This is a genomic window from Halalkalibacter kiskunsagensis (genome assembly GCF_037027555.1).
Taxonomy (GTDB): Bacteria; Bacillota; Bacilli; order Bacillales; family Bacillaceae_D; genus Halalkalibacter; species Halalkalibacter kiskunsagensis.
On record NZ_JAXBLX010000007.1, the window covers coordinates 1 to 56,431 of the forward strand.

The 56,431-nt window shown below is 37.7% G+C and carries 61 protein-coding genes, 2 pseudogenes, 1 riboswitch and 1 other annotated feature (1 of these 65 cut by a window edge); of the genes and pseudogenes, 38 read left to right on the forward strand and 25 right to left on the reverse strand.

What is annotated here, in order from left to right; translation table 11 throughout:
- Window positions 1-269: pseudogene (locus tag SLH51_RS05405) on the reverse strand (IS4 family transposase); the annotation flags it as partial.
- Window positions 270-527: 258 nt separating this feature from the next.
- Here SLH51_RS05405 and SLH51_RS05410 point away from each other — a divergent pair.
- From SLH51_RS05410 to SLH51_RS05445, 8 genes are all read left to right on the forward strand, one after another.
- Window positions 528-1,298, forward strand: a complete 771-nt coding sequence (locus SLH51_RS05410; RefSeq protein ID WP_335959721.1) for a DUF4097 family beta strand repeat-containing protein — start codon at window positions 528-530, stop codon at window positions 1,296-1,298.
- 227 nt (window positions 1,299-1,525) lie between these two features.
- Window positions 1,526-1,669, forward strand: a complete 144-nt coding sequence (locus tag SLH51_RS05415) for a YezD family protein (protein WP_335959722.1) — start codon at window positions 1,526-1,528, stop codon at window positions 1,667-1,669.
- Between the two features lie 92 nt (window positions 1,670-1,761).
- On the forward strand, window positions 1,762-2,490 hold the full coding sequence (locus SLH51_RS05420) for a phosphoadenylyl-sulfate reductase (RefSeq protein ID WP_335959724.1): 729 nt from the start codon (window positions 1,762-1,764) through the stop codon (window positions 2,488-2,490).
- A gap of 49 nt (window positions 2,491-2,539) precedes the next feature.
- Window positions 2,540-3,676 (forward strand): sulfate adenylyltransferase, encoded by a 1,137-nt coding sequence (gene sat, locus SLH51_RS05425; protein ID WP_390184052.1) that lies wholly within the window; start codon window positions 2,540-2,542, stop codon window positions 3,674-3,676.
- Window positions 3,677-3,694: 18 nt separating this feature from the next.
- Window positions 3,695-4,771: an inorganic phosphate transporter gene (locus tag SLH51_RS05430; RefSeq protein ID WP_335959726.1), complete on the forward strand. Its 1,077-nt coding sequence runs from the start codon at window positions 3,695-3,697 to the stop codon at window positions 4,769-4,771.
- Between the two features lie 83 nt (window positions 4,772-4,854).
- Window positions 4,855-5,451, forward strand: coding sequence for an adenylyl-sulfate kinase (gene cysC, locus SLH51_RS05435; protein WP_335959728.1), 597 nt, complete (start codon window positions 4,855-4,857; stop codon window positions 5,449-5,451).
- A gap of 33 nt (window positions 5,452-5,484) precedes the next feature.
- Entirely contained in the window at window positions 5,485-7,107 is a 1,623-nt protein-coding gene (locus SLH51_RS05440; protein WP_335959730.1) for a nitrite/sulfite reductase, read from the forward strand.
- Window positions 7,104-7,307, forward strand: coding sequence for a DUF3906 family protein (locus tag SLH51_RS05445; RefSeq protein ID WP_335959731.1), 204 nt, complete (start codon window positions 7,104-7,106; stop codon window positions 7,305-7,307). Before SLH51_RS05440 ends, SLH51_RS05445 begins: the two co-directional genes overlap by 4 nt.
- A gap of 70 nt (window positions 7,308-7,377) precedes the next feature.
- On the opposite strand, the gene SLH51_RS05450 is transcribed toward SLH51_RS05445, so the two are convergent.
- From SLH51_RS05450 to SLH51_RS05465, 4 genes are all read right to left on the reverse strand, one after another.
- Window positions 7,378-9,228, reverse strand: a complete 1,851-nt coding sequence (locus SLH51_RS05450) for a S8 family peptidase (protein ID WP_335959732.1) — start codon at window positions 9,226-9,228, stop codon at window positions 7,378-7,380.
- 9 nt (window positions 9,229-9,237) lie between these two features.
- Window positions 9,238-9,792 (reverse strand): GNAT family N-acetyltransferase, encoded by a 555-nt coding sequence (locus tag SLH51_RS05455; protein WP_335959734.1) that lies wholly within the window; start codon window positions 9,790-9,792, stop codon window positions 9,238-9,240.
- Between the two features lie 3 nt (window positions 9,793-9,795).
- Window positions 9,796-10,614, reverse strand: a complete 819-nt coding sequence (locus SLH51_RS05460; protein WP_335959735.1) for a divergent polysaccharide deacetylase family protein — start codon at window positions 10,612-10,614, stop codon at window positions 9,796-9,798.
- A gap of 145 nt (window positions 10,615-10,759) precedes the next feature.
- On the reverse strand, window positions 10,760-11,065 hold the full coding sequence (locus tag SLH51_RS05465) for a MerR family transcriptional regulator (RefSeq protein ID WP_335959737.1): 306 nt from the start codon (window positions 11,063-11,065) through the stop codon (window positions 10,760-10,762).
- Between the two features lie 291 nt (window positions 11,066-11,356).
- Between SLH51_RS05465 and cobA the strand changes: the two genes are divergently transcribed.
- Genes cobA through SLH51_RS05480 form a run of 3 tightly spaced genes read left to right on the forward strand, consistent with a single transcriptional unit; the run spans window position 11,357 to window position 14,294 of the window.
- Window positions 11,357-12,808, forward strand: a complete 1,452-nt coding sequence (cobA, locus tag SLH51_RS05470) for a uroporphyrinogen-III C-methyltransferase (protein WP_335959739.1) — start codon at window positions 11,357-11,359, stop codon at window positions 12,806-12,808.
- Window positions 12,809-12,822: 14 nt separating this feature from the next.
- Window positions 12,823-13,659 carry a sirohydrochlorin chelatase gene (locus SLH51_RS05475; RefSeq protein ID WP_335959740.1) on the forward strand — a complete coding sequence of 279 codons (837 nt, stop codon included), beginning with the start codon at window positions 12,823-12,825 and terminating at the stop codon, window positions 13,657-13,659.
- A complete protein-coding gene (locus tag SLH51_RS05480; RefSeq protein WP_335959741.1) occupies window positions 13,656-14,294 on the forward strand; it encodes a precorrin-2 dehydrogenase/sirohydrochlorin ferrochelatase family protein in 639 nt (212 codons plus the stop codon). Before SLH51_RS05475 ends, SLH51_RS05480 begins: the two co-directional genes overlap by 4 nt.
- Window positions 14,295-14,346: 52 nt before the next feature.
- Here SLH51_RS05480 and folE2 read toward each other — a convergent pair whose 3' ends face one another.
- On the reverse strand, window positions 14,347-15,231 hold the full coding sequence (folE2, locus tag SLH51_RS05485) for a GTP cyclohydrolase FolE2 (protein WP_335959743.1): 885 nt from the start codon (window positions 15,229-15,231) through the stop codon (window positions 14,347-14,349).
- Between the two features lie 209 nt (window positions 15,232-15,440).
- Here folE2 and SLH51_RS05490 point away from each other — a divergent pair, with 209 nt between their 5' ends.
- The 3 genes from SLH51_RS05490 (at window position 15,441) to SLH51_RS05500 (ending at window position 18,113) form a co-directional block, all read left to right on the forward strand.
- Window positions 15,441-15,725, forward strand: a complete 285-nt coding sequence (locus SLH51_RS05490) for a hypothetical protein (protein ID WP_335959745.1) — start codon at window positions 15,441-15,443, stop codon at window positions 15,723-15,725.
- Window positions 15,726-15,744: 19 nt separating this feature from the next.
- Entirely contained in the window at window positions 15,745-16,383 is a 639-nt protein-coding gene (locus SLH51_RS05495; protein WP_335959746.1) for a putative periplasmic lipoprotein, read from the forward strand.
- A 359-nt stretch (window positions 16,384-16,742) separates the two neighbouring features.
- A complete protein-coding gene (locus tag SLH51_RS05500) occupies window positions 16,743-18,113 on the forward strand; it encodes an aspartate kinase (protein WP_335959748.1) in 1,371 nt (456 codons plus the stop codon).
- A 95-nt stretch (window positions 18,114-18,208) separates the two neighbouring features.
- Here SLH51_RS05500 and SLH51_RS05505 read toward each other — a convergent pair whose 3' ends face one another.
- Complete coding sequence (locus SLH51_RS05505; RefSeq protein ID WP_335959750.1) at window positions 18,209-19,030, reverse strand: ion transporter; 822 nt, start codon at window positions 19,028-19,030, stop codon at window positions 18,209-18,211.
- 158 nt (window positions 19,031-19,188) lie between these two features.
- Here SLH51_RS05505 and SLH51_RS05510 point away from each other — a divergent pair, with 158 nt between their 5' ends.
- On the forward strand, window positions 19,189-19,410 hold the full coding sequence (locus SLH51_RS05510; protein ID WP_335959752.1) for a WYL domain-containing protein: 222 nt from the start codon (window positions 19,189-19,191) through the stop codon (window positions 19,408-19,410).
- A 40-nt stretch (window positions 19,411-19,450) separates the two neighbouring features.
- Here SLH51_RS05510 and proC read toward each other — a convergent pair whose 3' ends face one another.
- The 3 genes from proC to proB are packed head-to-tail and all read right to left on the reverse strand — an operon-like array spanning window position 19,451 to window position 22,661.
- A complete protein-coding gene (gene proC, locus SLH51_RS05515) occupies window positions 19,451-20,284 on the reverse strand; it encodes a pyrroline-5-carboxylate reductase (protein WP_335959754.1) in 834 nt (277 codons plus the stop codon).
- Between the two features lie 11 nt (window positions 20,285-20,295).
- Window positions 20,296-21,543 carry a glutamate-5-semialdehyde dehydrogenase gene (locus tag SLH51_RS05520; RefSeq protein ID WP_335959756.1) on the reverse strand — a complete coding sequence of 416 codons (1,248 nt, stop codon included), beginning with the start codon at window positions 21,541-21,543 and terminating at the stop codon, window positions 20,296-20,298.
- Window positions 21,540-22,661, reverse strand: coding sequence for a glutamate 5-kinase (gene proB / locus SLH51_RS05525; protein ID WP_335959758.1), 1,122 nt, complete (start codon window positions 22,659-22,661; stop codon window positions 21,540-21,542). Before proB ends, SLH51_RS05520 begins: the two co-directional genes overlap by 4 nt.
- Window positions 22,662-22,718: 57 nt before the next feature.
- Window positions 22,719-22,944: a binding site (T-box leader), on the reverse strand.
- Window positions 22,945-23,089: 145 nt separating this feature from the next.
- Here proB and SLH51_RS05530 point away from each other — a divergent pair.
- Entirely contained in the window at window positions 23,090-23,872 is a 783-nt protein-coding gene (locus SLH51_RS05530) for an SDR family NAD(P)-dependent oxidoreductase (RefSeq protein ID WP_390184051.1), read from the forward strand.
- Between the two features lie 11 nt (window positions 23,873-23,883).
- On the forward strand, window positions 23,884-24,072 hold the full coding sequence (locus SLH51_RS05535; RefSeq protein WP_335959762.1) for a hypothetical protein: 189 nt from the start codon (window positions 23,884-23,886) through the stop codon (window positions 24,070-24,072).
- Here the strand turns inward: SLH51_RS05535 and SLH51_RS05540 are convergent.
- Together SLH51_RS05540 and SLH51_RS05545 are read right to left on the reverse strand one after the other, a co-directional pair.
- Window positions 24,057-24,263, reverse strand: a complete 207-nt coding sequence (locus tag SLH51_RS05540; protein WP_335959764.1) for a YqzH family protein — start codon at window positions 24,261-24,263, stop codon at window positions 24,057-24,059. The genes SLH51_RS05535 and SLH51_RS05540 overlap by 16 nt on opposite strands.
- 183 nt (window positions 24,264-24,446) lie before the next feature.
- Window positions 24,447-25,169 (reverse strand): polyphosphate kinase 2 family protein, encoded by a 723-nt coding sequence (locus tag SLH51_RS05545; RefSeq protein WP_335959766.1) that lies wholly within the window; start codon window positions 25,167-25,169, stop codon window positions 24,447-24,449.
- Between the two features lie 305 nt (window positions 25,170-25,474).
- Here SLH51_RS05545 and asnB point away from each other — a divergent pair, with 305 nt between their 5' ends.
- Both asnB and SLH51_RS05555 read left to right on the forward strand, forming a co-directional pair.
- A complete protein-coding gene (gene asnB / locus SLH51_RS05550) occupies window positions 25,475-27,322 on the forward strand; it encodes an asparagine synthase (glutamine-hydrolyzing) (protein ID WP_335959768.1) in 1,848 nt (615 codons plus the stop codon).
- Between the two features lie 341 nt (window positions 27,323-27,663).
- A complete protein-coding gene (locus SLH51_RS05555) occupies window positions 27,664-28,404 on the forward strand; it encodes an SDR family NAD(P)-dependent oxidoreductase (RefSeq protein ID WP_335959770.1) in 741 nt (246 codons plus the stop codon).
- Between the two features lie 105 nt (window positions 28,405-28,509).
- On the opposite strand, the gene SLH51_RS05560 is transcribed toward SLH51_RS05555, so the two are convergent.
- The gene (locus SLH51_RS05560) at window positions 28,510-29,226 is read right to left on the reverse strand and encodes a hypothetical protein (protein ID WP_335959772.1); all 717 of its coding nucleotides are present in this window, start codon (window positions 29,224-29,226) and stop codon (window positions 28,510-28,512) included.
- A 191-nt stretch (window positions 29,227-29,417) separates the two neighbouring features.
- Between SLH51_RS05560 and SLH51_RS05565 the strand changes: the two genes are divergently transcribed.
- Window positions 29,418-29,534, forward strand: coding sequence for a DUF4023 domain-containing protein (locus SLH51_RS05565; protein ID WP_335959774.1), 117 nt, complete (start codon window positions 29,418-29,420; stop codon window positions 29,532-29,534).
- A gap of 101 nt (window positions 29,535-29,635) precedes the next feature.
- Here the strand turns inward: SLH51_RS05565 and SLH51_RS05570 are convergent, their stop codons facing one another.
- From SLH51_RS05570 to SLH51_RS05585, 4 genes are all read right to left on the reverse strand, one after another.
- On the reverse strand, window positions 29,636-31,162 hold the full coding sequence (locus tag SLH51_RS05570) for a SulP family inorganic anion transporter (RefSeq protein ID WP_335959775.1): 1,527 nt from the start codon (window positions 31,160-31,162) through the stop codon (window positions 29,636-29,638).
- Between the two features lie 12 nt (window positions 31,163-31,174).
- The gene (locus SLH51_RS05575; protein WP_335959777.1) at window positions 31,175-31,765 is read right to left on the reverse strand and encodes a xanthine phosphoribosyltransferase; all 591 of its coding nucleotides are present in this window, start codon (window positions 31,763-31,765) and stop codon (window positions 31,175-31,177) included.
- 112 nt (window positions 31,766-31,877) lie between these two features.
- Window positions 31,878-31,979, reverse strand: a riboswitch (purine riboswitch).
- A 366-nt stretch (window positions 31,980-32,345) separates the two neighbouring features.
- Window positions 32,346-32,522: a sporulation histidine kinase inhibitor Sda gene (gene sda / locus SLH51_RS05580; protein WP_335959779.1), complete on the reverse strand. Its 177-nt coding sequence runs from the start codon at window positions 32,520-32,522 to the stop codon at window positions 32,346-32,348.
- A 338-nt stretch (window positions 32,523-32,860) separates the two neighbouring features.
- Window positions 32,861-32,947 carry a YjcZ family sporulation protein gene (locus SLH51_RS05585; protein WP_390184054.1) on the reverse strand — a complete coding sequence of 29 codons (87 nt, stop codon included), beginning with the start codon at window positions 32,945-32,947 and terminating at the stop codon, window positions 32,861-32,863.
- Window positions 32,948-33,264: 317 nt separating this feature from the next.
- On the opposite strand from SLH51_RS05585, the gene SLH51_RS05590 reads away from it, so the two are divergent.
- On the forward strand, window positions 33,265-33,780 hold the full coding sequence (locus SLH51_RS05590) for a PTS sugar transporter subunit IIA (RefSeq protein ID WP_335959782.1): 516 nt from the start codon (window positions 33,265-33,267) through the stop codon (window positions 33,778-33,780).
- 130 nt (window positions 33,781-33,910) lie between these two features.
- On the opposite strand, the gene SLH51_RS05595 is transcribed toward SLH51_RS05590, so the two are convergent.
- Window positions 33,911-34,870, reverse strand: a complete 960-nt coding sequence (locus SLH51_RS05595) for a TIGR03943 family putative permease subunit (RefSeq protein ID WP_335959783.1) — start codon at window positions 34,868-34,870, stop codon at window positions 33,911-33,913.
- Window positions 34,871-34,913: 43 nt separating this feature from the next.
- On the reverse strand, window positions 34,914-35,951 hold the full coding sequence (locus tag SLH51_RS05600) for a permease (RefSeq protein WP_335959784.1): 1,038 nt from the start codon (window positions 35,949-35,951) through the stop codon (window positions 34,914-34,916).
- Between the two features lie 221 nt (window positions 35,952-36,172).
- Here SLH51_RS05600 and SLH51_RS05605 point away from each other — a divergent pair, with 221 nt between their 5' ends.
- The 4 genes and pseudogenes from SLH51_RS05605 (at window position 36,173) to SLH51_RS05620 (ending at window position 39,665) form a co-directional block, all read left to right on the forward strand.
- On the forward strand, window positions 36,173-36,730 hold the full coding sequence (locus SLH51_RS05605) for a DUF2179 domain-containing protein (protein WP_335959786.1): 558 nt from the start codon (window positions 36,173-36,175) through the stop codon (window positions 36,728-36,730).
- 171 nt (window positions 36,731-36,901) lie between these two features.
- Window positions 36,902-37,843, forward strand: coding sequence for a CobW family GTP-binding protein (locus SLH51_RS05610; RefSeq protein ID WP_335959788.1), 942 nt, complete (start codon window positions 36,902-36,904; stop codon window positions 37,841-37,843).
- 69 nt (window positions 37,844-37,912) lie between these two features.
- Window positions 37,913-38,551: pseudogene (locus SLH51_RS05615) on the forward strand (SDR family oxidoreductase).
- 178 nt (window positions 38,552-38,729) lie between these two features.
- Window positions 38,730-39,665, forward strand: a complete 936-nt coding sequence (locus SLH51_RS05620) for an AEC family transporter (RefSeq protein WP_335959790.1) — start codon at window positions 38,730-38,732, stop codon at window positions 39,663-39,665.
- Window positions 39,666-39,756: 91 nt separating this feature from the next.
- Here SLH51_RS05620 and uppP read toward each other — a convergent pair whose 3' ends face one another.
- Entirely contained in the window at window positions 39,757-40,590 is an 834-nt protein-coding gene (gene uppP / locus SLH51_RS05625; protein ID WP_335959792.1) for an undecaprenyl-diphosphatase UppP, read from the reverse strand.
- 226 nt (window positions 40,591-40,816) lie between these two features.
- Here uppP and SLH51_RS05630 point away from each other — a divergent pair, with 226 nt between their 5' ends.
- On the forward strand, window positions 40,817-41,335 hold the full coding sequence (locus SLH51_RS05630; protein WP_335959794.1) for a TlpA disulfide reductase family protein: 519 nt from the start codon (window positions 40,817-40,819) through the stop codon (window positions 41,333-41,335).
- A gap of 142 nt (window positions 41,336-41,477) precedes the next feature.
- A complete protein-coding gene (locus SLH51_RS05635; protein ID WP_335959796.1) occupies window positions 41,478-42,563 on the forward strand; it encodes a DUF3866 family protein in 1,086 nt (361 codons plus the stop codon).
- Here the strand turns inward: SLH51_RS05635 and mciZ are convergent.
- The gene (mciZ, locus tag SLH51_RS05640; protein WP_335959797.1) at window positions 42,467-42,682 is read right to left on the reverse strand and encodes a Z-ring formation inhibitor MciZ; all 216 of its coding nucleotides are present in this window, start codon (window positions 42,680-42,682) and stop codon (window positions 42,467-42,469) included. The genes SLH51_RS05635 and mciZ overlap by 97 nt on opposite strands.
- Before the next feature lie 120 nt (window positions 42,683-42,802).
- Between mciZ and SLH51_RS05645 the strand changes: the two genes are divergently transcribed.
- The 9 genes from SLH51_RS05645 (at window position 42,803) to SLH51_RS05685 (ending at window position 50,865) form a co-directional block, all read left to right on the forward strand.
- Complete coding sequence (locus SLH51_RS05645; protein ID WP_335959798.1) at window positions 42,803-43,348, forward strand: NUDIX hydrolase; 546 nt, start codon at window positions 42,803-42,805, stop codon at window positions 43,346-43,348.
- Window positions 43,345-44,523: an endonuclease Q family protein gene (locus SLH51_RS05650; protein ID WP_335959800.1), complete on the forward strand. Its 1,179-nt coding sequence runs from the start codon at window positions 43,345-43,347 to the stop codon at window positions 44,521-44,523. Before SLH51_RS05645 ends, SLH51_RS05650 begins: the two co-directional genes overlap by 4 nt.
- Window positions 44,524-44,694: 171 nt before the next feature.
- A complete protein-coding gene (gene spoIIM, locus SLH51_RS05655) occupies window positions 44,695-45,333 on the forward strand; it encodes a stage II sporulation protein M (protein WP_335959935.1) in 639 nt (212 codons plus the stop codon).
- A 288-nt stretch (window positions 45,334-45,621) separates the two neighbouring features.
- Window positions 45,622-46,080: a ferric iron uptake transcriptional regulator gene (gene fur / locus SLH51_RS05660; protein WP_335959802.1), complete on the forward strand. Its 459-nt coding sequence runs from the start codon at window positions 45,622-45,624 to the stop codon at window positions 46,078-46,080.
- A gap of 188 nt (window positions 46,081-46,268) precedes the next feature.
- On the forward strand, window positions 46,269-46,502 hold the full coding sequence (locus SLH51_RS05665; protein ID WP_335959803.1) for a YqzK family protein: 234 nt from the start codon (window positions 46,269-46,271) through the stop codon (window positions 46,500-46,502).
- 18 nt (window positions 46,503-46,520) lie between these two features.
- On the forward strand, window positions 46,521-47,411 hold the full coding sequence (gene xerD, locus SLH51_RS05670) for a site-specific tyrosine recombinase XerD (protein ID WP_335959805.1): 891 nt from the start codon (window positions 46,521-46,523) through the stop codon (window positions 47,409-47,411).
- A 103-nt stretch (window positions 47,412-47,514) separates the two neighbouring features.
- Entirely contained in the window at window positions 47,515-48,699 is a 1,185-nt protein-coding gene (gene deoB, locus SLH51_RS05675) for a phosphopentomutase (RefSeq protein ID WP_335959807.1), read from the forward strand.
- A gap of 23 nt (window positions 48,700-48,722) precedes the next feature.
- Window positions 48,723-49,532: a purine-nucleoside phosphorylase gene (locus tag SLH51_RS05680; protein ID WP_390184053.1), complete on the forward strand. Its 810-nt coding sequence runs from the start codon at window positions 48,723-48,725 to the stop codon at window positions 49,530-49,532.
- Window positions 49,533-49,563: 31 nt separating this feature from the next.
- A complete protein-coding gene (locus tag SLH51_RS05685; protein ID WP_335959810.1) occupies window positions 49,564-50,865 on the forward strand; it encodes a pyrimidine-nucleoside phosphorylase in 1,302 nt (433 codons plus the stop codon).
- Between the two features lie 205 nt (window positions 50,866-51,070).
- Here SLH51_RS05685 and deoD read toward each other — a convergent pair whose 3' ends face one another.
- The 4 genes from deoD to SLH51_RS05705 form a co-directional block, all read right to left on the reverse strand.
- Window positions 51,071-51,775, reverse strand: coding sequence for a purine-nucleoside phosphorylase (gene deoD, locus SLH51_RS05690; RefSeq protein ID WP_335959811.1), 705 nt, complete (start codon window positions 51,773-51,775; stop codon window positions 51,071-51,073).
- Window positions 51,776-51,963: 188 nt separating this feature from the next.
- Entirely contained in the window at window positions 51,964-52,494 is a 531-nt protein-coding gene (locus SLH51_RS05695) for a carbonic anhydrase (RefSeq protein WP_335959813.1), read from the reverse strand.
- A gap of 21 nt (window positions 52,495-52,515) precedes the next feature.
- The gene (locus tag SLH51_RS05700) at window positions 52,516-53,523 is read right to left on the reverse strand and encodes a sodium-dependent bicarbonate transport family permease (RefSeq protein ID WP_335959815.1); all 1,008 of its coding nucleotides are present in this window, start codon (window positions 53,521-53,523) and stop codon (window positions 52,516-52,518) included.
- A gap of 141 nt (window positions 53,524-53,664) precedes the next feature.
- Entirely contained in the window at window positions 53,665-54,030 is a 366-nt protein-coding gene (locus SLH51_RS05705) for a Na-translocating system protein MpsC family protein (RefSeq protein ID WP_335959816.1), read from the reverse strand.
- Between the two features lie 479 nt (window positions 54,031-54,509).
- Here SLH51_RS05705 and SLH51_RS05710 point away from each other — a divergent pair, with 479 nt between their 5' ends.
- Both SLH51_RS05710 and SLH51_RS05715 read left to right on the forward strand, forming a co-directional pair.
- Complete coding sequence (locus SLH51_RS05710; protein WP_335959818.1) at window positions 54,510-55,592, forward strand: iron-containing alcohol dehydrogenase family protein; 1,083 nt, start codon at window positions 54,510-54,512, stop codon at window positions 55,590-55,592.
- Between the two features lie 27 nt (window positions 55,593-55,619).
- A protein-coding gene (locus tag SLH51_RS05715) for a MetQ/NlpA family ABC transporter substrate-binding protein (RefSeq protein ID WP_335959819.1) crosses the window boundary here: on the forward strand, window positions 55,620-56,431 show its 5' portion. The gene runs 7 nt beyond the window's last position; the window shows 812 of its 819 coding nt (coding positions 1-812); it begins with the start codon at window positions 55,620-55,622; its stop codon lies beyond the right edge, outside the window.

The following is a 56,431-nucleotide window of genomic DNA, read 5'->3' on the forward strand; positions in this document are numbered from 1 at the left end:
AATCTTCTCCATGAATAAGTAGAACGGTTTAAGAAACGGTAGACCGCGTCTTTAGCTGGAATATCCGTAGATTTCTTGCTTTCAAGTGTACGAAACCAGTTTTTGTTTTCAAAGATCAAACAAAAAATGAGTTGAAATAAATAAGCACAGGTAAAGCCAAAAGATTTGGTAATTCCAGCTTTCCTAAGATGTTTCAAAACTTTTAGTTCTTTAAATGTAGATTTTAATTCATTTGGTAGTTGCTTAGTTTGGTCATTATTCGTTATCATATAGAGGACACCTCTTCTGTATGGAATGTTTGATTCTCGACAAATCAACTATACCAAACGGATGGGTGTTTTTTTATGCAAATTTTTCGTGTCAATGAAAGGATTTCAATGACGTCAGCAACTACTGTTGGTTGAGCTTATTGAACTTTTATTGGTGCGAAAGTTGAGTTATTTATTAGTATATTCTGTTGGCTTCCCACTCAAGTTCAAGTACACTTATCAAGGGTAAGAGTGGATAAAGAGACAGGAGAGAAATAGATGAACAATTTTATGAGTGGTCTTATTTATTTAATAGCTATTGTGGCTTTGACAGGTTGTAACATTGTCACATATGAATATGAAGAAACGTATACATTAGACTCGAATGGTTTAAGTTCTTTCACTATTAATCAAGATGAAGGAGATGTCACGATTACTGGTATTGATAATAGTAACGAAATAACTGTGACAGCTACTTTTGCTGCACTTAGTGATCAAGATGTTGAACATGCGCAAAAATTTAGCGAACAAAATACATCGCTTGAGTTAACAGCTGATGGAAACGTCGGTCAATTAAATACATCTGTGAAACGCGGTGCGGAGGTTGAGCAAGGTTTTGTTCATCTTATGATTGAAGTGCCAAATGATCTCGATTTAACGTACCGACAAAATGAAGGTCAGTTAAAAATATCCGGAATGAAGTCTGATATTCGTTTGCAGCATGGAGCTAATCACTTAACATTGGTTGATATCGAAGGAAATATTGAAATTACTGATGGAGCTGGGGACGTGACGTTAGAGAACGTATCTGGCGATCTGATAATCAATAACAATTCTGGTACAACTAGTGTACTTGACTCTTCGGGACAGCTAAGGTTGGTTGCAGGTTCAGGTAATATTGATTTTCGTAACCACCAAGGTGATATTACGATTAGAAGTGGCGGAGGAAATATAAACATTCACACTGTTCGAGGGGATGTCACGATTCTTGAAAGTCGTGGTGGATCAATAAACGTTGAGGATGTTACCGGAAATGTAACACAGCCTTAGAACGAATACAAAAGAAAGTCACAAAAGGTGAGCTACCATCTTTTGTGACTATTTTTGTATACGTTAGGAGTAGAACGGGCTAAGTGCCTAATTTATCATTTTACTCTGAAATTATATTGACATTTTAGAGAATCATGGATAGAATACTATTAAACTAATAATTCATATCAAATTACAAGGAATTAAACTTCCTCGTTGTACCTTAAGAGATTTGAGGGAGGTTGATCATGTCGAGTGAACAGGAACTTCAAAGAGTTAGCAAGCAACTGCAGGATCTATTAAAGGATTTACAATATGGATCAGTAACTCTAATTATTCAAGATGGGAAAATAATCCAATTAGAAAAGAATGAAAAAGTACGAACGAAATAAAATGTGAGCCGACTAGAAAAACTAGAGGCGATGCTAGATTCAAATTTGGAATCTCCATCGTTTTTTTCTACTATGTGTAAAGGGGTGATAGTATGAATCTTCATTACAGAACGTTAAAGAAGGAAGAGTATGAACAGTTTAACAACAAATTAGAACGCAATGATGCTCTTGATGTATTGAAATGGGCGTATAATGAATTTGGTGATAATTTGGTGTATTCCTGTAGTTTTGGTGCAGAGGGTATGGTTCTAATTGATTTAATTAGCAAAGTGAAGAAAGATGCCACGATTGTCTTTCTCGACACTGATTTTCACTTTAAAGAAACATATGAGTTGATTGATAAAGTGAAAAAACGCTATCCGACGTTAAATATTCATTTAGCGAAACCAGAAAAAACGCCACAAGAACAAGCTGAACTACATGGGGAACGACTATGGGAACGAGAACCAGATATGTGTTGTAACATTCGTAAAATGGTTCCGCTTGAACGTGAGTTAAGTCGCTATAATGCTTGGATTTCCGGTTTACGTCGAGAACAATCACCAACACGAGCGAATACGCAATTTGTTAATCAAGACCATCGTTTTCAATCGATTAAAATTTGTCCGCTAATTCATTGGACAGAGGAAGAAGTATGGATGTATATTAATTTGCATCAACTTGATTATAACGAATTGCATGATAAGAATTACCCAAGCATCGGCTGTGAATACTGTACAAAGCCAGTTGCAAAAGGAGAGGACCCACGTAGTGGGCGTTGGGCTAATAAAGAAAAAACAGAATGTGGGTTACATGTATTTCAACATGGAAGTGGCATTTAATTACTTTAAAACCAACTAATCGCATCGGCGAGATGAAAGGGAGATCATAATGATACAAGCACATGGAGGAACACTTATTCAACGTTTTGAACCAACTTATGACACATCAGCAGTTACGAAGGAGATAGAACTTGATTCTTTTTCATTATCTGATTTGGAGCTAATTGGAATTGGGGCGTTTAGTCCATTAACAGGTTTCCTAGGAAAAGAAGATTACGAATCTGTTGTAGAAAAAATGCGTTTAGCAAATGGAACTGTATGGAGCATACCAATCACTCTTCCTGTTACAGAAGAAAAGGCCGCCTCGCTTTCAATCGGTGAACGTGCAAAATTAACGTTTAATGGAGACGTGTATGGTGTGATTGAGCTATCCGATATTTTCACTCCGAATAAAGTGGTTGAGGCAAAACAGGTTTATCGCGCATCCGATGATGCACATCCTGGTGTCAAGAAAATGTTTGATCGTCCAAATGTCTATGTAGGAGGAGAAATTACTCTAACAAAACGAGTAAAACATGAGCGTTTTGAAACGTACTATTTGGATCCTGAAGAAACAAGAGCAAAATTTGAAGAGTTAGGTTGGAAACGAATTGTTGGCTTCCAAACTCGTAATCCTGTTCATCGTGCTCATGAATACATTCAAAAGTCAGCACTAGAAATTGTAGATGGATTATTTTTAAATCCACTTGTTGGTGAAACAAAATCGGATGATATTCCAGCCGATGTCCGCATGGAAAGCTATGAAGTGTTGCTTGAGAAATATTACCCAAAAGATCGTGTGTTTTTAGCCGTGTTCCCAGCAGCAATGCGTTATGCAGGACCACGTGAGGCTGTATTCCACGCAATTGTTCGTCAAAATTACGGGTGTACACATTTTATCGTAGGTCGTGATCACGCTGGTGTGGGTGATTATTATGGAACATATGATGCACAACTGATTTTTAATGAATTTGAGCAAGACGAGTTAGCGATTAATCCATTATTCTTTGAGCACAGCTTCTATTGCAAGGCATGCGGAAATATGGCTTCAACGAAAACATGCCCACATGGGAAGGAAGATCGTGTTATTCTTTCTGGAACGAAAGTGCGTCAAATGTTATCAGAAGGAGTAGTACCACCACCAGAATTCAGTCGACGTGAAGTAGTGGAAGTATTAATTCGTGGGATGCAAACCGTTCATGCATAATAGAAAGGAAGAATGAGTATGATTACCATTGTCGCAATCATAATTGCATGTTTCTTTGCAATGAATATAGGAGCAAGTGGTACAGCTGCGGCAATGGGGCCTGCTTATGGAAGTGGGGCTATTCCGAAAAAGCGAAATGCAATGCTTCTCGTTGGAGTATTTGCTTTTCTTGGTGCGTTAGCAGGTGGCGAGGTAGTTCGGACAATCGGTAGTGGTATTATTCCGTCTTCGATTGTCGATGTTGAACTAGTTATTATTATTATTGGAGCTGCTTGCCTTTCTTTGTTTATAGCAAACTTACTTGGTATTCCTTTGTCGACAAGTGAAGTTGTTGTTGGAGCTATAGTAGGAGCTGGGATTGCTTATCAATCCCTTTTTTTTGATAAGTTAATTGTAATTGTTTCATTTTGGGTAATCATCCCAATTGTCGCCTTTCTATTAGCGTATGTTTTTGGACTTATTGTACGAAAAGTAGAAAAAAAATATCCAGACTTAACAGGGAAAGGAAAATGGCGTAAACCCCTTGTGATCTTACTTATTATTAGTGGGTGTATGGAAGCATATGCAGCGGGAATGAACAATGTGGCAAATGCGGTAGGACCACTTGTTGGGGCAGGTATATTAGACATCACACCAGCTATACTACTAGGCGGATTTTTTGTTGCAATGGGTGCTTTGTTTCTCGGTGGACGTGTGCTTGAGACGAATGGAAAACGAATTACAAAATTAAGTTTGTTGCAAGGAAGTACCGTTTCATTAACAGGTGGTTCGCTAGTTATAACAGCGTCAATGTTTGGTCTTCCAGTTCCCTTAACTCAAGTAACGACATCTGCAATTATTGGTATAGGAACAGTAGATGGTGGCATGCGTTTATGGCAAAAAAGCATATTAAAACAAATTATGAAAGTTTGGGTAGTTTCACCACTTTTTTCTCTAGTGTTATCTTATGGACTTATCCTTTTATTTAAACAAGGTGATTATTATTCTCTCTTTGTTTTAATAAGTGTGCTTATTGCTACAGCGGGTGTTTACAGTATGTATCAAGCAGCGAGACGGGAAAGAAGAACAACATACGATGAAGGCGCAGGTATCTAACCTGTGATGTTGACAAAATACGAGAAGAACCGTATTTTAATATCATAGTGAAATTATCAGAATTTTTAAAAGGGGGAGTTTACTTGGCACAGCAAAATATTGTTTGGCATGAGACAACGATAAAAAAAGAAGAGCGTCAAGAAAGAAATGGTCATCGTAGTGCGATCCTTTGGTTTACAGGACTATCTGGTGCAGGGAAATCAACACTTGCTAATGCATTAGAACAACAATTGTTTAAGCAAGGAAAGAACAGCTATGTATTAGATGGCGATAATGTTCGTCATGGTTTAAATAAAGGGCTTGGATTTAGCGATAACGATCGAAAAGAGAATATTCGAAGAATTGGTGAAGTAGCAAAGCTTTTTGTTGATTCAGGTACATTAGTCTGTACTGCATTTATTTCACCTTTTAAAGAAGACCGCAATCGTGTACGTGATCTTGTTGAAGATGGGGAATTCATTGAAGTGTACGTACGCTGCTCATTAGAAGCTTGTGAAGAACGTGATCCAAAAGGGTTATACAAAAAAGCTCGAGCAGGTGAAATCCCTGAATTCACAGGGATCAGTTCTCCATATGAGGAACCAGATGCTCCTGAGATCATTATTGATTCAGATAAACAAACAGTAGAGGCTTCAGTTGAAACGATCATAGCGTATCTTAAAGAGAAGAACATACTATAATAAGGTTTCTTAGTATAAGGGGGCAGTGAGGCAATGGGGTATGAGAAAATATGGGCTGAGGAGCCAGATAAACTTAATAAAGATGAGCTTCGTAAATTAGAAAAAGACGGTTTAGATATTTTGAATGATATTGATAAGTATGCAAAAGAAGGCTTTGAGTCCATTCCGAAAGAAGATTGGAGTCTATTTAAGTGGGCAGGTCTTTATTTACAAAAGCCAAAGGAAGACGGCTATTTCATGATGCGTGTCAATATTCCATCTGGGTTAATTACAAATGAACAAGCAGAAGTATTAGCAGGTATTGGTCGCGATTATGGTCGTGATGTCATTGATATTACAACGCGTCAAGCAATTCAGTATCATTGGTTAACAATTGAGAATTTACCTGATATATTCAAGCGTTTGGAATCGGTTGGTTTGTCTTCTGTTGGAGCATGTGGGGATATTCCAAGAACGATTATGGGCAATCCACTAGCAGGTGTCGATCCATTTGAATTATATGACACAAGAGAGATTGTAGAGGATGTGTATCGCTTCTTCCAACGTAATTCAGATTTCTCCAATCTACCACGTAAGTTTAAAATGTCAATTTCAGGAAATGTACATAACGCAGGTCATGATCGTATTAACTGTTTGTCCTTTACTCCTGCAGTGAAGGAGATTGATGGTGAAGAGGTGATTGGCTTTCATGTGAAGGTGGGGGGCGGACTTTCTGCAAAACCATACTTGGCTGAAGAGCTTGATGTATTTGTTCATCCTGAAAAAGTAAAAGATGTGGCCATTGCGATAACATCAATCTACCGTGATTACGGTTATCGTGAGAAGCGTCATCGTGCACGCTTGAAGTTTTTGGTCGCTGATTGGGGCATTGAGAAATTTAAAGAGAAATTGCTAGAGTATACAGGAGAACTTCCAACAAAAGGGGATTGTAAATTAGAAAAGTGGAATGGAGGTTATTTCTACGGAGCCCATTTACAAAAACAAGAAGGACTAAGCTATGTTGGTTTTAACGTTCCTGTAGGACGTATGAACTCAGACGAGTGGTTCAATCTTGCTCGTATTGCCAGAGATTATGGAAACGGTGAAATCCGTACATGTAACTCGCAAAATCTTGTGATACCAAATGTTCCTAATGAAAAAGTAGAAGCACTTCTTACAGAACCGTTATTTGATCGTATTAAACTTGAGCCAAAGAACTTCATCGGATATTCCGTTTCCTGTACAGGAATTGAGTATTGTAACTTAGCACTTGTTGAAACAAAAGAACGTATGAGACGCGTTGCTGAGTATTTGGACGAGCATATTGCTGTAGATGTTCCTGTTCGTATTCACATGATTGGGTGTCCAAATGCATGTGGCCAACGTCAAATTGCTGATATCGGTCTTCAAGGTGTGAAAATGAAGAACAAAGATAAGAAGATGGTTGAAGCGTTTGAATTTTACGTTGGAGGGACGCTTGAAAAAGAAGTGGCTCAATTTAACAACAAGCTTAAAGGAAAAGTAGAAGCGGATGAGTTAGCGCCTGCATTGACAGCATTTTTACGCTATTTTGAAGAGAACAAAGAACCGAATGAATTCTTCTTTGATTTCTATCTTCGCGTCGGGCATGAGGCAGTGCAAGCTGCATTAGACGAGATTCTTGAAACCGCGTCATGATGCAATTGTTTCGATTTGAAGTAGAAACAGATGATGAGCGCACCTTATATGTAGTGGTCGTTGCTGCAAATGAAGAAGCTGCATTTACTACTGCTGAAATGGAAGTCGAAAAGCACTATCTCAAGCTACCTACGATTTCTTCGATTACGTTGCTTGAAAAAAAGCCAGTCCGAAAATCAACTGGCTTTGTAGTGGAATAACCTTTGGGTCAGACCTTCTGCATATCTTCACGTATGAACGTAGGTGAGAGATAGCTGGGGTCTGACCTTTTTAGTTTGCGATTGACTTTAATGCTGCTGCTATATCAATTTCTCCGAAGCCATAGTAGGGATCATGCCCTTCTGTTCCTAAATCTTTTGCAGTTGACGTCATCACTTCATATACCTGTTCGTTTGTTAAATCAGGTCGAAGAGAACGAATTAGACCGGCTAAACCAGTAACGTGTGGAGCAGCCATTGATGTTCCAGACATGACTACATAGTTGTTATTGGGAAACAAACTAGGTATATGCTCCCCAGGTGCTGTGACATCTACATGTTCGCCGTAATTAGAGAAGAAAGCGCGATTTCTAGAATCATCGACAGCTGCAACGGTAAAGACTTGGTCATACTGTGCTGGATACATCGGGTCAGCTACATTGTCGTTTCCAGATGCTGCAATGAGCACGACATCTTGCTCGTGGGCATGTACAATAGCATCGTATAAGACGTCTGATGGGTAATAATCACCAAGGCTCATATTTATGACATCTGCACCCTGTTCAACGGCCCAATAAATTCCTTTAGCTACTTCATAGGACGAACCTTCTCCGTCATCATTTAAAACTTTTACGGGTAAGATTGTGCTGTCCCAAGAAACACCAGCAATCCCTGTCACATTGTTTGTTAAAGCGGCAGCAACACCAGCTACGTGTGTACCATGTCCATGAGCATCAGAAAAGTCAGATGAATCATCAAAAGCATTATAGCCAGGTCCAAGTTTTTCTTTAAGGTCTAAGTGTTCTGGATCTACACCAGTATCCAAAATGGCTATTTTGACTCCTTGACCACCAGAGAAATTCCAGCCTTCATCAATTTCAATTTGCTCCAAATTCCATTGATAAGGTTCAAAAAATTCATCATTTGGAACAGTTGTTAATACTTTTTGTTGTTGAGGTTGTTGATTTGGTCGCGATGACGGTTGTCTCGTCTCGTTTGGATCTGTTGAGAAAAGGATCACTTGTTTTGAAATAATATAATTTGGTTCCGCGATTGCTAAATCATATTCTTTTTTTAACCGACGTATAAGTTGTTCAGTTGATTCTGTCTTTGATTTCACAACAAATAGTGGATTATTATTTTCTAATACTTCTAAATCTTGATTATCTTCAAGCCACGTATTTGCTACTTCAGGGTGTTTGAATTTAATAACTGCTTGCTGCTTATAGAACGTTTTTTGAAGACGTTCAGGTTTATGTTCATCTGAATGAACAACAATTTGCCAACCGAGTTCAGGAACTGTTTCTGCTTTTAAATTTTCGGGTATATCTTCAGTAGTTTCCCATTCAATATCAGGATCTGCCCCTGATACAAAAAACGTACCATTTGCATCTGCAACCGACGCCATATCTTTAATGAAGGATTTAACAAAGGTTAAATCAACTTCGCCTAGTACAGTTCGGCCACCCTCAAGTTCTTCCCCCATTAGCATTAATTGTTTCCCATCAATAGTGTATGGATCTGAAAACTTACTCTTCATGTGATAATGCGTTAATTTTGATTCGTCGAACCTCTCGACTTGGCCAACCTTTTCAATGACTTCATTATCTTCTTTTATGGCAAAACCATGAAAGTGTGGATGTTCAGATACTTCTTCTTTAAACTTATCTCGTAATTGTGGTGTACTTAAATCACTATTTGCCCATCTTTGTAATTGTGCTGATAATTGTTTTAAGAACATCGAAGTAGTAAGAGATAAATCTTCTGCCATTAATTTGTCCATTGCAGATACTTCTAAATCTTGAGGAATATCTTTTGCCTGAAATGAGTAATCATTGTCGTCAATAAGAGCTCTTCCAATGATGGCCAGACCAAGTCCAATTAAGGCGACGATGAATACAGCTTTTGCCATTCTAAATAACATGAAGTAGTTTCATCCTTTCTCTTTGAAAAAATAGGCCATGAAAATTTCGTCATCATATGTCTCATTAATATAAACTTGCTCTTTTTGGACTCCTTCTACTATGAATCCGGCTTTTTCATATAAGCCCTTTGCTATAGCATTGGAAGCAAAAACGGTTAGGCATAATTTGTGAAGTTTATGAGTTTGACACCATTTAAGCGTATATTCCATAACTTTTTTTCCTATTCCTTTACCTTGTGCCTCTTCATGTAACCATGTTCTAAATAGGCCGGTATGGCGCTTCATTTCGAGGTCCCCACGGATCACTCTTGCAATGCCACGAGCGAGACCATTAACTTCCACGACAATATACATATTGTCTTTTGCTTTCATCTCATTAATAAAAGCATGCTCTTCTTCGAGCGAGCGAACTCGTTCTTTTTGAATATATGACCCCTGTTCGATAATCGAGCTTGCTGAATCAATAATATCCTTAGCGTCAAATTTTTGAACAGGACGAAGAACAATGTGTGACTGATCTTTTGCTGTAAAGGATTCCTGTAAATCTGGAAAAGCTGTCTTCATATTTTAGTTATCCTCCTTGATTAGAGGGTGCCAGAATCGGGAGTGGTCTGAATCAATTTCAGAATCAAGCATGTGTGAGATTGGCACAATGTCAATATGTTTATCTTTAAACTGTGGAAGTGAAGATAAAATTCCATTATATGTCTCATGTCCTTTTATCCCAACATGTCCGATTCCAATTGCTTTTTTATTTCTTTGTGCCAATTTCAATAATGTGGACATTTGTTTCTCTACATGTTGGCTAGAAGAATGAGTATCATCAAGAAAGATATTCCGCGACGCAAATGGTATATTTAATTCTTTTGCAAGCTTTGGGATAACAGACGCAGAACTCGTTCCGCTATCAACTACATAGAGGTCGTGGGTAGCGACGACTTGAAGGATCAGTCTCATTATACGTTCATCTTCAACAATTTTTGACCCCATGTGGTTATTGATTCCTTTTGCATGTGGAACATTTTCGATCGCGGCTATGACACGTTTTTTTACTTCTTCATCGGATAAATCACTAGTAATGGAATTAGGTCCAAGCCAAGAGGACTTTCCTTTTTTCGGTTCCATTGGTAAATGAATCATAACTTCAAGCCCGGCCTGATGCGCTCGCTGAGCTTGTTCAGTAGACTGTTCCATAAACGGCATGATGGCAACGGTGATTGGAATGTCTCCAGATAGAAAGGAGCTTACACCTTTAACATTGCCACCGAAGTCATCAATGATAACAGCAACTTGAGGAGTTTCATCCGTTAATGTAGTTGAAGCAAAAGAATTTGTTGGTGATAAGACAATAGAGAGTGTAAGTATTATTACGAGACATATTCGCATAAGTAACCACCTTTTCATTGACATACTGTTCCTATATTGTTTGTCAAATTCACGAGTTCTATGAGAAAAAAAGAATTTGTACAAATATAAAATTTCAGGGCAAAACAAAAAACACATGCGCAACGAGATAGTCGTTACACATGTGTTATTTGCGAATGTTAAATGCTGCATTAAGTTGCCCGCGAAGCATTCGATCACGTACTTCCTTCTTTTGCATTTGTTTCTGTTCCATTTTTCTTATTTCAAAAGTCTGCATCCCGTCTTCCATTTTGTTGGCAATATCTAGTAATCGTTCAACATCTAGAAAGGAATATTTCCTTGTTCCACCCTTTGAACGTTCTGGATAGATTAATTTTCTTTCCTCATAATAGCGAATTTTCCGTTCAGAAAGTCCGGTGAGTTCACTAACAACCCCAATGGTTATCACTTTTTTATCTTTATATGTTGACACCCATTCCACCCCTTATTAAGTTAGAATGTTCAGATCTTTCATTCATAATAGCATAGATTCATCTGATAAGGAGTAAGTATTGTCAGATAATCTGACAATGATTATTGAATATTTAACAAAAAATGTAAAAAGCAAATAGAGGAAGCAAGATCTAATGAATTTTGAACATTCTAATTGAGATACTTCTTTTCTTATATTATAATTTATAAATCATATAAAAAAAGTCGGAAATAAATGGTTTGTGTTGAAGTAATAGAGAAAAATCAAGCGAACATTAAAGGAGTGGACTAGATGAATAAAGGGTATGTATTTTTAGTTGGAGCAGGACCAGGAGATATTCGTTTAATGACAGTAAAAGGACAGCAATGTCTTGAAAAAGCAGATGTTGTTTTGTACGATCGTCTTGTCAATCCATTGCTACTTGAAGCAACAAAGCCAGGAGCTGAGCTTGTCTATTGTGGGAAACTTCCTGATCGTCACTTGCTTAGACAAGAAGCAATTAATGACTTGCTTGTTACATATGGACTTGCAGGTAAAGTTGTTGTTCGGTTAAAAGGTGGAGATCCAAGCGTCTTTGGCCGTGTCGGGGAAGAGGCTTGTGCCCTCGATAAAGAAGGAATACCTTATGAAATTATACCAGGGATTACGGCTGGAATTGGAGCGACTACGTATGCCGGAGTACCTGTTACTCATCGAGACCATGGTGCATCTTTTGCTATTGTTACAGGACATGATAAGTCTGAAACGGGACAACCATTAATAGATTGGAGTGGACTGGCAACAGGTGTTGATACTATTGCCTTTTATATGGGTGTGAAAAATTTACCATATATTTGTGAACAATTGATTGAACATGGACGTGATCCTAACACTCCAGTTCTTCTCGTGCAATGGGGGACTACGGGAAAACAAAAAACACTAAACGGAACACTTGAAACAATTGCAAATATTGTATTGCAAGAGAAATTTTCAAATCCAGCTATAACATTAGTAGGTGAAGTTGCGAAATTACGTACAAAAGAAAGTTGGTTTGAACGTCAGCCGCTTTTTGGCAAACATATTTTATTCGGACGTACGACAGAAGGTACGAGTGATTTGGCAAATGAACTGACAAGCCTAGGAGCGGACGTGTTTGAATACCCACGTTTTTCTACAAGGAAAATAGAGCAAGCGCAGGTTCATTTCAATGACTATGAACAAATCATATTTCGATCACCGAAAAGCGTCTATTGGTTCTTCAGGCATCTTCAGCAACAACGGATAGATATAAGAACATTACAAGCTCAGTTATATGGTGCTTCAAAGAAATCCATACGAGCTATTGAGTCTTTTGCCTGCTTAGGATTATCTGTTGATCAACTCGTTCATTCCGAGAAAAGGCTCGTTATTGGCTCAGGTGCTTGGCAGCATAGAGCGCAGGAACGACTTGATACATATGGCAACCATGATTTCTGTGTATCTCATTTTGATGAATTCATCGAACAATCTAACTCCACCTGCCAACGTATTCTTGATGAGGACAGAGTCGATACGATTGTTTTTCCAAGTGCAGAATCAGTCAGGGCTGTAACAGAGCAAATTGCTGCCTGTCATGAAACGCCAGATAGTTTATCAAAGCGGGCTAAGGTTATTTGTTTTGGTCCAATATCCTACCAGACAGCAATTGATCTTGGATACGAGGTTAAGCTCACGTTAAAAGAGCCAACCAAAGAAGCTTTAATTGAAGCATTAAAACATAATTAAAAGAAGGTGAATGTATGCAAGCAATTTTGTACATTGGTCACGGTAGTCGTGTGCGTGCTGGTAACGAGGAGTTACGCTTGTTTATTGAAAAAGCAAAAGGAGAACACCCTCAAGTCACAATTCAGGAATGCTGTTTTTTAGAGCTAACAGAACCAACGATTGAAGAAGGTGTACAAGCTTGTATTAATCAAGGAGCAACATCCATTGCCGTTATTCCTGTCCTATTATTGACCGCTATGCATGCAAAAGTGGACATACCTGAGGAAATTAATGATATGAAAAAGAAACATCCTAACGTTACTTTTTCATATGGTCGGCCAATTGGCATTGATCCAACTGTGATTGACATTGTTAAAGATCGTCTGCGGGCTGCAGGCATGGCTTTTTCAAATAAGCGGCCAAAGTATGAAGAACGTAAGCCAATCTCAATTCTTCTTGTTGGAAGAGGAAGCAGTGATCCTGATCAAACGAGTGACTTGATGAAAATTGCAAGACTCATTTGGGAATACACTCCAGTAGACGAAGTTGATGTTTGTTTTTTAGCTGCAACGAGACCAAATGTTGAAGAAGGGCTAGCTAGAATAAACCGCTTGCCAAATGATTTAGTGTATGTTGTTCCTTATTTGTTGTTTACGGGTGTCTTAATGAAAGGGTTGAAAAAACAATTAGACGAATGGTCTAAACAGACAAAAAAAGACTTTGTTCTTTGCGACTATTTAGGGTTTGACGATCAGCTAATTTCGGTTGTAGCTACACGCGTTCAAGAGGTATTAGAAAATGATGTTCAAGTGAATTGTGATACTTGTTCATTTCGTTACAGCGATGCTCAAAAAGCGGGAACTAATGCATGAGCAGACTCCCGTTAATGCTAAAGCTTGAAGGGAAAAGGATTGCGGTTGTTGGTGCAGGATCCGTTGCTTCAAGGCATATAAAAAAGTTAATAGAAGTAGGAGTAAAAGAAATAATTGTCTATTCACCAAGCCTTCATCCTGATTTGCAAATGTATGTGAAGCAAGAGCGATTTAAGTGGGAAAAAGAAAATGTCACCTCTACATGGTCAGTTGATGCAGATTTTGTTTTTTTAACCACGAATGATTCGATGCTGCATAAATCAATCTATCAATACAAAAAGCCGTATCAGCTCGTATATGTCGCTGATAACCCTGCTCTTAGTGATTTTCACTTTCCAATGACCATTAAGAAGGGGGCCTTAACAATTGCTCTTTCAACAGGGGGGGCAAGCCCGACATACGCAAAAAAAATCATGAAGCAAATTGAATCTAATTTATCAGATTCAATTGAAGCGGATTTGCTTTTTTTAGAAAAAGCCAGAAAACGAGTGCTTGAAAGTGAGTTAAGTGGTTTAGTACGAAAGAAGATTTTACAACAATGCACTACGGCTTTGGTACTACAAAATCCAAGTAGAGAACAAGTATTAGAAAAGATTATAGAGGAAGAAGCAAATTCGACTACAGAAAAGAAGTGAGCATAGTAAGAGGAGAGAGGAAGCTTGTACATAAGCTTCCTCTCTCCATTTTTTATTTCGTAAACGAAAGTCTTGCAACGGCATCATGTTGATGAATCGATTCTTCATTGCGGCATTGGACTTCGAATGAGCGTACGGCTTCATTTTCGTATAAGTCTGCAGCGACAAGACGGACTAAATCTTCTACAAAGCGTGGATTTTCATATGCACGTTCTGTTACAGATTTTTCATCTGGGCGTTTTAAAACAGGGTAGAGAATCGAGCTTGCATTGCTTTCTGCTGCTTCAAGTAGTACTGCTTTCCAATCAGCCTCATATCCTTCATCAACGGTAACGGTCATTGTTACAAAGCTACGTTGGTTATGTGCACTGTACTCACTGATTTCCTTTGAGCAAGGGCAAAGAGTCGTTACAGCTCCTGTTAGCGTAATGATGGACGTATACCCGTTATCTTCATCAAATGAGACATCATAAGTGATATCGGCATGAGCCATTCCTTCTTTTTGCATAGCTGGGCTTGTCTTCGTGAAAAACCAAGGAAATGTTACGCGAACATTTGCCGCTCTTTGCTTCATTTCACGAGCAAGAATCGCCGTAAATTCACGTAATGTTTGATCTGTTAACAAGTGTGATTGAAAAAACAAATGAAGTTGCTCGGTTAAGCGACTCATATTAATTCCTTTGAAATCTTGATCTAAACTAGTTGTCAAAGCAAATGTTGCTGTGGTAGTTTGCGTTGTTGGTGCTAATTCTGATTCAATCATAATAGGATATTTCACATCAGAAATACCAACTTGTTGGATTGGAAAGTAAAAATCATCTGGTTTATTTTGAAGGTCAGGCATCTTTTCTTTGTCTGTTGGTTTTGTTCCAATAATAGGATCAACCGTTCCAAAATGACGATGACGCTCAGCCTTTGGCGGTAAAGAACGTTTCATTTTATTAATCACTCCTGAAAGTTAATTCTGATAGGGACCTCGCATAACTTTTTATAACTAAAAAGTATAAACGATCTATAATTTGAAATAGTTGCGGTTATGCTTCCTCCATATTACACTACAAAGGGAAAAAGAAACAAGAAATAGTCTGTATTAAAAAAGAGGAAGTTAAAAAATAAAGTTGGAGTAACGTTGAAAGAAGGTAGAGAATGAAAAAAGGAACTTTGTTATGGATATCATTAGCAGTTGTACTAATAATTGTAGGGTTGGTAATCCCAATTAATGTAAATCCCCCTGGGGATACGAGAGTGATTATGGATCATACCAAAAAGGTGTATAGTGCTCCTGAATGTTTTGATCAAGCAGATTTAACAAATAACTTAGAGGAAACGACATTTGATCATGCCCTAGATCTTGAATACGTTAGTGAATCAAGCTGTACGGATCAAAGATTACAAATTCAGAAACCGTTTCTGATTGGCATTTTTCGTTAATTAGTAAGGAGGGGTGGGAGTGAATATGAGAAAATGGAGTGCTGTCTTATTATGTACCCTTTTCTTAACTGCTTGTGAATCGTTAACGACAACTGGTTTAACAAAACAAAAACCTCTAAATGAAGTGACATTATCAGAAAATGAACAAGTGATTTTTTCATTATTAGCAGATCGTATTTTTTATCTAGATTTCAAAGATAGCAAAAAAGAATTTCGTTCAATAGAGGTTGGGGTTGACTACTATCATTACGGGGAGTTAGTTGAAAAAAATGGCGGTATGATAATGGGGGCGAACGATCCGGAAATGGAACTAGAAGAAAAGAGAGCAAGGTTTCTCTTTACAATGAATACGCAGGAGGGCGATGAAAACATTTCCGTCTATGGCAATTTAAACGTCATTTATAACAGTGGTAGTTCAGGATCTACTAGTTATTCTTTTGAACGAGAGGGGACAGCACGTGGCAGCTCATCATGGGGGTATTTAGTGGACCAAATAGATGAGATTACTTATGACGAGAAGAATTACGTTGCTTACTATATTGAAAATGTTGAATCGAATACGATGAGGTCTTTTGACTCGGAGGTTGCTGTTACACCAAATCAAGAATATGAACATGTGTATATGTATTATGTAGCCATTAGTGATAAGCCATTATAAAAGGAAAACAGGATAATAGGAAGAGCAGAAGAATGGATCAATTTTCTTCTGCTTTTCCTTATTTGAATATTTCAAGTGAAAACAAAGAAGTATGAAAGGAACTCAGTGGAGGGCAATACTCCGCTCATTGCTTTAAGAAGAATACCTACCTATTTTAGAATTAAGAGCCATTGCCAAGAAATAGGGAGGATTGTGTGGATGAAAGTGGTGAGTATTGCTGAAGCAGACTAAGCAGAATATGGCAGCTCAAAACGTTAGAGAATGGTTTTGCAGATATTGATTGATTGTGCTATATTGAGAATGTTCAAAAAACTTGTAATAAAGAGAGAAATGAAGAATAAGGGAGCTGGAGACAAAAGATGAAAGTAGCGAAATTTGGGGGAACATCAGTCGCAAGTGCGGAGCAAATCAAAAAGGTAGCTTCCATTGTAGCAGAAGATAAAGAAAGAAAAATAATCGTTGTATCCGCACCAGGAAAGCGTAATAGTAATGACACAAAAGTAACCGACCTTCTTATTAAACTTGGTGAAACGTATTTAAATAATCAAGACACAGAGAAGGTGTTGCAAGATGTCCTGCATCGTTATGAAGATATCGCTGATGGCTTAGGACTTGGGAAAGAAATTATTGCAACAATTGAAGCAGATTTACGAGAACGACTTCAGTTTGATCAAAATCGTCCGGGTGCATGCATGGATTTAATTAAGGCAAGTGGTGAAGATAACAATGCAAAACTAATTGCTTCCTATTTTCAAAGTATAGGATTAAATGCTACATATTTAAATCCACAAGAAGCAGGATTATTTGTGAGTGATGAGCCAGGCAACGCACAAGTGTTACCAGAGGCATATGACCACCTAAAAGCATTACGTGATCGCAATGAAATTATTGTCTTCCCTGGTTTCTTTGGCTATTCAAAGGAAGGAACGCTCGTTACATTTTCACGTGGAGGATCAGATATTACAGGGTCGATTTTAGCAGCAGGAATTAAAGCAGATCTTTATGAAAATTTCACCGATGTTGATTCTGTATTTGCTGCAAATCCAAATATCATTGAGAACCCTGTAAAAATTAAACGAATGACATATAGAGAAATGCGCGAATTATCATATGCTGGATTTTCTGTGTTTCATGATGAAGCTCTATTCCCAGCATTTCGAAATGGGATCCCTGTTTGTGTGAAAAATACAAACAATCCTTCTTCATCTGGAACAATGATTATTGCAGAAAGAGAATATTTCTTAAATCCAGTCATTGGAATTGCAGCAGATGAAGGATTTGCTACGATCTATGTTCGTAAGTACTTAATGAACCGAGAAGTAGGGTTCGGACGAAAGCTATTGCAAATTTTAGAAGATGAAGGGCTATCTTATGAGCATATGCCGTCTGGAATTGATGATACGTCTATCATCCTACGTCAGGATCAATTGACTCAAGGTATCGAGGAACGTGTTGTAGCAAAAATTCAAGAAGAACTTTGCGTAGACGATGTTTATGTTGAGAGAGATTTTGCGATGGTTATGATTGTAGGAGAAGGAATGCACAATACGATTGGTATATCTTCACGAGCGACAGCTGCTCTAACAAGAGCAAATGTAAATATTGAAATGATTAACCAAGGTTCTTCAGAAGTAAGTTTAATCTTAGGGATTCATGCATCTGATGCAGATCGTACTGTTATTGAACTTTACCATGAATTTTTCAGTGGGGCAGACGATACGGTTCAATAATGAGGATGTACCAAAAGGGTCGTTTTTTCTCTTTTGTAACATCCTGTTGAACACAGGAAAAGAACGAGGGTACATATAAATGTACCCTCGTTCTTTTATTTCCGTTCTGTTAATGTTTGAATCATTGCTTTCATTTCAGCTACTTCTTGTCGCAATTCCTTTAATTCAGAATTTGCTTCTTCCTCTTCTTCTTCTACATTGGCTTTTTCGACATTATTAACGATAACCCCAATAAAAAGGTTAAACACGATGAATGTACCAACAAGAATGAAGATAACGAAATAAATCCATGCCCAAGAAACTTCATTAAAGATAGGACGCATTACCCCGCTTGCCCATGATTCTAATGTTACTACTTGAAATAATGTTAACAGTGATAGTTGTAGATTGCCAAAGTATTCAGGGGCAACTCCCGCAAATAACATTGTTCCCATTACGGCAAATATGTAGAAAATAATGCTCATTAAAATCATGATGTTCCCAAGTGCGGGAATGGTCATCAATAATGCGTCGACAAGTCGACGTAGTGAGGGAATAACAGAAATAGCACGGAGCACACGAAGAACACGTAGGATACGAAGAACTGTAACGAAATGGGCTCCTACAAATATATGCCCCGCTGCTACGATTAGAAAATCAAACCAGTTCCAACTGCTCTTGAAAAAATCTGTTGTAGGGCGGGTGGCAATAAAGCGCATGGCGATCTCAATCGTAAAAATCCAGAGCAACACATAATCAGCAAAATAGAACCAATTATTATAGGCACTATATAAACTCGGGTATGTTTCGAGTCCAACGATAATAGCATTGATAAGAATAAGTCCGATAACAGTCGAAGTAAACGCCCGGTGAAAAACAATCCTCTGAATCGTCCCGATAAAAGGGGATTTAGAGAATTTGGTATTTCTATTGTCCATAATAACAATCGAGCTCCTTTTGATAGTAACCAATCTAATTACTATTCTACTAGATTTTGAGCTTTTGCAAAAGTGTTTGTTAATTAACGAACAAATGTTCTTGTTAATTGTTGCGATTTTGTGTATGATAAAAAAACAAACGATAAGGAGGAGCATCAATGAAAAGGGTATTGACGCGAAGTATTGAAAATGGTGTGAAGCTACTTATGATTTATCAAGCCGCAGATGGGGCAATGTCTCAACGGATAATTCAAGTAAAGTCGTATAATGAACGACATGTGATTGCCTATTGTTACTATCGTAGAAATACGCGGATGTTTCGACTAGATCGTATATTATCATTACAGTTAAAAAGCAGAAAAGCTTATTCTCTTGAATAAAAAAGGAAGAGGCTGACCTTTGTGTCACCCTCTTTAACTATTATTTTGATTTTATGAATACTTTTCCTAACTCTTTTGAACGTGAAATAGCTTTTGTTACAGCTGCTGTCATCGCTTCTTGGGTCTTTCTTTCACGTAACACATTAATTCCAGCTTCCGTTGTTCCATTAGGACTCATTACTTCTTCGTACAGCTCTCTTGATGATTTACTCGAAGATTGGAGTCGCTTGCCAACCCCAACGACCGTTTGAGTAATTAGGCCTGATGCTTCTTCTTCTGTAAGTCCCGCAGCTTCAGCTGCTTTTTCCATAGCTTCTATAAGGAAGTAAAAGTAAGCAGGGCCACTCCCGGCAAGACCTGTAACGGCATCTAGTTTTTGTTCATCTACGATTGTGACATTGCCAACAGCAGAGAAAAGCGCATTCACTTCGTTCACCTGATCATCGGTTGCATAAGTCCCTTTGCTAATCGCAGTAGCAGACTCTCCTACCTTGGCAGAAGTATTAGGCATTGTCCGGATCACACATGCTTTGTTACCGAGCAACTCTTCAATGTAGGTAGTTGGAATCCCGGCAAGAACGGAGACGAATAACTGCTGGACATTTGTCATCTTTTGAACATCTTCAATGGCTTCTTTTACATGTTTCGGTTTCATAGCAAGGATGATAATGTCACCACGACTAACCGCTTCACCACGATTGCTATTTGTTTGAATGCCATAAGTTGTTTCAAGATAGGTAAGTTTCTCTTTATCACGTAAATTGGTTGCAATTATTTGCTTAGGCTTTACAATTTGGTGGCGGACGAGACCAGCAATGATAGCTTCGGCCATTGCACCAGCTCCTAAAAAGGTAATTGTTTTATTGATTAGCAATGTATAAGCACCTATCCTTTCACTTGTCCAGTACCTTGGACAATGTATTTCGTCGAGGTTAACGCTTCAAGACCCATTGGTCCTCTTGCGTGGAGCTTTTGGGTACTAATACCGATTTCTGCTCCGAACCCAAATTCAAACCCGTCTGTAAATCGTGTGGAAGCATTGTGATAAACAGCAGCTGCATCGATTTGATTTAAGAACGTTTGAATGTTTTTTGCATCCTCACTAATAATTGATTCTGAGTGCTTTGTGCCGTATACATGAATATGCGAAATCGCTTCATCAACTGAATCAACGATCTTTAATGCGACCTTCAATTCAAGAAATTCGGTTGCCCAATCAGCCTCATCAGCTGCTTTAATGCGTTGATCGTAACTTTGAGTTTTTTCATCGCCGACAAAGGCTACACCTTTTTCATCGAGTGAATGAAGAAGGTCTTGAAAATGTGCATCAGCCCACTGATGGTCAACTAATATCGTTTCAATTGTATTGCAGACAGAAGGACGCTGTGTTTTTGCATTAACAGCAATGGAAATCGCCATCTCTGGTTTTGCACTCCGGTCAATAAATAAGTGGCAGTTGCCTACGCCCGTTTCTAGTACTGGAACCGATGCATTTTTGACAACTGATTGAATAAGTGATGCCCCTCCACGTGGAATTAAGACGTCTAGATATTCATTTAAGGTAAACATTTCTGTTGCTGTTTCCCGACTTGTATCCTCAATTAACTGAATAGCTTCTACTGGAATTGACGTTTTTTCTAATGCCCGTTGTACGACGGCAACAAGTGCTGTATTAGAGTGAATAGCAGAAGAGCTGCCACGTAATAATACGGCATTTCCTGCTTTTAAACATAAACTTGAGGCGTCAATGGTGACATTCGGTCTTGCTTCATAAATCATTCCAATCACCCCGAGTGGAACACGAACTTTCTCGATGTGTAATCCATTTGGGCGAGTCGTTTTGGATAAGCTTTCTCCAACTGGGTCAGTTAGTGATGCGACTTGTTTTAAGCCTTCAGCAATATCTTGCAATCTCTCAGATGTTAACGTTAAACGATCAATAATCCCTGCATTTGTTCCATTTTTACGCGCTATTTGAACGTCTTTTGCATTTTCTGTTAACAAGTAGGACTCTTCCTTCATAAGTTGAATAGCCATCAATGTCAATGCTTCATTTTTTTCTTGTGTTGTTTTAGTGGCTAAAACGCGAGCACTCTCTTTTGCATTTTGAGCTTTTATTCGCAATTCATTCATCGTTTCATCGTCTCCTTTATATATGGGACCCATTCATTCCTGTGGACCACAACAGGTTGTTTATGTTTTGATGATGTAGTGACTGTTTGTTGCTTTTGGTAGTAAGAAAGTTGTTCTGACGTCATATTGGCTTTGCCTTTTCCAAGAAGAACGCCCTTTGTGTTACAAACTTCAATCACATCTCCTTTCGAAAAGTTTCCATCAATTGATACGATTCCAACTGGTAGTAGGCTCTTTCCACGGTACAAAAGAGCTTGTTCAGCTCCTTTATCAATGCACAGTCGTGCAGAGATTTTTGAGTGAAGAGCAATCCATTGTTTGGTCGTAGGCATTACTGGCTCATGTTGAAAGGAGCCGACGTAAGTACCGTCCCCTTTGCCAGCTAAAATATCGATTAATGCTTCAGCATGTTCTCCTTTGCCGATAAATACGTTTACTCCAAGACCAAGAGCAGTGTGGGCCGCACTCACCTTCGATTTCATTCCACCAGTTCCAACTTTAGACGTAGAACCTCCTGCAAGAGCAAGTAAATCCTCGGTTACATAAGGCAAGTAGTGAATCTTTTTTGCATCTGGATTCGTGTGAGGGTTATCATCATACAGGCCATTTACATCTGTCATAATGCAGAGTGTATTCGCATGAATTAAACCACTTACAAGAGCAGATAGCATATCATTGTCGCCAAATGTTAATTCCTCAATCGAAGTTGAATCATTTTCGTTAATGATTGGAATTGCTCCTCTTTTTAATAATTCAGATAATGTTGAATAAGCATTTCCATATCTGGTTTCATCGGAGAAATCTTGTCTTGTTAACAGCAATTGTGCAGGAGTCAGATTGTGAGATCCAAATTGCTCAATATACGCTTGCATGAGCATCGCTTGCCCAACCGCCGCCGCTGCTTGTTTGCCGGCTATTGTTACGGGTCTTGTAGGATAACCAATTGCCTTAAATCCGGCAGCAACAGCTCCAGAAGAGATCATGATGACTTCATGACCTGCGTGCTTTATTTTGGCAATTGCTTTGACAAACATAGCAACCTTATCCATACAAAGCGCACCTTGTTTTGTTGTCAATGAACTACTTCCAATTTTAACAACGAGACGTTGTCGACTCATGTAACTCTCCTCTTTTCATTGTGATTAGAAAAAATAAAAAAGCTCTCCCATCCTCAAAAAAAGGACGGAAGAACTTCAACCGCGGTACCACCTTTGTTGGCATAATAAATGCCCCCTCTTACCCGTATCGTGGGGAACGGTCAGATTATATAAATATTTATATATATATCCGACTAGCTCCAGGGCAGGTTCAATGTTATTAGTGGTGATGACCTTTTCAGCCGGTGAGGTCACTCTCTTTGCACATAATGAAACATTTACTAATCCCTATCTACACCAAATCATATTGTTTTAATTATTATATGAGCAGAGAAGCAAGTCGTCAACTGTCAGTTTAAAAATGCTGGTTGTTCTCTAGGTTTTCATTTAGAATGAACAAGTGATAAACTTTTTATCTTCATTGAAGAAGGATCGTAAGGAGAGTCATGATGGCAACAGATAAGGTAATTTGGATTACAGGAGCCTCCAGTGGGTTGGGGAGAGAGTTAGCTCTAGAAGCCGGTAAAAACGGAAATACTGTTGTTCTTTTAGCACGTAACGTCGAAAAGTTACATGCGCTACAACAAATTATTGAAGGTCAAGGAGCTAAAGCATTTGCGGTTTTTTTAGATATGAGCGATACGAATATGATTGCTCAAGTAACAGAACAAATTGTTCGTAAGGTTGGCAAAGTTGATGTGCTAATTAATAATGCTGGCTTTGGTGTGTTTGAGAAGGTGGAACAGGCAAATATGCAAAATGTTCAGGAAATGTTTGCTGTGAATGTTGTAGGCTTAATTGCATTAACCAATTCAGTGCTCCCTCATATGCTTGAACAAAATAAAGGTCACATTATTAACATTGCGTCCCAAGCTGGAAAATTATCCACGCCTAAATCAAGTGTTTATGCTGCGACAAAGCACGCGGTTCTTGGTTTTACAAATGGACTTCGAATGGAAATGATAGACACAAATATCCATATAAGTGCTGTTAATCCCGGACCGATCAGAACACCTTTTTTTGACCGAGCTGACAAAGAAGGAACCTATGTGAAAAATATTGAGCGCTGGATGTTAGATTCACAAGATGTGGCAAAGGCAACGATTAAGCTTATTGACCATCCAAAGCGCGAGTTAAACTTACCTAGGTGGATGAATGCAGGGTCTACTCTCTATCAACTAATGCCAAGTTTATTTGAGCGTTTAGCTGGGAGGAAATTAAATCGAAAATAAGGAGGGAGATTATGACTACACGATTCCACTGTTGTGCGACATGCTGTCATTTTGCTGCAGAAAAAAAGAGTGGTGGCGGGATGCGTTACTACTGTGAGCGTCTAGGATTTGAAACAAAAACCACCTATCAATTTTCATGTTGGGATCCCAAAAATCATGTAAAAGAGCTTATGAGAAAGCACCATCATTCATCCTCTTGATCAGTAAAGAACGTGTAGATGACATCATGGATAACGTCTTGAAACTGTTCTATTCCGCTTTCATCGATTTTAAGAATGATTTTATTCAACAGTTCTTGTTCTTCTTTTTCCGTTAAAGGTAATCCGAAGTGTTGGTCTGTGTATGTGTGTATGACGTTTTGCATATGTACTTTAATAAACTGCTTATTCATAAGTCCTCCAGTTCTTTCACGTTTTTTAGGATTTACTTTAGTATATAGTTGAGTAGTACAGATGATCAACCTAGAATACGTTTATTGAGTTTATATAGTTTATAGAATAGTGACTAAAAAAATGAATCTTAAATACAGAAATCGACCGTAACGTAACAATACGTCGATTTCTGTATTTAAGAATTACTGTTCAAGCTTCCCAACTCTTTTTTCAAATTCAGTTATTAAAGTTTCAATTACCGTAATTCTTGCGGTTTTTTTATCATGTCCATCAATGACATGCCAATTTGCAAACTCCGTGTCTGTCTTGTCAATCATTTCTTCGATTGCTTCTTCATATTGGTCCCACTTTTGTCGATTGCGCCAGTCTTCATCGGTTAGTTTCCACCTTTTAAAAGGATCTGCTCTTCTTTCTTCGAATCTAAGGAGCTGCTCTTCTTTTGAAATGTCTATAAAAAATTTCATTATGATATGCCCATTTGCAACTAGCATGTGTTCGGTATGATTGATTTCATCATAGCCACGTGTCCATTCCTCTTGAGTTGCAAATCCTTCCACCCGTTCAACAAGAACACGGCCATACCAAGACCGGTCAAAAATACCGATCTCTCCTTTTTTAGGGAGGAGTTTCCAAAAACGTCTCAAATAATGGTATCTCAATTCGTGGTCATCGGGTGCTGCAATAGGATGGACGTTATACCCACGAGGATCAAGACGATCAGTTACACGTTTAATTGCTCCTCCTTTTCCGGCGGCGTCCCACCCTTCAAAAATAAGGATGACCGGAACTTTTCGTTCATATAGCGCACGTTGCAATCGTAATAACTTTAATTGTTTCTTTTTTAACGTTTTATTGTATTGTTTTTTCGTTTCAAACCGAGGCTTTTTATTTACAGAATTCTTCATACATCTCCTCCTCCTTAAGCTTAAAAGATTGTCTCTTTCTTATTTATTTAAATCAACACTCGTTTATTAGTATCTTAGCCGTTTTTTTAGAAAGGGAAACACTCCGTTAAAAATCAATAAGCAACATCATAAAAAGGCATCACATCTGCCTAAGATTTGAATAGGATAGCTTAGAGATAAGACCTAGTATAGGCAATTGAGTAGAGCTGAAGGCTCGGTGATTTAGTGGGTTAGTATACCAAATATTATAAACCTCACAACATTTCGGGCTAACTAGAAAACTTCCCAAAAGGGGCTGATGATACATGTGTGGCATTACAGGGTGGATTGATTGGCGTGAAGATTTAAGAAAAGAAGAAAAGCAAGTACGAAAGATGGCAGAGACGTTAAATCGACGTGGGCCAGATGATTTGAATGTATGGACGTCTCCAAATGCTGCTTTTGGCCATGCCAGATTAGTTGTGGTTGACCCAGAGAATGGGATTCAACCAATGAGTCGTACTTATAAAAATAAGACCTATACAATTGTTTATAATGGAGAGCTTTATAATACCGAGGACATTCGTAAGGAACTTCTTGCACGCGGCCATGACTTTAAAGGTCACTCAGATACGGAAGTATTATTAAAGTCTTACATTGAGTGGGGCTACCAATGTCTTGAAAAGTTTAATGGAATCTTTGCATTTGCAATATGGAATGACAAGGATGAAAGTTTATTTATGGCACGTGACCGTTTAGGAGTAAAGCCATTATTTTACACGGTGCGTAATGGGTGTATGCTGTTTGGGTCTGAATTAAAAGCTTTGCTTGCTCATCGTGATATTGAGCCTGTTGTTAAGACAGAAGGGTTAGCAGAAATTATGGGTTTAGCACCATCACGAACTCCTGGACACGGAGTTTATGACGATATAAGTGAGTTGCGTCCTGCACATATGCTAATCTATGATCGGAACGGGGCAACAATTAGTCGCTACTGGTCATTAAAGAGCAAGAAGCATGAACATACGACAGAAGAAACGGCAGAGCAGATTCGTGATTTAATGGAAGATATCGTCGAGCGTCAATTATTTGCAGATGTTCCTGTTGGCATGTTTCTCTCAGGTGGAGTCGATTCAAGTGCATTAACGGCGCTAGCAGCCAAAGTATATGAAAAGCAAGGGAAAGGTCCAATTCGAAGTTATTCCATTGATTATGATGAAAATGATAAGTATTTCAAAGCAAATGACTTCCAACCAAACTCGGATGCACCATGGGTGAAAGTTGTATCTGATGCACTTGGGACAGAACATTTTAATAAGGTTATATCAATTGACGAACTCGCTAATCGGTTAAAAGAAGCAGTAGATGTCAGAGATTTACCAGGAATGGCGGATATTGATTCTTCTTTAATTTGGTTTTGTCATGAAATTAAAGAAGATGTTACCGTTGGCTTATCTGGAGAATGTGCAGATGAAATCTTCGGAGGCTATCCTTGGTTCCATAAGCCTGAAGTCATGTATATTGATGGTTTTCCGTGGATGCGCTCCATCGATGAACGTGAAAATCTCTTGAATGATAAATGGAAAAAGAAACTGAACTTAAAGGAATATGTGTATGATCGTTATAAAGAAACAATACAAGAAACGCCACGTTTTGCAGGAGATACACCTGAAGAAGCAAGACGACGTGAAATATCATATTTAAACATCATTTGGTTCATGACGAACCTGCTTGACCGGAAAGACCGAATGAGTATGGGAGCAAGCTTAGAAGTACGGGTACCATTTTCTGATCATCGCCTTGTGGAATATGTTTGGAATATCCCATGGGAAATGAAGCAATTAGATGGCCGTGAAAAAGGAATTCTTAGAAAGTCTTTAGAAGGTCTATTGCCTCATGATGTTCTTTATCGTAAGAAGAGTCCATATCCAAAGACGCACCATCCGAAGTATACGGCAGCTGTTCAAAAAGGAATGCAAGATGTGCTTGCTCAAAAGGATGCTCCTATATTTGAATTTATTAATAAGAAAGCACTAAAAGAGATTGCTGAATCGGGTGGATTCCCTACGGGGCAACCATACTTCGGTCAATTAATGGCTGGACCACAGCTTCTTGCCCACTTTATTCAAATGAATTATTGGTTGAATGCTTATAATGTAAAGATAAAAGAATAATGCATGTGCAAGGGCATTGGTAAAGAGCTTGGAAATAGATTCCGAGCTCTATTCTGATTGGTATTAGTTTTATCATTTGGAAATATGATCTATAATTAAAGAAAAAAGTATCCAAATTAGTTACTTACGCAGATTTTATAAATACAACGGTGAACGATGTAACTAACAAGAGTTACTTGCATAACTTAACATAGAAGGAATTAGGATATGGCCGTATCTTAATTTCTACCCTAGGGATAAGAAACGACTCAATATTTGATTAGAGGTGAGTCGCTTTCTATACATAATGATATTTGCATAAAATAGGTTAAAACACAGTATATGGATGAGAGGAGTTTACTATGAATAAACGGATCATCATTGTGACAGGTGCAGGACAAGGTATTGGGGCAAAGATTGCGGCTGAATACGGAGCAAATGGAGATACCGTGATTGTTACGGATAAAGATGAATCAAAAGCAAATGAAACTGCAACATGCATTATAAATAACGGTGGAAAAGCGCATTCTATCTTGTGTGATGTGAGAAAGGAAGATCATATTAAAGAGGTAGTTTCTTACGTTGAACATCAATTCGGAAAGATTGATGTCTTAATTAATAATGCAGGCTTATCTGTTTTTACATCACCTTTTGATCTAAGTGTTGAAAAATGGGATGAAATCCAACATACGAACGTAAGAAGTGTGTTTCTTTTTTCGAGAGAAGCAGCGAAAGTTATGCGTAAACAAAAAAAAGGATCGATTGTAAATATTGCTTCTACACGTGCAGTAATGTCGGAACCTCATTCAGAAGCGTATGCTGCATCCAAAGGGGCGATTGTTTCATTAACACATGCATTAGCAGCTTCTTTTCAAGAAGATGGCATCCAGGTCAATTCAGTTAGCCCAGGATGGATTCATACAGGAGATCGAGTTGAACTACGTCAGGTTGATCATGATCAACACTTTTCAAAACGAGTGGGAGAGCCAGCTGATATTGCTCGAGCTTGCCTTTTTTTAACGAACGAATCGAATACATTCATTAATGGTGAAAACATAACAATTGATGGTGGGATGACAAGAAAGATGATTTATGAACATTAATAATGGAGAGAGGTAAACTGATTGATTTTGAACTTGATCGAAGATGCTGTCTAAAAAAAGGTTAGTTCTTTTTAGACAGCCTTTTTCCATATCCGTATCTTAGTTCTATGCTGCAAACAATCCTACAAACCATTCTTTTATTTTGGAAAAAACCCCTATGTTCGTATCGTTTTCATTTGTACTAATTGGCATGAGTACTTGAACTTCTTCATTTAATTCGGTATCTAATAGCACTGCTTCGCCCCCTTCAACTACCTCAATCATATCGCTATTGAAATAGTTTTTAGCTGATTGAGAAGTAAGTTCATTATAAGGACTAATCCCAATCTCGATTTTGTTTGTTATGATATTTATTCCTGTATGGTAAACTGTAATTTCTTCTTCATTAAATACATGTTTCTCAAAAATAGCTGAATCAATTTTATGTTGTTTCTCTAAAAGTTCTTGTTCTGTATATGTTACTACTCGAAATTCGACTTCACTTGGCTCTTCAATTAACGCTTCGATTTCTTGTTTCTTGTCAATTGAGAGTTCTTTCGTAAACGACAAAACAATAATACCAAAGGGACGTTCCTCGCGATCAATATGTAAACTGGAAAATATTTGGTCGTCTACATGCTTATCGAGATAATTTCTAATCGTATCAATAGCCTCTATGTGGTTACTGTCAATTCCTGATTCTTCCCAATCCATAAGTAACGTTTCTAATTCTTTTGTATTTTCTGTAGCAAAAACTGGTCCGCTATACAGTAGGCTTGAACTGATAATGACACTTGTTAGAAGCAAGGTTCGTACCTTTTTTAAATTGCTTTTTCGCATCATTTGTGAATCTCTCCTTGTATGTTCATTCATTACATGAAACGAATCATTAGACAAGATAGTTTCATGTATAATTGTTTTTAAGTTAGTTAATTAGAAACAGAAATGACTTGTCCCTTTCAGGCTACTGTATGTTTTTTAGTCATGTGGTTAAAGTAACAAGGAGCTTTCTTAAGAAAAGGAGGACTTTGAAAATGGACACACATGAGTTTGTTGAAAAGTTGCATGATAAACAGGAAAAAGCAGAAAAAAATAAAAAGCGTCAAGGAAATGGAAACCCAAGCAAGAAGTTGCCAAATAAGCAACATTAAACCTATTCAAACGGGTTACTTAATGTTTGTTAAAACTTACATGTAAAAAGAGAAAGCGGTGGGAATCAATGTCATTTTGATTCCCACCGCTTGTTTTGTAATTATGATGCCTTTTTATTGTTGCTCTTTGTTTCTGAAGGATTTATTTGTCCTTGTGAACGGTTCTTAAGTGCAGCATATCCAAAAAATGCGGCTACTAACACATACCCAATTGCAAAATCTGGTGCAGCATTTACCGATAGTGCAGGAGCGTGCATAAATCCTACAAATGATAGGAAAGCAGCGATGAGAGAGAAAATAATGGCTTGAAAGAAATTCTTATCAATAATGGCAACAGTTATTGCTCCAAGTAAAATAGCTGTAAACATCGCTCCTTGACCAAGTGGTACAATCCCAGTAGAGATCCCTGCTACAACTTCGCCAGCAGCATTGTTAAATCGAGTCATGACATAGTTTGCAAGATAAGGTAACATCGCGATGGCTACAGCTGGATAGTATTTCTTATCATTAGAAAAGAACGCCGTCCCAACCATAGACATCCCAACAAACACAAGAATTGGTGCTACTGCAGCAAGAGGAATAATAGCCGAAAATGCAGCAATCACACCTGTTATAGCTGCAAGCCCAAACACAATTGCGTTCAATATGCTATAACCACGACCTGCCCCCATTTGTTTTGAGCCAACTGTTGCAATATAAACCGTTGTTGGAAAAAGTCCACCAAAGAAAGCACCAATCATTGTACCTATACCATCAACTGCTTGGCACTCTCGGATATCATAAGAATCACCAGCAGCTGCCATAGCATCAACATTGTTCATCGTTTCAATTGCATTATATAGAGTTATAGGAATGAGAACAGCTAAAATACCAATTAATGCACCAAATAAATACGTCATTCCTTCGAATGGAGCTAGCGTAGGTACGATTGGATAAAATCCGATATTTTCTAGACCCTCAGAAATTTGAGTAGGTGACTGATATCCTAATGCAAATGCCAGAGCCGTACCTGCTAACACAGCAAAAAGAGAAGCTGGGATTTTAAAGGGCATCGTAATTTTAGCAACTATTCCAACTAGGATGATTGCTAAGGAAACCAGTCCAACTACAGGAATCGAAAATGTATTAAAAAGCATTTCACCAGCGACAAATGTTAAGGCAACCCCAGCTATCGCACCGAGCATTGCTGCACGTGGAAGGTGATCACGAACCCAATTTCCACTAAAACTAACTAGCACTTCGACAAGTCCACTAAGAAGTGCTGCTGCTACCCCGATTTTCCATGCAAGTTCGGGGTCACCAGTTAAGGCATTTGCAGGCGCAAGTACTCCAAATAGGAACACAAACATAACAGGAGTGCTGATTCCATAAGAAAGCGCAGTGACGTCGGTACGTCCTTCTTTTTGTGCTAAGCGTTTTGCCATATAGGCGTAATACAAGTTCCCAGCCATAACCGCTACAGCTGCACCCGGAATGACTTTTCCAAAAACAATGCTTGCTGGAAACCCCATTCCAAGCATTGTTACGGCGATCACCACAAAGTTAGCTAAATTATTTTGAAATAGTGCGAAGAAAGCGTCTGTATCTTCTTTTTTATATAATGGGTAATGAATAGCTTTTGTGCTCATGATGTTCTCTCCTTAGTTGTTTGTAACAAGCTCATCAACAAATGTAACGCGTCCATTCTCCAATGAATGAATTCTAGCTAAAGACTCAACGCGGTATCCTTTTTCTACTAGTTGTTTTCTTCCGTCTTGGAATGACTTTTCAATGACAATCCCTAGGCCGGCAACTTTTGCACTTGCTTGATGGACAATATCAATTAAACCGAGTGCTGCTTGCCCATTAGCTAGAAAGTCATCAATAATTAAAACCGTGTCATTTTTTGAAAGGAAGTCCTTAGACACAGTAATTTCGTTTGTTTCACGCTTTGTGAAGGAATATACCTTGCTAACAAAAACATTTTCATTCATTGTAAGAGATTTCTTTTTACGAGCAAAAATTAGTGTAGTTCCAAGGCTTGACGCAGCCATAAAGCTTGGAGCAATTCCTGAAGATTCGATGGTCAGAACTTTAGTGATCCCTTCAGCTTTAAATAGACGGGCGAATTCTTCACCGACAGCACTCATCAAATTAACGTCTACTTGATGATTTAAGAATGTATCCACTTTTAGAACTTCATCTGAAAGAACATTTCCTCTCTCTCGAATTGCTTGTTTTAACCTCTCCATCCCATTCACTCCTTAATTAATGTAATAAAAAAACCGAATATCAAGGTCGTCTACATGCTACGAGTGACCTTGATATTCGGTTCGGTTTAGTCTCATAAGGCATCACTGAACGAATTATCAATGTATCACTCGTAGTCAAGCTATTTACGGTAGCTCGGTAGAAACTTTTGGGCCATATCCCCAATATTATACGAGTTTTCTATTTGCTTGTTTGTGTATAGGGGTAAGTATAGTTGATATAAAGAAAAAAAGAAAGGTTTTTCTGAAAAAATACGAACGAACTAGTTCTATTCTGAAAATTCATTCGTTTTTTTAGGAGGATTAAGCAAAATAACCATATTTTGAAAAGGGATTTAAAGAAAAAGGTGGGATCAAAGTAGAAATTAAGGAGGTGTGTAAGAGAATTAAAACTTATAAAAAGCACGTCTTTGTGCATAATCAAGACACTTTTCACAACCATATTCTAACTCAGATTGGTCCGATTGATACTTCCGCATATACGAAGTAGTTGATCTACAAAAAAACATCGCTTCTTTTGGAAAAAAATAAGTAGTTTATATAACATATAAATATACATCTCTTACTTGATTATAGAGTTTGCTTCTAAGTATATGACAAGATCTTGCTTTGCTTGGTCAAAAATTCCCCTTTCAACTAACTCGTCTTTAAGAAGTGCAATGAATTCAAGGTCCAGATTTAATGTTAAAGATTTTTGGTATGCCTCAATAATCAATTGATCATCTAGTCGTTTCAGCATTAGAATCTCCTTTCTTATATCAAATGTATTAATTTTTATATTTTACCGTAATTAGTAAATTTTGAATAGTCTTATTGTCTGATTTTTTTTACAATATAATTACATTTATAAAAAACTAAAATTTTTCAATGTTGTATATATAGGTTTTTTGCGTTATGTATACGTGAAAAAGGCAACTCAATGTCCAACGTTTTTCGTGAACAAGATTTGCGAGTCACCTTTCTTTGAATTTATGGAATTTTTACAATGCACCTTCTATTGTTTAATAAAAGTGAAATTGCATGTATGAATCATTTTCTGTTTTTTCTACAATATGATGAAGAGGGAGGAAATCACAATTAGCAAACGTAAGCAGAACCAACGATTACTAAAAGAATGAATAAAACAACAATTAAAGTGAACCCACCTTGATATCCATAACTCATCTTCTTCATCTCCTTTCGTCCTATTCCCTACATAATATGAAATAGTTACTAATGCGATTGGGCATAAGTGGAATGGAGAAATACTTTTTATAGATTGTTTGATAATAAGAAAGGAGGGGTATAGTAAAACAGAACTCCTACAAAATGCAATTGTTTGACAATCGTTTTTTTACATAATAAAATAAATTAGTAAAAAAAATATCGGATTGTGACTGAGTAAAATCAGGCAAGACTTAGAAATTGTAGGGGTGTTTTAAGGATCATCTCGCTATTTTTAGGTCTTTTTTTTCGATAAAAGAAGGAAAAGGAGAATGAATATGTTAAAAAAATTATTTGGTCTTGGGAAAAAAGAAGCATCCCCGGTTCAACCACAACAAGAAATAGTACATGCTCCAATGACAGGAAAATTAGTAGCACTTGAAGAAGTACCAGATCCAACATTTGGTCAAAAGATGATGGGGGACGGAGTAGCGATTGAGCCAACAGAAGGAAAGGTAGTAGCACCAGTAACAGGAGAAATAATGCAAGTGTTTCCTACTAAGCATGCAATCGGTATTAAAACGCCTGGTGGAATAGAGCTTTTATTACACATTGGGCTTGAAACGGTGAACATGAAAGGCGAAGGTTTCACGACTCATGTGAAAGAAGGAGACAAAGTTGAAGTAGGCGATGCTCTAGTTGATTTTGATTTATCTCTTATTAAAGAAAAAGCAGCAAGCACAATTACACCTATCATCATCACAAACATGGATCATATTGACAGTTTGATTAAAGAGCCAGCAACTGAAGTTGTAAAGGGAGAAACTCCGCTACTTACAATTAAATTATCGTAGAGGTTATTCAAAAAGGGCCCTCATCTCATTTTGAACAGAACTAAAATACAATGCTATAGGTAACATTTTTATATAGACATTTAAAAACACATGCGATATGAAGATCGCATGTGTTTTTGTTGTTTATTTATTAGAAGCTAAAACGCGGGAAAACATAAGGACTCTCTGGTTGCTCAACAATTTCGATTTCACGAAGTTGAATGAGAGGAATGCGAAAGTCATTGTACTCAGTTTGATCTAGTATTCCGGTAACTCGTACCCATGTATCATTTTCAAATTGACTTGCTTCTTCAGTTGTTACCATCGTTCCATAAACTGAAGCATCAGCGACACAGCAAGTCATACCAAAACGGGCAACAACAAGTTGATCATCTTCAAATTCGGGCTCACGATACACAAAGCCAATAATTTCAATCGGTTTGCCAATAAATCGTTCAAGTTGTAAATCGAGCATGGTCATCATATCTAAATAATTTTCTTCGGTGACAACAATACTCCCCTTTGTTAACACTTCTTCAGCAAGTTCTTCATAATACTGATTGAAACCCTCTTCAGTGTAATATTCCTCAACTGTTATATGTTCCTCGTCATTTGACTTTGAACCGGTTTCTAGTTGCTCATAATAAGCATCTGGATCATTAAGAAATGCCTCAGCTCTTGAGCTTGCTTCTTCTTTGCTTGCCTCATTGGGAGCCTGTTCTGCCAAAATTCCAGATCCAAACTGAATCCCCCGATTGGCAGCAACAGAGCTATCTAATAATTTATCAGGTAGTACAAAGCCCATAATTATCGGAGCAACAAATATAGAATAGATGATTAATTTTGTGATGGGAGAACCGGAAACATTATGATCAGTCCCACAATCACAAAGTTCTTCTTCTTCTTGCCCTTTGGCTGTACTTCTAATAATTTGAATGACACCAAGTAGTAGGAATACTCCTGTAGCAAAATAAATAAATGGCATCATCGTAGGAGCAATGTAATAAGTGATATTGCCGGTAATGATAAAAGCAAGCATTAGCAAGGCAAAGCCAATTAGAATGATCCCACGTATATAGGCGTGGAAGCCGAGGTCTGATTGTTTTTCCATACGGATTACTCCTTTCATAAAGTAATAGACATGAATCCATACATTAAATTAATGAGAGGATTTGTAGTAGGACGACAGAGATAAAGACAATAGTCGTAACGACTCCTATAAAGATCAAAACAAATCGAGCTTTAAAGAATGCGAACAGCATGATCGTATTCTTTAAATCAATCATCGGACCATAGACTAAAAATGCGATAAGAGATCCTGTTGTAAATGTGTTTCCAAATGATGCAGCGACAAAAGCATCAGCCTCAGAACAAAGTGAAAGCAAATAAGCAAAGGCCATCATCACTGCCGTTGAGCTCCACTCATTGCTTCCGATTGCTTGAAGAACACTTCTATCAAGGAAAGTTTGGAACAAAGCAGCAATAAATGCACCTAATATAAGGTATTTTCCCATTAAAAAGAATTCATCTGCAGCGTGGTAGAGTGTTTGTTTCAGACGGTTCATTTTCCTAGCTGAAGCGCCTGTTTCTAACACGACTTGCCGACCAACCAACTCTTCTTTTGTCCATTTTAGCTGATCACGGTTTTTAAAAACAAGGTATAATATTCCTCCAATGATGATTGACAGAACAAAAGCTAGTCCCATTCGTGCATATAAAACAGTTAAATCCGTTCGAAAGGCAAAGAACGTTGAAGCTGCTACAACTGGGTTTAATATCGGTGCAGCAACTAAAAAGACAACTCCAACATGAAGGGGCATCCCTTTTTTTATAAGTCGTCTAACAATTGGTACGATCGCACATTCACATATTGGAAAAATCGCCCCAAGTATAGCAGCTGGCAAAAGCGCAGCATATGCGTTTTTTGGCAAAAAACGATGGATAAATTCTTCTTTAACATAAATTTGAATTAGAGCTGATACAAATACACCTAATAAGATAAAAGGAACAGCTTCGATTACAATTCCTAAGAAAATCGTGTTTACATTAAGCCACGAATCGGGAATTGTAAAACCAGCACGATCATTTTTAAATGATTCAATATTAAAAAATAAAATTAAAAATAACAAAAGTAGAAGAAATCCAAGAAAATCTTTTCCGAAAGAGAAAAGAAATTGTTTCATTTTACTCATTCAAGTTCTCCTTATTGTTGTGAGTTTTATTTAGTGAAATCTATGAAAGTTCTTTTGTTATTTTAACACAGATTATGAGTAAGAAGTGTCTGTAATCGATTTGTAAAAATTAAGAAATGTTTGGCAAATTTACAAAAAAAACGATCTGAAAATAGGCTAGATTCTAAAAGTGATTCCTGTTACACTACGGTAGGTATATTAGATTGAAAGTAGGTGGAAGTATGCTTCAAGCTTTAATTATTTTTATTGCACAACTTATTTATGTACCTGTGCTAACACTCCGTACGATCACGATGGTCAAAGGGATGAAAGGGAAAGCATCAGCACTTGGTACACTTGAAGGTGTAATTTATGTTGTAGCGATCGCGATTGTATTTAGTGACTTATCCAACTATTTAAATATGGCTGCCTATGCAATAGGTTTCGGTGTAGGATTATATATCGGGCAAATTATCGAACAGAAGCTTGCGATTGGTTATGTGTCGATTGAAGTAAATATTATGAGTAAAAATGAACAGTTAACAGATAGGCTACGTGAAGTCGGGTTTAGTGTGTCAACCGCGGAAGTGGAAGGAATGAATGAAGCAAGGCGATATCGTTTAGATTGTACAGCGAGACGAGACCGGGAACAGGAGTTTATTAAAATTGTTAGTTCATATGAACCTAGTGCGTTTATCGTTTCATACGAACCTCGTAACTTCAAAGGTGGTTATATTACAAAGGCAATGAAAAAGAGAAAAGAAAAATTTCTTAAAAGCAAAGAAAATGCTTCCATATAGAAGGAAAGCTACAAAAGAGGGTATGCTCTTTTGTAGCTTTTTTGTGAGTATGGGCAAAAAGAACTTAAAAGTCAGCTTACAGTATAATTAGAGTGCTTGTAAATAAGAATAGTTACTATTTGTAAGACGCCCAGTTGTATGCTATTTTTAACTAGAAAAGGAGTGGTGGATATGTTGAAGCGAATTCCTGTATATATTTTAACTGGTTTTCTCGGTAGTGGGAAAACAACGATACTAAAGAGGATGTTACATCATGTAAAAGTAAGCGGACAAAAGCCAGCATTAATGCTGAATGAACTTGGTTCAGAGAATGTCGAGAAAGAATTATTTAACGACGAAGCAATGATTGAGCTTCTTAATGGATGCATCTGTTGTACGATTCAAGATGATATGCGCGTAGAAATTGATAAGTTGTTAAAAAGTAGAGAAGATATTGATGTATTATTAATAGAAGGAACAGGGATTGCCAATCCAGCAGAGATTATTGAAGCGTTAACCCATCCGGACGTTATTGATAAAGTAGAGATTCAATCTGTCATAGGACTTGTCGATGCTAGTCGCTATCTTGAATATCAGAGCATGTTTCAGAGTTCGAAAGAGATTAGAACAATGCTTAAGCAGCAAATTACTACAAGCACATTATTAGTAGTTAATAAAATCGACTTATTAGATGAAAAGAAAAGACTAAAAGTAACATCTAAGTTAGAAGTTCTTAAAGGGATGAATGTCCCAATGGTTTTTGCACAATACGGAGAGGTCGATAGTGAATTGCTGTTCGAACGTCGATTTTTTACGAATGCATTACATATGCAAGATAATCCAGAGATGCACCACCATGTCCATCATTCGCATCCGTTTCAAGCCATTAAAATTGAAGGGTTAGAAGAGATTGATAAAATGAGCTTTGAAAAGTGGTTAAAAGGCCAAAGTCAATCGTTGCTACGTGCGAAAGGGTACATTCGATTTAAAGGAAGCTCGCAATTATTTTCTTTTCAATTTGCTTCGAATCAACTGGAGGTAATTCCAATTGAATCAAGTAAATCTAGTTGTATTATTTTAATTGGAGCAAAATTAGATGATAAACAACTGATGCAATCACTATATTCGATGTAAGGCAGAAAGTTTGATTGTAGTTACAATTTCATTCAAGATAGTAGTATCAATTGTAAAGGGGTAGATAAAATGAGAGTTCTTGTTATTGGGGCAAATGGTCAAGTTGCAAGGCAGACATTAATTAAGCTAACAGAGGCTGGTCATACTCCGATTGCTATGATTCGAAATCCTGATCAAGCAGATGAATTAAAAGCACTTGGATGACAAGAGGTCGTTGTTGCTGATTTAGAAGGAGACTTTTCTCATGCTTATCAAGATGTAGAAGCCGTTATATTTGCTGCTGGGTCAGGTGGACATACGGGGGCAGATAAAACGATATTAATTGATCTATGGGGAGCGATTAAAGCCGTTGATACAGCAGAGCGTTTAGGTGTGAAGCGATTTGTGATGCTAAGTTCTATGGGAACGGTTGATCCGGATAAGAGCGAGCGCATACGTCATTATCTTGTTGCGAAAAAGCTAGCTGACGATCATCTCAAGCGCTCTAGTCTGACCTATACAATTGTTCGTCCAGGTAGCTTAACAAATGAAGGAGCAACACAAATGCTCAAATTGGAAAGTGAGATTCAAGATCGTGATAATACGATTACCCGAGAAGACGTAGCTATTGTACTTGCAAAAGTGGTTGATCGTGAGAATACGTATGGAAAAACATTTGAAATTTTAAATGGAAATGTTCCAACTGAGAATGCATTGGATATCGTATAATAACTAATTTGGTTACACAGCAATAGCGGCTGCGTAACTTTTTTTACTTGTGTCCTTATTCTATATGTTATAATTTAACAGCTACTATTCGGTAGCGGTAAATGGATAATAAAGAATTGCCTAGGGAATGTTGCTCATTTTTAAAAGAGCATATCTTTTCCATTTTAGGGGGATTAAAATGAGTGCAGCTTTTGGTTTAACTGGAGAAATGCTTGTTCTTTTGATGATTGCTTTAATAGGTTTTATTATGAGGAAAGCTAATATTTTACCGAAGGAATCCAATCAAGTTCTCACGCAAATTATCCTTTACATTACGTTACCTTGTCTCATCATTTATTCAATGGATATTTCGTTTTCAATGGAATTATTTGTAGATATATCTTGGTTATTAGGACTTTCCATTTTTGCTTTGCTCGGGACGACAGTCATAGGGTACTTGATGAGAAAGAGGGCAAAATTGCCTGCAAATAGAGAAGGTGTATATGAGGCTGCAATTATCTTTGGCAATCAAGGCTTTATGGGGTATGCAATTGCGTATTTGCTTTTTGGGGAAGTAGGAGTTCTGTATACTGCTTTTTTTATGATTTTCTTCTTGTTTTATGTGTGGACTTATGTCATTTATGTTGTTGCACGTGTTGGTCAGAAGATTTCATGGAGGCAGTTGTTTCTTAATCCAGGGGTTATTGCGACTTCACTTGGGTTTATAGTGATGGTCCTACCTTTTAGTTTACCTTCGTTGATTGGAAGTGTACTAGTTGACATTGGAACGATGACATTGCCTTTATCTATGATTCTTATTGGAAGTTTACTAGCAGCTATTAGTGCTCTAGAGTTTAAACAATTGATGAAAAATCAGTATATTTGGTATGCAACGGTTGCTAAGCTAGTGCTTCTTCCCATGTTACTAGTCCCTTTTCTATGGTTACCTGTTTCGACAACCGTCATGGGTGTTGCCATTTTGGTTACTGCAACGCCCTCTGCCCCAACTGTGCCTATGTTTGCGCAAAAATATGGGGGAGATGTCAGTTTTTCCTCTGTCATTGTGGCAACTACAACGATTTTATGTGTGATTACTATCCCAATGTTGTACGCGTTCATATTGTTTATTAGATGATTAGTAAATAAGGATCCAATTATAGAAAAAACAAGAGTCTGCCCTCCAGTGCACAATACGGGGGAGACTCTTGTTTCTTTTAAAGACCCTTTTATAATTCAATAATCATACTGTTATCTAGGAAGAAGTATACAAAGATTGCAGCAGCAAAACAATAAATAGCGAAATAAACAAGCTTGCTTTTCTTTAAGAAATCAATCAACCATACGATTCCTAGCCAAGAAAAAATGAATGTTGCGATAAACGAAACAATAAGCGCTGCAATACCTACTTCTGCGACCATCGCACCATCTGTAAAATCTCCAATCGCTAAAACACTAGATCCTAATATAACGGGGATTGATAACAAAAAGGAATAGCGAACAGCAGTATCACGACTCAAACCAGCAAATAGAGCTGCGACAAGGGTAGCACCAGAACGTGAAATCCCAGGGAAAACGGCTAATGTTTGACCAAGACCAACTATGATTGAATCTTTAAAGGTCATGTCTTTTTCTGTACGATTGCCGTATTTAACAAAGCGCTCAATAATAATCAGAAAGAGACCAGTTAAGGCAAGGGCAATGGCAATAAAAGGTGGTGTCTTCATGGAAGCTCCAATAAAATCTTCAAGAACTAAACCGAGAACACCTGTAATCATCGTAGCAACAATGATGTAAATTCCAAAAAAGAATTGTGTGCGGTTATCTCTAGAGCGATCGGCAAAATAGCCCAAGAAACCGGTAATAACTACTAATAGATCTTTACGGAAATAAATCACAACAGCAAGAATGGAAGCTAGGTGAAGAAAGATTTCAAATCCAAAACCAGGGAACTGATAGCCTAAAAGAATCTGTGTAATGACAATATGTGCTGTACTTGAAATAGGTAAAAATTCAGTAATACCTTGTACAATTCCAAATATTAATGCTTCAATAATTGACATGTAATAATCCATCCTTTCTTGTAAAGTTAGCAACCTTTAAGTCACTAACTTTTCCATTCTACCAAAATTATCTTTTTTCGGAAAGATACATTTATTGTAAGAGTTTGTTTAAAAAGAGATGAACTTTCTTTTTCCGAACAATCCTTATTTTCTTTAGAACTTGCGTTTTAAAGAAATTCCTCACTATAATAAAAGTAAATACTATAGAAAGTAATGGGGGAGAACAATGAAACGAAGAGTCACCATTAGTGTGTTGGGCATTGTTGTTGTCCTGATCATCGGAATTGTCTTTTTCCAAGAACGACAAGAAATTGGGAACGAACCTGGGATGATAGCTGAAAACTTTATATTGCCTATGCATACTCAAGAATCTGGGGAGTTATGGGACTATCATGGTGATATTATCATACTAAATATGTGGGCTTCCTGGTGTGAGCCATGTCGTGATGAAATGCCTGATTTAATGGATTTGCAACGTGATTATTCAGAGGAAGGACTGACAATATTAACAGTAAATATGCAGACGTTTGAACGTACATTACAGGATGCTCCTAATTTCATCGAAGAGCTTGAAATCACGCTACCTGTTTTTTTTGATGTAGAGGGTGTCGTAGCAGATCGGTATAAAATCATCGGAATGCCTATCACCTATATTATCGGAAGAGATGGAACCATTGAACATTTTATACGTGGGGAAGTCCATTACGACGGACTTGAATCGTTAATTCAACCGATGCTACATTAGTAAGTTCATTCATTTCCTCATTATATCTATTTCAATTTCTTTGACTAAGTTTCTTCAGTGTGGAAAGGCTAAAACTAAATAATATTTTTCGGGAATGATGATAAAAGTCATTTTTAAAAGCTCCTTGTTAAGGCGTGAGAGTATGTATAAACAACTGAAAACAACAGTTCTTGAAATAACGTACGAAGATTATGATATTCAAAAAGTTATAACGGATAAAGGAGCTAGGCGTGCCATCTTGTATAAACAAATGACGCCACCAGCAAAAGTGGGTAATGTGCTTCTTGTAAATACAACAGCAACAGAGCTGCAATTAGGAACGGGAGGATGGGATATTGTCTGCTCTTTATTAGAAGAAAATGACTGGATTTCAGAAGAATCCAAAGGTCATATTATAAAAGCACGATATACCCCTATTCAGCATAGTGTGATGGCTGTCGAAGCACAAGAAAGTCCATACCATGAACACTTTACCAAGTCTTTTTCACTTTTGGGTAAACCGGTCTGGCTGGCAGAATTACATAGTATGGTTCCGCTCTTTTATTATGTGTCTCAACAATTACGAGCCCAAAGCCGGTGTTGTGTCATTTTTGATGATCAAGCTTCTCTTCCTTTAAAATTAAGTGATCAACTTCGTGAACTTGAAAAGGAAGAAGGTTTTTACTCTATTACGGTAGGGCAAGCATTTGGTGGTCAGTTTGAGGCCATTACCGTGGCATCGGCTTTACAATTTGCTGAAAATGTATTACAAGCAGACTTTATTTTGATTTCTGTTGGCCCAGGTGTCGTTGGAACAGGCACCTGTTATGGATTCTCAGGGATGGTTCTTTCCAATTGGTCGCATACAGTAAGTGCTCTTGGAGGGACACCAGTCTGGATTCCAAGACTATCATTTGCTGAATCAAGAAAACGTCACTTAGGGATTAGTCACCACACGCTGACTCCATTAAGTCAATTTACGTTTAGACCTGCTATGTTACCCTTTCCTTACTTAAATGATTTGCAACGCCAAACGGTTGAAGAGCAACTAGAGTCATCTCGCCCGTTTCAAACAGATCACAGGATTCACTTCGCAAAAGACCGTGTTAGTAACCTAATTGAATCAGCTTTAAAAAGGACAGCGATCCCCATTCAAACGATGGGACGTAAGTATGAAGCAGACCCTTTGTTTTTTTGCGCTGTTGCAGAAGCGGTAAGATTTGGATTGGATTGTGAACCGTTTGAGTAAACGGTGTCAACCCACTCTTCTAACGTATGAAAGGAAGCTCGCATTTGCTTTAATTTTGCTTGAATCTCCCATGCTTTGCCTGCCATAATAACGCCTTGCTGATGAATATAAATTTTCATTGGCTGCTCGTCCTTTCTAAAAAGAATATGCTACACTTCTATGAAGAAACAGTGAGAAAAAGTACAGAAACTTCCCAGTTACGTACGATAGAATGGTAAGAAAAAAATTTGGAGGAGATTATGGATCATTTACATGAGAAGACATTAAATACGAAAGAAATTTATAAAGGTCGAGTCATTGATTTGCAGGTTGAAGAAGTAGAGCTTCCGAATGGAAAAACGAGCACTAGGGAAATTGTAAAACATCCAGGTGCTGTGGCAATTTTGCCAATAACGAAGCAGGGAAAATTAGTTCTTGTTCGTCAGTTTAGGAAAGCACTCAACAAGACGATTGTTGAAATTCCAGCTGGTAAACTTGAGGCGGGTGAAAACCCATCAGATTCTGCTAAAAGAGAATTAGAAGAAGAAACAGGGTACAAAACAGATCAGTTAGAGCTGCTTCTTTCCTTTTATACGTCACCAGGATTTGCAGACGAACTAATATATTTGTATTGGACAGATCAGTTAGAAAAAGGATTTACGAACATGGATGACGATGAATTCCTTGATATTTTAGAAGTGACACTGGAAGAAGCTGAACAAATGATAGAAGATCAAATGATTCATGATGCGAAAACTGTTTATGCTGTGCAATATTTAAAAATGAGAAAGTGGGAGAATCGGTGAATACATTCCAATCATATGTGGCAGACTTACATATTCATATAGGAAGAACCCGATTAGGAGCAGCAGTTAAAATAACAGCTGCTCCTTCTTTAACCTTACAATCTATTATTCAGTATGCGGCGGATATCAAGGGAATTGACATCGTCGGTGTGATTGATTGCCATGTAATAGAGGTATTAAAGGAAATTGAAGACGATATAAACATGAAAAAAGCAGTCCCGTTATTAGGCGGAGGAATTCAATACCCGGGGGTTACGTTACAACTTGGGACAGAAATCGAACTTTACGATGAAAATTGTAAAGGACCTATTCATGTTCTATGCTATATGCCGACAATCGAAAAGATGAGAGCTTTTAGTCGCTGGCTAGCAGCAAGAATGAAAAATCCTACACTGAGTTCTCAAAGAATATACGAGAATGCAAAAAACGTTCAAATAAAAGTAAAAGACTTAGAAGGGTTATTTATTCCTGCACACGTATTTACTCCATTTAAAAGTCTATATGGAAAAGGTGTAACCAACAGCTTAACAGAGGTGTTTGATCCAACTTTGATCGATGCAATTGAACTTGGGTTAAGCAGTGACACGGGCATGGCAGACCAACTAGAAGAGTTGCACAACTATTCATTTCTCACAAATTCAGATGCTCATTCATTAGAAAAAATGGCACGAGAATATCAAATTGTACGAATGAAAACTCCCTCATTTGAAGAGTTGAAATTAGCTTTAGCTCAGCTTGAGGAAAGAAAAATTGTCGGGAACTATGGGCTGAACCCTTTACTAGGTAAATATTACCGGACCATTTGTGCCAAGTGTTCTATACCAACTGAAGAGAATAGATGTAATCATTGCCGATCTTCAAAACTTATTAAAGGTGTATTTGAGCGATTGAGAGAGTTGGCTTCGAATAAAACCGCAAAAATAGAACGTCCTCCTTATGTTCATCAAATTCCATTAGAATTTATTCCGAAACTAGGCAAAAAGACAATCGAAAAGCTTAGAGATTATTTTGGAACAGATATGTCAATTATCCATCATGTACCTGAAGAGGAACTAAGGAAAGTAGTCCAACCATCTATAGCGACAGCGATACTAGCTGCACGGAAAGGCACTCTCTCTATTAAAGCAGGTGGAGGTGGAGTCTATGGAAAAATAGAGCGCAATAAGAATTCATAAATCTACGCAAAGAGCCTCAATGAGTCAGAAAAATGTTTAATTTAATAGGAGATAAGAACACATGAAACTCTCTCTGCTTTTACTGCTCTAAAATTAATAGACGTACATAGTCATAGATTTCTGGCATGTCTCATAGAGTGAAGTAAGAGCAAAAGAGGAGGTCTTGGCATGATGAAGTACGGTTTAAGAGAGATGATAGCGATCCATTTGGAAGAAAACCGAACGATTTATGTATTTACAACAGTTTTATTTTTAATAGGTATTGTATTTGGGGCAATTGTTGTTAATAGCTTAAGCTTAACGCAAAAGCATGATTTATATATGTATTTGAACCAATTTTTTGGACATGTTCAAGAAGGGGAGCTTGCTCAATCATCTGCCATTTTTAGCCAGAGTTTTGCTCACTATGCAAAATATTTTGGTTTAATGTGGATTTTAGGCTTATCGATTATTGGCTTGCCTGTTATTCTCATTCTTCTCTTCTTAAAAGGTGTAGTTGTGGGATTTACTGTTGGTTTTCTTGTCAATCAAATGGGAATGTCAGGATTCTTTTTATCGTTCGTCTCCATCATGCCGCAAAATTTTATTTTAGTGCCAGCTTTCATTATTGTCGGAACTGCAAGTATTTCGTTCTGTTTAAAAATGGTACGCCAACAGTTTATGAGAAGAACGAACATACCGATATTCCCTCAATTTCTTAAATATTCTCTACTAATTTTATGTGTAGGATCGGCACTCGCATTCGCATCTGCCTTTGAAGCATATGTATCCCCAGTCCTCATGCGTTTAGTAATTGATTCAATGGTATAAAAGAGATTGTTCAAAAAGTAGCAATTCTCAAGACTGCTATTAGTGGTTATCAGACAGCAGGCCGCAATGTGCGGAGAGATTGTGCTTCCTCGACAAACTTTTAAAGTTTGGCTTTCCCCTTTTTGGACACTCTTACACAATGAGCTTTTCTAACGAGATATCACATTATAATTATTATCATATAATAACTAATATAACTTTAGAAGCAATAATCATTATCGATTGACACTGTTTTTTTGAATGATTATAATGAAAGGAGGGAAAATGGTTGAGGGGAGGCACGGACGAATGGAGAAACGACTAGAACGAATTAAAAAACACCTGCACTCACAAAGCTACAAGCTTACGCCACAAAGAGAGGCAACAGTAAGAGTGTTGCTTGAACATGAAGAAGATCATTTAAGTGCAGAGGATGTTTACCTCCTCGTAAAAGAAAAATCACCAGAAATTGGACTAGCAACGGTTTATCGTACACTTGAATTGCTTGCCGAGTTAAAAATCGTTGATAAAATAAATTTTGGCGATGGTGTATCTCGTTTTGATTTGCGTCAAGAAGGAGCGGCTCATTTCCACCATCATCTTGTATGTATTGAATGCGGAGCTGTTGATGAAATTCAAGAGGACTTACTTGGTGATGTTGAAGAGGTTGTTGAACGTGATTGGAATTTTAAAATTAAGGATCATCGTTTAACCTTCCATGGAATATGTCATCGTTGTCATGATAAAGAAAAGCGTGCTGAAGGATAAATCATTACTTCATATGATCACTTTTAATGGGGCCAACTCTTATTTAATAGAGGAGGCTCTTCTTTTTTTGAAAAAAAACGACCAAGATAGCTGAAATAAAACTTAAGAGAACCCTCGTTAATTAGGTATATTCCGGGTAGTTTTTGGCATAGCTTGTTAAAAAGGGGTTTATAATGGAGGGGTGTCCCATGAGATCTTGGTTTCGTTTAGTGATTCAAACATTAAAAGTGTTTCTCTTATTTATGGGATGCACACTTCTCTTCTATTATGGTATTCTGTGGGTAAGTCAAGAATATGAAAGTTATCATCGCTATGATGAACCGCAAGGAAAAGCTATAAAAGTGTTTCAGATGGAGAAGAGTGGTACGAGTTCTTCTTCATGGATTGACCGTTTAATGTTGTTCTATCAAGAAGGTGAATAATAAGTAGGGGCGATATAGATGGAACATGAAATAAACGATTTTATGCAATACATACAAGTAGAACGAGGGTTAGCTCAAAATACAATTCAGTCATACCAGCGTGATTTAAAACAGTACGAATTATACGTTAAGAATGTTGAAAATAAAAAATATATCAATGAAATTGATCGACAAACAATTGTCCAGTATTTATATTTTCTAAAAGAACAGGGAAGAGCAGAAACTACAATTGCAAGAACCATAGCTTCGATACGTGCTTTTCATCAATTTTCTCTTCGTGAAAAATTCGCTGATCAGGATCCATCTGTTCATTTAGATATTCCGAAACGTACAAAGCGATTACCTAAAATCTTATCAATGCAAGAAGTGGAGGCATTGCTTGTTGCTCCATCTGGTAATGATTTATTTTCGATTCGGAATCGTGCGATGTTAGAAACGTTGTATGCAACAGGTATGCGAGTATCAGAGTTAATCAATTTGACCGTTAATGACACTCATTTGACGATGGGGTTTGTAAGATGTATTGGGAAGGGGAATAAAGAACGGATTATTCCACTCGGTGGAGAAGCGACGAAAGCGTTACAATTGTACTTAGAACATAGCAGGCTTCCATTGATGAAAAACAATCGTCATGATATTTTATTTGTGAATCACCATGGCAAACCACTTTCTAGGCAAGGGTTTTGGAAGATTCTCAAACAATTAGCAGCCAAAGCTAAAATAGAAAAGCCTTTAACTCCTCATACACTCAGACACTCGTTTGCTACGCACCTACTTGAAAATGGGGCGGATCTTAGAGCGGTACAAGAAATGTTGGGACATGTAGACATTTCAACAACTCAAATTTATACACATGTAACAAAAGCAAGAATGAAAGATGTCTATGCTCAATATCATCCGCGGGCATAGTATTTTTATGCTCTGTGTCAAGGTCAGACTTCTGACAACTATAAACGTCTAAATTGAACAGAATACTTGGGCATAATAAGTAGGACAAAGGAGGAATTTAGCTGTGGGCAACTATCGTTATAATCGTATTTTTTTAATTGTTATGGACTCTGTTGGGATAGGAGAGGCTCCCGATGCGGCGCAATTTGGTGATGAAGGTTCTGATACATTAGGTCATATTGCAGAAAAGATGAAAGGTCTTAACTTGCCTAATATGGCACAGCTTGGATTAAGTCACATTCGTGAAATTCAAGGAGTCGAAAAAGTGAAAAGTCCGCTTGCAGATCATGGGTTGATGCAAGAGGCGTCAAGTGGAAAAGATACGATGACAGGGCACTGGGAGATTATGGGCCTTCATATAAAAGAACCTTTTCAGGTGTTCCCTCATGGCTTTCCACCGGAATTAGTGGAAGAGTTAGAAAAACAATGGGGAAGGAAAATGATTGGCAATAAAGTTGCGTCTGGTACAGAAATTCTAGACGAATTAGGATCAGAACATGTAGAAACAGGTAATCTTATTGTGTACACATCGGCCGATTCAGTTTTGCAAATTGCGGCACATGAAGATGTAGTGCCAATCGAAGAGTTATATGACATATGTGAGAAGGCACGTAAGATTACGCTTGATCCGAAGTATATGGTTGGGCGAATAATTGCACGTCCGTTTATAGGTGAAAACGGGAAGTGGCAAAGGACTGCTAATCGACACGATTATGCGTTAAAGCCATTTGAACGTACTGTAATGAACGAGCTTGCTGATAATGGCTTGGATTCAATCGCCCTTGGAAAGATCTCAGATATATATGACGGCGAAGGAATTACGGAAGCCATTAGGACCGTTTCAAATGATGATGGTATGGCAAAGCTTCTCGAAACCGTTCGTAAATCATTTACTGGTCTTAGTTTTTTAAATTTAGTTGATTTTGATGCCGTTTATGGTCACCGTCGTGATCCGATTGGGTATGGCAAGGCACTTGAGCAATTTGATCAACAGCTTAAGCAGGTAATTGCTGACTTAGGAGAGAAAGACTTATTAATTATTACAGCTGATCATGGGAATGATCCAACTCATCACGGAACAGATCATACTCGTGAATTTGTCCCGCTTTTGGTTTATAACAAAAAGCAGACAGGAGCGAGAAAACTCGGTATTCGCCAAACCTTTGCTGATGTGGGTGCCACGATTGCGGAGAATTTTAAAGTGAAACTGCCGAGTAATGGAACTAGTTTTTTACAGGAACTTTCATAGAGGAGGAAATTGTTTTGACTAATATACAAGTAATTGAAAATACAGCATCATTTTTACGTGAGAAAATGGGGGAAGCACCGTCCATTGGGTTAATTTTAGGTTCGGGCCTAGGTGTGCTTGCAGAAGAAATTGTTAATCCTATCAAGGTTTCGTATGATGAGATTCCTAACTTTCCTGTATCAACAGTAGCAGGACATGCGGGTCAACTTGTATTTGGAACGTTAGAAGGAAAACAAGTTGTGGCAATGCAAGGACGTTTTCATTTCTACGAAGGATATAGCATGGACGTTGTCACACTTCCTGTTCGAGTTATGAAGGCATTAGGGGTTCATCAATTGGTCGTAACAAATGCAGCTGGTGGTGTCAATGAAGCATATGAGCCAGGAAATTTAATGATCATAAAAGACCACATTAATAACATGGGGCAAAATCCATTGATTGGACCAAATGATGAAGCATTTGGCGTACGTTTCCCAGATATGTCAAGTGCATATTGCGAGGATCTCCGTGGTCTTGCACGTAAGCAAGCAGAAAAGTTAAATATTAAGATTCAAGAAGGTGTGTATGTCGGAAATACAGGTCCGGCCTATGAAACACCAGCTGAAATTCGTATGCTGCGTACATTAGGTGCTGATGCAGTTGGCATGTCAACTGTTCCTGAAGTCATAGTTGCTCGTCATGCGGGGCTTAGTGTTCTTGGAATTTCGTGTATCTCGAACATGGCAGCAGGTATCCTTCCTCAGCCGCTTACGCATGATGAAGTCATTGAAACAACTGAGCGTGTGAAAGCCGACTTTTTATCACTTGTAAAAGCAATTGTAAAAGAAATGTAAGGTATTCCATTTTGAAAAGGGTGTGGAGCGTATGCGTATGGTTGACCTAATTGAAAAAAAAAGAGATGGGTATGAATTATCAAAAGAGGAAATTCGTTTTGCGATTGAAGGCTACACGAAAGGCGATATTCCAGATTATCAATTAGCAGCTTTCGCTATGGCGATTTACTTTCAAGATATGACAACAGCTGAACGGGCGGAATTGACAATGGCTATGGTAGAATCAGGTGATCAAATTGATTTAAGTGCGATTAAAGGGGTCAAGGTTGATAAACATTCAACTGGGGGAGTCGGTGATAAAACAACGATTGCTCTTGCACCATTAGTAGCGGCTGTTGGCGTACCTGTTGCAAAAATGTCTGGACGCGGCTTAGGTCATACCGGTGGAACGATTGATAAGCTTGAAGCGATTCCTGGATTCAGTGTAGAGATCGATACGAGTGAATTTACGCAACTTGTCAATAAAAATAAGCTAGCCGTTGTCGGACAAACAGGAAATCTAACACCTGCGGATAAAAAATTGTATTCATTAAGAGATGTAACCGCAACGGTTAATTCGATTCCATTAATCGCTAGTTCGATTATGAGTAAGAAAATTGCATCTGGTGCGGATGCCATTGTACTAGACGTCAAAACAGGCTCAGGCGCTTTTATGAAACAACTAGATCAAGCAAAACAATTAGCAGAAGCAATGGTTGAAATTGGGAAAAGTCTTGGACGTGACACGATGGCTATTATTTCAGATATGAATCAGCCACTTGGACAAACAATCGGAAATGCACTTGAAGTAAAAGAAGCGATTGAGATGTTAAAAGGTGAAGGGCCAGAGGATTTACGCGAATTATGTTTAACACTAGGCAGTCATATGGTCTATTTAGCGAAACAAGCATCATCGATCGAGGATGCACGTCAAAAGTTAGAGGACGTTATTGCTAATGGAGCAGCATTGAAGGTTCTGAAGACATTTATCCAAGCTCAAAACGGAGATCCATCAATTGTGGACCATCCAGAGAAACTCCCAGAAGCCAACTTTAAGATTGAAGTTAAAGCAAATCAATCTGGCACTGTTTCTGCTATTGTAGCAGATAAAATAGGAACAGCTGCAATGCTACTCGGTGCTGGACGGGCGACAAAAGAATCTCATATTGATTTGGCTGTGGGGATAGTTTTGAACAAGAAGATCGGTGATCTGGTTTCACCTGGTGACTCGATTGCAACGTTACATACAAATAATGAAAATGTAAAAAAAGTTATAGATATGGTGATAGAGGCTTATTCGTTTTTGGATGGAGAAGTGGGGAAGCCAACACTGATTTATGATGAGATTCATTAAGAGAAGGTTAGAAAAAGTAGACTGATTTCAGTCTGCTTTTTTAGTTAAAGCGTTGTGGCGAGCAAAGGGTTGATTACGGTGAGTAAAAAAAGTTTTGTAGCAAGCAAATTAATCTATACGGCGAGTTGGTAGCTCAATGCGGCGAGTAAAAACAAAAAAAGCTTGCAGACAGACCTAATTAGCATCATCTACAAGCGAGCATTCTTTATTTTTTTATAACTGCATCCAGTGCTACTTCCATCATATCGCTAAAGGTCGTTTGGCGTTCTTCTGATGTTGTTTCTTCACCGGTTAAAATATGGTCACTTACAGTCAGCACAGATAAAGCATTTCTACCGAATTTCGCTGCGATTGTATAAAGGGCGGCTGTTTCCATCTCAATAGCAAGAATGCCGTATTTCGCCCATTTTTCAAGCTCGCCATTGTCGTTGTAGAACATATCAGCTGTAAAGACGTTTCCTACTTTTAAATTCAATCCTTTTTCAACACCGACGTCATATGCCTTCTTTAATAGATCAAAATTCGCTGTAGGTGCATAATCGACTCCGCCGAAAGTTAAACGATTCATTTGCGAGTCAGTAGATGCACTCATCGCTAAAATGACATCTCTCACTTTTACGTCCTTTTGAATCGCTCCACAAGTTCCGACACGTACTAAATTTTGGACATTATACTCTTGCATTAATTCATTAATGTAAATAGAAATTGAAGGTACTCCCATTCCTGTTCCCTGGACGGAAATACGCTCTCCTTTATATGTACCTGTAAAACCTAACATCCCTCTTACTTCGTTATAACAAACCGCATCTTCTAAAAAAGTTTCTGCAATATATTTTGCGCGTAAAGGGTCACCTGGGAGAAGAATCGTTTCTGCAATTTCACCTTGTTTTGCTCCGATATGTACGCTCATGAAATGTCCTCCTATTGCCTCTATAGTAAGAGGTTATAATTCAATTACAACTATAACATAAACAAGGGACATCTCAAATTATGAGGGTGAGCATAGCTGTATCTTGTCACCCTCATTCAAGGAATCATAGCTTTTTTGGATTGATGAAATTCATCGTACTTAGTAATGAACTTTCTACACTTGTATCTTTAACAAATATCCTTTTCAGGATTCTTGACCTCAACCTCGTTTAAATATCCACTTTCCATATTTACCGTATAAGCTGAAATGCTAACACGTTTCGGGACGAGTGGGTGTTTTATTAGTATGTCGAGACTTTGCATTAATGTTTGCTCGATATCATTTTCAGATCCATTTAGCCATGAAAGTACGTCTTCTCCAACGATTCGACTGTAATCAATAGCTTGAATGAGTCGTAAATCAATCCCATCTTTCTCAAACTTATCTAGCATGATTGTCTTATTAAACTTAGGACTTGTATGCTCCTTTGAGGCGATTAAATAAATTTGTTCAACATTTTCTTGGTAGATTTCTAGGATAATATTACGAACTAAACAACCATATGGCTGAGTAATAGCAGCATCGATACTGGAAAGAACAAGTAGCTTCGAAGCTTCCAATTTTAACAATTCGGGTAAATGTTGTTGAAATTCATGTTTAATATCTGTAATCACAAGAACCTTTTTCGTTGAATTCGTTTCATTTATTCCTTTTAACATGTGAATCACTCCTTTTTGAAATTATAACCACTGGGCAAATTGATAATAGAGTGGAATTCCGATAATTAAATTGAATGGAAATGTAATGCCAAGTGCAAGGCCTAAATAAACAGATGGATTGGCTTCTGGTACCGACGTTCGTAGGGCAGCTGGTGCAGCAATGTAAGATGCACTGCCTGCAAGTACCCCCATTAATGTCATTCCACCAAGAGACAGTCCAATCATATTTCCGACAAGAACACCTATCACGCCGCCAACAACGGGCATAATAATTCCAAATAGCAATAATTGTAAACCGTGTTTACGAACTTCAGGCAAACGTTGACCAGCAGTGAGGCCCATACTAAGTAAGAAAAGAATAAGTACACTGCTATATAAATCAATAAACAATGGTTGAATAGCAGGAAGCGCGTTTTCTCCAGCAATTAGACCAATAATAAGCGCTCCAAGCAAAAGTAAGATGCTTTTCCCAAATAACGCTTCTTTTAACACATCTTTATCAATGAAAGATGTTAAAGGTGATGTAAAGGCAAGATTTCTGGAAGAATAACGAACGGCCTCCGTTTTCTTCTGATCCATAACTTTTAGCAATAGCAACGAAATAATAATAGCGGGGCTTTCCATTAAGACAACCATTGCATTCATGAATCCTTCATACGTTGTTCCAGTATGGTCAAGAAAAGAAATGGCAGCTCCATAAGTAACAATACTGACTGATCCATATGTCGCTGCTAATGCTACGGCATTCTTTTTATCAAGTTTGATCGTCTTTAAAAGAATAAGTGCCACAATTGGTAACAGTGAGCCAAGAAAAATGGTTGCGATAACAGGACTTATCACTTCTGATAATGTATATTTAGAAAGTTCAATTCCTCCTTTTAATCCAATGGCTATGAGAAGAAAAATGCTCAATGATTCATTTAGAGCACTTGGAACTTTTAAATCTGATTTAACGAGTGCGGCTATGAGTCCAAGAACAAAAAATAGTACAACAGGTGATAATAAGTTTTGAATAATAATTTCATACATGTTTAAATTCCTCCTTTTATGCAATAAAAAAACCGACAATCAATAGAACAGTCGCATCTTTTAAGACGATTCTGCATCTAATCATTGTCGGTTTACCTTTAACGAGCTTGTGAATCTCTTTAAAGATCTCCCATATTTTGTTTAAATTAAAGATTTTTCTAAGTCGTTTGTAAGTCTGAACACCATGATGCGTTCACCCGTTTTTGTACTGATATCAGTGTGAAACGTTATGACCTCTACATTCACTAGTTGCTCAATTAATTCACCTAATGTTTCACGACCTGATTCAACAAGTTCTGAGCGGATTTTTTTTATTGATAATCTCCCCTCATCCTTTTGACAAAGTGCATATTCAGCTGGAGTTAATATGCCCTTTAACGTGACAATAATCATGTCTCGTAGGATATCCGTTTTAACTGAAACCGGACCTCGCCCTAAGAAATCCTTTTCCCATTGGGTTAATGCTTTTGAGATCGCGGCTTCGACTGTACCTTTTGTTTGTACCATGAAGATACTACCTCCAAATTTTGCTTTTTCTTAAATACAATCATATACAAAAAAACGGCATATTTCCTCAAAGATGTGATCGATGAAGAAATACGCCGATTTATCGTAACGTAAAAGCTTGAGAAGTTTTCCTTTTTCAAACAACCGATGTCTATCAATTGTCTGCTAAAGGAAACAGAGTCAAGTCTTTCTCGTTTGATCTCTCGGAATTAGATTACATAAATCATAGCTCGGGTATGAAAAGATGTCAATCTTTTATTTCTTAAATTAAAGATAACGTTTTTAAGTATATTTAATTTCTTTTCTCAATCACTCAGTAGTGTTAGAATCAGTATGGTGTAGAAATAACCAAGAAAAAACAATTGTCATCTTTATCATTCTTCTTTATAATATTGAACAATGAGCTAAAACCAACTTACTTTGTTGGTTTTTTCTGCTAATGTTCTAAAGAGAAACAAGTTAGGCGGGAGGTATGTCCATTGAAACCAATTAGAGTACAGGCTTCTCCAAGTTATTATCAATGTGAAATAGGAGTATACAACAGGTTAGAGTCATTATTGAATGAGGGACGTGTTGAACATGCTTTATTGATTCATGGGGTGAAATCGCTTGAGGCCACCGAAGATAAGCTACCCGCATTTGAAAAGGTAGATGTTCACTTTGAGCAATACAGCGGAGAGTGTTCATTGAGTGAAATAAATCGATTGCAAAAATTAGCCGAGACAAGTCAAAGTGACGTTATCATTGGTCTTGGTGGTGGAAAAGTGATGGATGTAGCAAAAGCTACTGCAAATCAAATGAATCTGCCAGTTGTTTTGCTTCCTACGCTTGCTTCGCAATGTGCAGCTTGGACACCGTTAAGTGTTATTTATACAGAGACAGGTGATTATCTCAAGTATACACAATTTGTAACAAATCCTTGGATCGTCCTTATTGACCCAACCGTTATTGCTGCATCACCGATAGAATATCTTAGGGCTGGTATCGGGGATACATTAGCTAAATGGTATGAGGCAAGAGCGCTAACCAAACATATAGATCAAAAGAGAGTACCTGTACTTTTGTCTTTACAAGCAGCAAATCTTTGTAAGAACTTACTTCTTGAAGAAAGTGAACAAGCATTAGCAGCTCTCAATAAGAAAGAAATTACAAATTCCTTGCTAACGATTATCGAAACGAATATAATGGCTGGTGGGCTTGTTGGCGGACTTGGTGATGAGTATGGTAGAATTGCAGGCGCACACTCTGTTCATAATGCATTAACACAATTTGAAGAGACACATGCGTTTCTCCATGGTGAAAAAGTGGCATATGGTATTCTCGTCCAACTAGCGCTTGAAGAAGAACAAGAGGAATTAAAATCATTGCTTCCTTTTTATAAAGAAATAGGGTTGCCTGTATCATTAGAAGAGCTTGGACTTACTAATGAACAGAACGTAATTAAAACAATTGCAGAAGGTACACTACTGCCAAATGAATCAATTCATTTTATGGGCGATTCATATACAACTGATGATGTTATTCGCGGGTTAGAAACCGTTGAAACATATAATAAAAACTAGAGAGAATGGAAAGTAGGAGAGAACAAAATGAAAAAAGTATTAATTTCTGCTTTAACAGCTTTATCAATGATTGGTCTTGTAGCTTGTGGTGGTGGCGATGGAGATGCTGGCACTGGTGAATTACCTGAAGATAAATTAAAAGTAGGTGTAACAGCTGGTCCACACGAACAAATCATGGAAAAAGTTTCAGAATTAGCAGCTGAAGAAGGTCTTGAACTTGATGTGACTGTATTTACAGAATATGTAATGCCAAATGTGGCTCTTGATGAGAAGGAGTTAGATCTAAACAGCTTCCAACATAAGCCATATCTTGATAACTTCAAAGAAGATCGTAACTTAGACCTTATTGAAGTAGCTACAACGGTTAACTTCCCTATGGGCATTTACTCAGTTGAAGTTAGTGATGTAGCTGAATTACAAGAAGGCGATAAAGTTGGTTTGCCAAATGACCCAACTAACGGGGCACGTGCTCTTATCCTTTTTGAAATAGCGGGTTTAATTAAGCTAGATCCAGATGCTGGAGTAGCTGCAACAGTAAACGATATTACTGACAATCCACATAACTTAGAATTTGTTGAGCTAGAAGCTTCTCAAATTCCAAGACAATTAGATGAGTTAGCAGCAGCTGCGATTAACACAAACTTTGCCATTGAGCATGGGTTTGTACCAACAGAAGATTCTATTTACATTGAGCCAAGTGATTCTCCTTGGGTGAACGTCATTGCTGTTCGTACAGAGAATGAAAACGATGCCGTTGTGCAAAAATTTATTGAAATTTATCAATCTGAAGAAGTAAAACAATTCATTGAAGAAGAATTTGCTGGTTCAGTTGTAGCTTC

What these genes read in the sequence shown, in the direction of transcription:
- SLH51_RS05410 (WP_335959721.1), top strand. Translation starts at nt 528, where the DNA reads ATGAACAATTTTATGAGTGGTCTTATTTATTTAATAGCTATTGTGGCT.
- SLH51_RS05415 (WP_335959722.1), top strand. Translation starts at nt 1,526, where the DNA reads ATGTCGAGTGAACAGGAACTTCAAAGAGTTAGCAAGCAACTGCAGGAT.
- SLH51_RS05420 (WP_335959724.1), top strand. Translation starts at nt 1,762, where the DNA reads ATGAATCTTCATTACAGAACGTTAAAGAAGGAAGAGTATGAACAGTTT.
- sat (WP_390184052.1), top strand. Translation starts at nt 2,540, where the DNA reads ATGATACAAGCACATGGAGGAACACTTATTCAACGTTTTGAACCAACT.
- SLH51_RS05430 (WP_335959726.1), top strand. Translation starts at nt 3,695, where the DNA reads ATGATTACCATTGTCGCAATCATAATTGCATGTTTCTTTGCAATGAAT.
- SLH51_RS05440 (WP_335959730.1), top strand. Translation starts at nt 5,485, where the DNA reads ATGGGGTATGAGAAAATATGGGCTGAGGAGCCAGATAAACTTAATAAA.
- SLH51_RS05445 (WP_335959731.1), top strand. Translation starts at nt 7,104, where the DNA reads ATGATGCAATTGTTTCGATTTGAAGTAGAAACAGATGATGAGCGCACC.
- SLH51_RS05450 (WP_335959732.1), bottom strand. Translation starts at nt 9,228, where the DNA reads ATGTTATTTAGAATGGCAAAAGCTGTATTCATCGTCGCCTTAATTGGA.
- SLH51_RS05455 (WP_335959734.1), bottom strand. Translation starts at nt 9,792, where the DNA reads ATGAAGACAGCTTTTCCAGATTTACAGGAATCCTTTACAGCAAAAGAT.
- SLH51_RS05460 (WP_335959735.1), bottom strand. Translation starts at nt 10,614, where the DNA reads ATGCGAATATGTCTCGTAATAATACTTACACTCTCTATTGTCTTATCA.
- cobA (WP_335959739.1), top strand. Translation starts at nt 11,357, where the DNA reads ATGAATAAAGGGTATGTATTTTTAGTTGGAGCAGGACCAGGAGATATT.
- SLH51_RS05475 (WP_335959740.1), top strand. Translation starts at nt 12,823, where the DNA reads ATGCAAGCAATTTTGTACATTGGTCACGGTAGTCGTGTGCGTGCTGGT.
- SLH51_RS05480 (WP_335959741.1), top strand. Translation starts at nt 13,656, where the DNA reads ATGAGCAGACTCCCGTTAATGCTAAAGCTTGAAGGGAAAAGGATTGCG.
- folE2 (WP_335959743.1), bottom strand. Translation starts at nt 15,231, where the DNA reads ATGAAACGTTCTTTACCGCCAAAGGCTGAGCGTCATCGTCATTTTGGA.
- SLH51_RS05490 (WP_335959745.1), top strand. Translation starts at nt 15,441, where the DNA reads ATGAAAAAAGGAACTTTGTTATGGATATCATTAGCAGTTGTACTAATA.
- SLH51_RS05500 (WP_335959748.1), top strand. Translation starts at nt 16,743, where the DNA reads ATGAAAGTAGCGAAATTTGGGGGAACATCAGTCGCAAGTGCGGAGCAA.
- SLH51_RS05505 (WP_335959750.1), bottom strand. Translation starts at nt 19,030, where the DNA reads ATGGACAATAGAAATACCAAATTCTCTAAATCCCCTTTTATCGGGACG.
- SLH51_RS05510 (WP_335959752.1), top strand. Translation starts at nt 19,189, where the DNA reads ATGAAAAGGGTATTGACGCGAAGTATTGAAAATGGTGTGAAGCTACTT.
- SLH51_RS05520 (WP_335959756.1), bottom strand. Translation starts at nt 21,543, where the DNA reads ATGAATGAATTGCGAATAAAAGCTCAAAATGCAAAAGAGAGTGCTCGC.
- proB (WP_335959758.1), bottom strand. Translation starts at nt 22,661, where the DNA reads ATGAGTCGACAACGTCTCGTTGTTAAAATTGGAAGTAGTTCATTGACA.
- SLH51_RS05530 (WP_390184051.1), top strand. Translation starts at nt 23,090, where the DNA reads ATGGCAACAGATAAGGTAATTTGGATTACAGGAGCCTCCAGTGGGTTG.
- SLH51_RS05535 (WP_335959762.1), top strand. Translation starts at nt 23,884, where the DNA reads ATGACTACACGATTCCACTGTTGTGCGACATGCTGTCATTTTGCTGCA.
- SLH51_RS05540 (WP_335959764.1), bottom strand. Translation starts at nt 24,263, where the DNA reads ATGAATAAGCAGTTTATTAAAGTACATATGCAAAACGTCATACACACA.
- SLH51_RS05545 (WP_335959766.1), bottom strand. Translation starts at nt 25,169, where the DNA reads ATGAAGAATTCTGTAAATAAAAAGCCTCGGTTTGAAACGAAAAAACAA.
- asnB (WP_335959768.1), top strand. Translation starts at nt 25,475, where the DNA reads ATGTGTGGCATTACAGGGTGGATTGATTGGCGTGAAGATTTAAGAAAA.
- SLH51_RS05555 (WP_335959770.1), top strand. Translation starts at nt 27,664, where the DNA reads ATGAATAAACGGATCATCATTGTGACAGGTGCAGGACAAGGTATTGGG.
- SLH51_RS05560 (WP_335959772.1), bottom strand. Translation starts at nt 29,226, where the DNA reads ATGATGCGAAAAAGCAATTTAAAAAAGGTACGAACCTTGCTTCTAACA.
- SLH51_RS05565 (WP_335959774.1), top strand. Translation starts at nt 29,418, where the DNA reads ATGGACACACATGAGTTTGTTGAAAAGTTGCATGATAAACAGGAAAAA.
- SLH51_RS05570 (WP_335959775.1), bottom strand. Translation starts at nt 31,162, where the DNA reads ATGAGCACAAAAGCTATTCATTACCCATTATATAAAAAAGAAGATACA.
- SLH51_RS05575 (WP_335959777.1), bottom strand. Translation starts at nt 31,765, where the DNA reads ATGGAGAGGTTAAAACAAGCAATTCGAGAGAGAGGAAATGTTCTTTCA.
- sda (WP_335959779.1), bottom strand. Translation starts at nt 32,522, where the DNA reads ATGCTGAAACGACTAGATGATCAATTGATTATTGAGGCATACCAAAAA.
- SLH51_RS05585 (WP_390184054.1), bottom strand. Translation starts at nt 32,947, where the DNA reads ATGAGTTATGGATATCAAGGTGGGTTCACTTTAATTGTTGTTTTATTC.
- SLH51_RS05590 (WP_335959782.1), top strand. Translation starts at nt 33,265, where the DNA reads ATGTTAAAAAAATTATTTGGTCTTGGGAAAAAAGAAGCATCCCCGGTT.
- SLH51_RS05595 (WP_335959783.1), bottom strand. Translation starts at nt 34,870, where the DNA reads ATGGAAAAACAATCAGACCTCGGCTTCCACGCCTATATACGTGGGATC.
- SLH51_RS05600 (WP_335959784.1), bottom strand. Translation starts at nt 35,951, where the DNA reads ATGAGTAAAATGAAACAATTTCTTTTCTCTTTCGGAAAAGATTTTCTT.
- SLH51_RS05605 (WP_335959786.1), top strand. Translation starts at nt 36,173, where the DNA reads ATGCTTCAAGCTTTAATTATTTTTATTGCACAACTTATTTATGTACCT.
- SLH51_RS05610 (WP_335959788.1), top strand. Translation starts at nt 36,902, where the DNA reads ATGTTGAAGCGAATTCCTGTATATATTTTAACTGGTTTTCTCGGTAGT.
- SLH51_RS05620 (WP_335959790.1), top strand. Translation starts at nt 38,730, where the DNA reads ATGAGTGCAGCTTTTGGTTTAACTGGAGAAATGCTTGTTCTTTTGATG.
- uppP (WP_335959792.1), bottom strand. Translation starts at nt 40,590, where the DNA reads ATGTCAATTATTGAAGCATTAATATTTGGAATTGTACAAGGTATTACT.
- SLH51_RS05630 (WP_335959794.1), top strand. Translation starts at nt 40,817, where the DNA reads ATGAAACGAAGAGTCACCATTAGTGTGTTGGGCATTGTTGTTGTCCTG.
- SLH51_RS05635 (WP_335959796.1), top strand. Translation starts at nt 41,478, where the DNA reads ATGTATAAACAACTGAAAACAACAGTTCTTGAAATAACGTACGAAGAT.
- mciZ (WP_335959797.1), bottom strand. Translation starts at nt 42,682, where the DNA reads ATGAAAATTTATATTCATCAGCAAGGCGTTATTATGGCAGGCAAAGCA.
- SLH51_RS05645 (WP_335959798.1), top strand. Translation starts at nt 42,803, where the DNA reads ATGGATCATTTACATGAGAAGACATTAAATACGAAAGAAATTTATAAA.
- spoIIM (WP_335959935.1), top strand. Translation starts at nt 44,695, where the DNA reads ATGAAGTACGGTTTAAGAGAGATGATAGCGATCCATTTGGAAGAAAAC.
- fur (WP_335959802.1), top strand. Translation starts at nt 45,622, where the DNA reads ATGGAGAAACGACTAGAACGAATTAAAAAACACCTGCACTCACAAAGC.
- SLH51_RS05665 (WP_335959803.1), top strand. Translation starts at nt 46,269, where the DNA reads ATGAGATCTTGGTTTCGTTTAGTGATTCAAACATTAAAAGTGTTTCTC.
- xerD (WP_335959805.1), top strand. Translation starts at nt 46,521, where the DNA reads ATGGAACATGAAATAAACGATTTTATGCAATACATACAAGTAGAACGA.
- SLH51_RS05685 (WP_335959810.1), top strand. Translation starts at nt 49,564, where the DNA reads ATGCGTATGGTTGACCTAATTGAAAAAAAAAGAGATGGGTATGAATTA.
- deoD (WP_335959811.1), bottom strand. Translation starts at nt 51,775, where the DNA reads ATGAGCGTACATATCGGAGCAAAACAAGGTGAAATTGCAGAAACGATT.
- SLH51_RS05695 (WP_335959813.1), bottom strand. Translation starts at nt 52,494, where the DNA reads ATGTTAAAAGGAATAAATGAAACGAATTCAACGAAAAAGGTTCTTGTG.
- SLH51_RS05700 (WP_335959815.1), bottom strand. Translation starts at nt 53,523, where the DNA reads ATGTATGAAATTATTATTCAAAACTTATTATCACCTGTTGTACTATTT.
- SLH51_RS05705 (WP_335959816.1), bottom strand. Translation starts at nt 54,030, where the DNA reads ATGGTACAAACAAAAGGTACAGTCGAAGCCGCGATCTCAAAAGCATTA.